The organism is Acidocella sp., assembly GCF_035535915.1.
Classification (GTDB): Bacteria; Pseudomonadota; Alphaproteobacteria; order Acetobacterales; family Acetobacteraceae; genus Acidocella.
In genome coordinates this window covers 1-57,671 of record NZ_DATLPB010000108.1, presented here as the reverse complement: position 1 = coordinate 57,671, position 57,671 = coordinate 1, and the positions used below count along the sequence as shown (strand labels likewise).

At 61.6% G+C, this 57,671-nt stretch carries 47 protein-coding genes, 1 tRNA gene and 1 pseudogene (1 of these 49 running past the window's edge); 23 read left to right on the top strand and 26 right to left on the bottom strand.

From position 1 onward, the window contains the following. Positions 1 to 127, bottom strand: the 5' end (the start) of a protein-coding gene (leuD, locus tag VNC39_RS14240) for a 3-isopropylmalate dehydratase small subunit (RefSeq protein WP_325400311.1). The gene continues 470 nt to the left of window position 1, outside the view; 127 of the gene's 597 nt are visible here — the first part of the coding sequence; its start codon is at positions 125 to 127; the stop codon falls past the left edge of the window. Next, the gene (gene leuC, locus VNC39_RS14235) at positions 124 to 1,545 is read right to left on the bottom strand and encodes a 3-isopropylmalate dehydratase large subunit (protein ID WP_325400310.1); all 1,422 of its coding nucleotides are present in this window, start codon (positions 1,543 to 1,545) and stop codon (positions 124 to 126) included. Before leuC ends, leuD begins: the two co-directional genes overlap by 4 nt. Positions 1,546 to 2,603: 1,058 nt before the next feature. Between leuC and VNC39_RS14230 the strand changes: the two genes are divergently transcribed. From VNC39_RS14230 to VNC39_RS14215, 4 genes are all read left to right on the top strand, one after another. After that, positions 2,604 to 3,833 (top strand): L,D-transpeptidase family protein, encoded by a 1,230-nt coding sequence (locus tag VNC39_RS14230; protein WP_325400309.1) that lies wholly within the window; start codon positions 2,604 to 2,606, stop codon positions 3,831 to 3,833. Between the two features lie 189 nt (positions 3,834 to 4,022). Next, on the top strand, positions 4,023 to 4,451 hold the full coding sequence (locus VNC39_RS14225) for a hypothetical protein (RefSeq protein WP_325400308.1): 429 nt from the start codon (positions 4,023 to 4,025) through the stop codon (positions 4,449 to 4,451). 15 nt (positions 4,452 to 4,466) lie between these two features. Continuing rightward, a complete protein-coding gene (locus tag VNC39_RS14220) occupies positions 4,467 to 4,697 on the top strand; it encodes a hypothetical protein (protein WP_325400307.1) in 231 nt (76 codons plus the stop codon). Beyond that, positions 4,694 to 4,870, top strand: a complete 177-nt coding sequence (locus tag VNC39_RS14215; RefSeq protein ID WP_325400306.1) for a hypothetical protein — start codon at positions 4,694 to 4,696, stop codon at positions 4,868 to 4,870. Before VNC39_RS14220 ends, VNC39_RS14215 begins: the two co-directional genes overlap by 4 nt. A 347-nt stretch (positions 4,871 to 5,217) precedes the next feature. On the opposite strand, the gene VNC39_RS14210 is transcribed toward VNC39_RS14215, so the two are convergent. Together VNC39_RS14210 and VNC39_RS14205 are read right to left on the bottom strand one after the other, a co-directional pair. Then, positions 5,218 to 7,416 carry a penicillin acylase family protein gene (locus VNC39_RS14210; RefSeq protein WP_325400305.1) on the bottom strand — a complete coding sequence of 733 codons (2,199 nt, stop codon included), beginning with the start codon at positions 7,414 to 7,416 and terminating at the stop codon, positions 5,218 to 5,220. After that, a complete protein-coding gene (locus VNC39_RS14205; protein WP_325400304.1) occupies positions 7,400 to 8,668 on the bottom strand; it encodes a glycosyltransferase in 1,269 nt (422 codons plus the stop codon). The genes VNC39_RS14210 and VNC39_RS14205 overlap by 17 nt, the downstream gene beginning before the upstream one ends. Positions 8,669 to 9,346: 678 nt before the next feature. Here VNC39_RS14205 and VNC39_RS14200 point away from each other — a divergent pair. The 7 genes from VNC39_RS14200 to VNC39_RS14170 are packed head-to-tail and all read left to right on the top strand — an operon-like array spanning position 9,347 to position 21,666. Continuing rightward, positions 9,347 to 9,550, top strand: a complete 204-nt coding sequence (locus VNC39_RS14200; protein ID WP_325400303.1) for an MbtH family protein — start codon at positions 9,347 to 9,349, stop codon at positions 9,548 to 9,550. Positions 9,551 to 9,554: 4 nt separating this feature from the next. Beyond that, positions 9,555 to 14,042, top strand: coding sequence for an amino acid adenylation domain-containing protein (locus VNC39_RS14195; RefSeq protein WP_325400302.1), 4,488 nt, complete (start codon positions 9,555 to 9,557; stop codon positions 14,040 to 14,042). Then, positions 14,042 to 15,355: a glycosyltransferase gene (locus VNC39_RS14190; RefSeq protein WP_325400301.1), complete on the top strand. Its 1,314-nt coding sequence runs from the start codon at positions 14,042 to 14,044 to the stop codon at positions 15,353 to 15,355. Before VNC39_RS14195 ends, VNC39_RS14190 begins: the two co-directional genes overlap by 1 nt. Next, positions 15,352 to 16,005, top strand: coding sequence for a hypothetical protein (locus VNC39_RS14185; RefSeq protein WP_325400300.1), 654 nt, complete (start codon positions 15,352 to 15,354; stop codon positions 16,003 to 16,005). The genes VNC39_RS14190 and VNC39_RS14185 overlap by 4 nt, the downstream gene beginning before the upstream one ends. Positions 16,006 to 16,029: 24 nt before the next feature. After that, positions 16,030 to 17,085, top strand: coding sequence for an efflux RND transporter periplasmic adaptor subunit (locus VNC39_RS14180; RefSeq protein WP_325400299.1), 1,056 nt, complete (start codon positions 16,030 to 16,032; stop codon positions 17,083 to 17,085). A gap of 55 nt (positions 17,086 to 17,140) precedes the next feature. Beyond that, positions 17,141 to 20,224 carry an efflux RND transporter permease subunit gene (locus VNC39_RS14175; protein WP_325400298.1) on the top strand — a complete coding sequence of 1,028 codons (3,084 nt, stop codon included), beginning with the start codon at positions 17,141 to 17,143 and terminating at the stop codon, positions 20,222 to 20,224. Further along, positions 20,221 to 21,666 (top strand): efflux transporter outer membrane subunit, encoded by a 1,446-nt coding sequence (locus tag VNC39_RS14170; RefSeq protein WP_325400297.1) that lies wholly within the window; start codon positions 20,221 to 20,223, stop codon positions 21,664 to 21,666. Before VNC39_RS14175 ends, VNC39_RS14170 begins: the two co-directional genes overlap by 4 nt. Before the next feature lie 90 nt (positions 21,667 to 21,756). On the opposite strand, the pseudogene VNC39_RS14165 reads toward VNC39_RS14170, so the two are convergent. The 3 genes and pseudogenes from VNC39_RS14165 to VNC39_RS14160 all read right to left on the bottom strand — a co-directional run. After that, positions 21,757 to 22,304: pseudogene (locus tag VNC39_RS14165) on the bottom strand (IS5 family transposase); the annotation flags it as partial. A gap of 410 nt (positions 22,305 to 22,714) precedes the next feature. Beyond that, entirely contained in the window at positions 22,715 to 23,149 is a 435-nt protein-coding gene (locus tag VNC39_RS17480; RefSeq protein ID WP_408840784.1) for a pentapeptide repeat-containing protein, read from the bottom strand. Continuing rightward, the gene (locus VNC39_RS14160; protein WP_325400296.1) at positions 23,140 to 24,039 is read right to left on the bottom strand and encodes a hypothetical protein; all 900 of its coding nucleotides are present in this window, start codon (positions 24,037 to 24,039) and stop codon (positions 23,140 to 23,142) included. The genes VNC39_RS17480 and VNC39_RS14160 overlap by 10 nt, the downstream gene beginning before the upstream one ends. Before the next feature lie 636 nt (positions 24,040 to 24,675). Here VNC39_RS14160 and VNC39_RS14155 point away from each other — a divergent pair. From VNC39_RS14155 to VNC39_RS14135, 5 genes are all read left to right on the top strand, one after another. Continuing rightward, the gene (locus tag VNC39_RS14155; RefSeq protein ID WP_325400295.1) at positions 24,676 to 25,926 is read left to right on the top strand and encodes a tyrosine-type recombinase/integrase; all 1,251 of its coding nucleotides are present in this window, start codon (positions 24,676 to 24,678) and stop codon (positions 25,924 to 25,926) included. Positions 25,927 to 27,049: 1,123 nt separating this feature from the next. Further along, positions 27,050 to 29,248, top strand: coding sequence for a bifunctional DNA primase/polymerase (locus VNC39_RS14150; protein WP_325400294.1), 2,199 nt, complete (start codon positions 27,050 to 27,052; stop codon positions 29,246 to 29,248). A 723-nt stretch (positions 29,249 to 29,971) separates the two neighbouring features. Beyond that, positions 29,972 to 30,202, top strand: coding sequence for a hypothetical protein (locus VNC39_RS14145; RefSeq protein ID WP_325400293.1), 231 nt, complete (start codon positions 29,972 to 29,974; stop codon positions 30,200 to 30,202). Further along, positions 30,199 to 30,528: a hypothetical protein gene (locus VNC39_RS14140; protein WP_325400292.1), complete on the top strand. Its 330-nt coding sequence runs from the start codon at positions 30,199 to 30,201 to the stop codon at positions 30,526 to 30,528. The genes VNC39_RS14145 and VNC39_RS14140 overlap by 4 nt, the downstream gene beginning before the upstream one ends. 13 nt (positions 30,529 to 30,541) lie before the next feature. After that, the gene (locus VNC39_RS14135; protein ID WP_325400291.1) at positions 30,542 to 31,267 is read left to right on the top strand and encodes a hypothetical protein; all 726 of its coding nucleotides are present in this window, start codon (positions 30,542 to 30,544) and stop codon (positions 31,265 to 31,267) included. Between the two features lie 579 nt (positions 31,268 to 31,846). Here VNC39_RS14135 and VNC39_RS14130 read toward each other — a convergent pair. The 5 genes from VNC39_RS14130 to VNC39_RS14110 form a co-directional block, all read right to left on the bottom strand. After that, a complete protein-coding gene (locus VNC39_RS14130) occupies positions 31,847 to 32,101 on the bottom strand; it encodes a type II toxin-antitoxin system HicB family antitoxin (RefSeq protein WP_325400290.1) in 255 nt (84 codons plus the stop codon). 106 nt (positions 32,102 to 32,207) lie between these two features. Further along, positions 32,208 to 32,951 (bottom strand): Qat anti-phage system TatD family nuclease QatD, encoded by a 744-nt coding sequence (gene qatD, locus VNC39_RS14125; RefSeq protein ID WP_325400289.1) that lies wholly within the window; start codon positions 32,949 to 32,951, stop codon positions 32,208 to 32,210. Next, on the bottom strand, positions 32,948 to 34,255 hold the full coding sequence (qatC, locus tag VNC39_RS14120) for a Qat anti-phage system QueC-like protein QatC (protein ID WP_325400288.1): 1,308 nt from the start codon (positions 34,253 to 34,255) through the stop codon (positions 32,948 to 32,950). Before qatC ends, qatD begins: the two co-directional genes overlap by 4 nt. Further along, positions 34,248 to 34,781 (bottom strand): hypothetical protein, encoded by a 534-nt coding sequence (locus tag VNC39_RS14115; RefSeq protein WP_325400287.1) that lies wholly within the window; start codon positions 34,779 to 34,781, stop codon positions 34,248 to 34,250. The genes qatC and VNC39_RS14115 overlap by 8 nt, the downstream gene beginning before the upstream one ends. 243 nt (positions 34,782 to 35,024) lie before the next feature. Then, complete coding sequence (locus tag VNC39_RS14110; protein WP_325400286.1) at positions 35,025 to 36,860, bottom strand: KAP family P-loop NTPase fold protein; 1,836 nt, start codon at positions 36,858 to 36,860, stop codon at positions 35,025 to 35,027. A gap of 194 nt (positions 36,861 to 37,054) precedes the next feature. Between VNC39_RS14110 and VNC39_RS14105 the strand changes: the two genes are divergently transcribed. Continuing rightward, positions 37,055 to 38,134, top strand: a complete 1,080-nt coding sequence (locus tag VNC39_RS14105; RefSeq protein ID WP_325400285.1) for an HNH endonuclease — start codon at positions 37,055 to 37,057, stop codon at positions 38,132 to 38,134. A gap of 346 nt (positions 38,135 to 38,480) precedes the next feature. Here VNC39_RS14105 and VNC39_RS14100 read toward each other — a convergent pair whose 3' ends face one another. Together VNC39_RS14100 and VNC39_RS14095 are read right to left on the bottom strand one after the other, a co-directional pair. Further along, on the bottom strand, positions 38,481 to 39,188 hold the full coding sequence (locus VNC39_RS14100; protein WP_325400284.1) for a hypothetical protein: 708 nt from the start codon (positions 39,186 to 39,188) through the stop codon (positions 38,481 to 38,483). Next, positions 39,185 to 40,294: a ComEC/Rec2 family competence protein gene (locus VNC39_RS14095; protein ID WP_325400283.1), complete on the bottom strand. Its 1,110-nt coding sequence runs from the start codon at positions 40,292 to 40,294 to the stop codon at positions 39,185 to 39,187. The genes VNC39_RS14100 and VNC39_RS14095 overlap by 4 nt, the downstream gene beginning before the upstream one ends. A gap of 163 nt (positions 40,295 to 40,457) precedes the next feature. Between VNC39_RS14095 and VNC39_RS14090 the strand changes: the two genes are divergently transcribed. Both VNC39_RS14090 and VNC39_RS14085 read left to right on the top strand, forming a co-directional pair. Then, positions 40,458 to 40,670, top strand: a complete 213-nt coding sequence (locus VNC39_RS14090) for a hypothetical protein (RefSeq protein WP_325400282.1) — start codon at positions 40,458 to 40,460, stop codon at positions 40,668 to 40,670. A gap of 158 nt (positions 40,671 to 40,828) precedes the next feature. Continuing rightward, positions 40,829 to 41,149 (top strand): hypothetical protein, encoded by a 321-nt coding sequence (locus tag VNC39_RS14085; RefSeq protein ID WP_325400281.1) that lies wholly within the window; start codon positions 40,829 to 40,831, stop codon positions 41,147 to 41,149. Between the two features lie 483 nt (positions 41,150 to 41,632). Here VNC39_RS14085 and VNC39_RS14080 read toward each other — a convergent pair. The 11 genes from VNC39_RS14080 to VNC39_RS14030 form a co-directional block, all read right to left on the bottom strand. Then, positions 41,633 to 41,708: transfer RNA gene (locus tag VNC39_RS14080), tRNA-Glu, on the bottom strand. A 36-nt stretch (positions 41,709 to 41,744) separates the two neighbouring features. Continuing rightward, entirely contained in the window at positions 41,745 to 43,517 is a 1,773-nt protein-coding gene (recJ, locus tag VNC39_RS14075) for a single-stranded-DNA-specific exonuclease RecJ (RefSeq protein ID WP_325400280.1), read from the bottom strand. Between the two features lie 200 nt (positions 43,518 to 43,717). Then, positions 43,718 to 44,662, bottom strand: a complete 945-nt coding sequence (locus VNC39_RS14070) for an energy transducer TonB (protein WP_325400279.1) — start codon at positions 44,660 to 44,662, stop codon at positions 43,718 to 43,720. Next, positions 44,607 to 45,140, bottom strand: a complete 534-nt coding sequence (locus VNC39_RS14065) for a glycine zipper family protein (RefSeq protein ID WP_325400278.1) — start codon at positions 45,138 to 45,140, stop codon at positions 44,607 to 44,609. The genes VNC39_RS14070 and VNC39_RS14065 overlap by 56 nt, the downstream gene beginning before the upstream one ends. Before the next feature lie 203 nt (positions 45,141 to 45,343). After that, complete coding sequence (locus tag VNC39_RS14060) at positions 45,344 to 46,501, bottom strand: glycosyltransferase (protein ID WP_325400277.1); 1,158 nt, start codon at positions 46,499 to 46,501, stop codon at positions 45,344 to 45,346. A 58-nt stretch (positions 46,502 to 46,559) separates the two neighbouring features. Next, positions 46,560 to 47,267, bottom strand: coding sequence for an acetyltransferase (locus tag VNC39_RS14055; RefSeq protein WP_325400276.1), 708 nt, complete (start codon positions 47,265 to 47,267; stop codon positions 46,560 to 46,562). Positions 47,268 to 47,533: 266 nt separating this feature from the next. Beyond that, entirely contained in the window at positions 47,534 to 48,661 is a 1,128-nt protein-coding gene (gene dnaJ / locus VNC39_RS14050; RefSeq protein ID WP_325400275.1) for a molecular chaperone DnaJ, read from the bottom strand. A 93-nt stretch (positions 48,662 to 48,754) separates the two neighbouring features. Beyond that, positions 48,755 to 50,659: a molecular chaperone DnaK gene (gene dnaK / locus VNC39_RS14045; protein WP_325400274.1), complete on the bottom strand. Its 1,905-nt coding sequence runs from the start codon at positions 50,657 to 50,659 to the stop codon at positions 48,755 to 48,757. Between the two features lie 169 nt (positions 50,660 to 50,828). Further along, positions 50,829 to 51,119 carry a 4a-hydroxytetrahydrobiopterin dehydratase gene (locus tag VNC39_RS14040; protein WP_325400273.1) on the bottom strand — a complete coding sequence of 97 codons (291 nt, stop codon included), beginning with the start codon at positions 51,117 to 51,119 and terminating at the stop codon, positions 50,829 to 50,831. Positions 51,120 to 51,295: 176 nt separating this feature from the next. After that, positions 51,296 to 52,231 (bottom strand): ornithine carbamoyltransferase, encoded by a 936-nt coding sequence (gene argF, locus VNC39_RS14035; RefSeq protein WP_325400271.1) that lies wholly within the window; start codon positions 52,229 to 52,231, stop codon positions 51,296 to 51,298. Beyond that, a complete protein-coding gene (locus VNC39_RS14030) occupies positions 52,228 to 53,421 on the bottom strand; it encodes an aspartate aminotransferase family protein (RefSeq protein WP_325400269.1) in 1,194 nt (397 codons plus the stop codon). Before VNC39_RS14030 ends, argF begins: the two co-directional genes overlap by 4 nt. A gap of 41 nt (positions 53,422 to 53,462) precedes the next feature. On the opposite strand from VNC39_RS14030, the gene VNC39_RS14025 reads away from it, so the two are divergent. The 4 genes from VNC39_RS14025 to dnaQ are packed head-to-tail and all read left to right on the top strand — an operon-like array spanning position 53,463 to position 56,663. Further along, positions 53,463 to 54,677: a glycosyltransferase 87 family protein gene (locus VNC39_RS14025; RefSeq protein ID WP_325400267.1), complete on the top strand. Its 1,215-nt coding sequence runs from the start codon at positions 53,463 to 53,465 to the stop codon at positions 54,675 to 54,677. Beyond that, positions 54,584 to 55,408: a shikimate dehydrogenase gene (locus VNC39_RS14020; protein WP_325400265.1), complete on the top strand. Its 825-nt coding sequence runs from the start codon at positions 54,584 to 54,586 to the stop codon at positions 55,406 to 55,408. The genes VNC39_RS14025 and VNC39_RS14020 overlap by 94 nt, the downstream gene beginning before the upstream one ends. Then, on the top strand, positions 55,405 to 55,992 hold the full coding sequence (coaE, locus tag VNC39_RS14015; RefSeq protein WP_325400263.1) for a dephospho-CoA kinase: 588 nt from the start codon (positions 55,405 to 55,407) through the stop codon (positions 55,990 to 55,992). Before VNC39_RS14020 ends, coaE begins: the two co-directional genes overlap by 4 nt. After that, on the top strand, positions 55,989 to 56,663 hold the full coding sequence (gene dnaQ / locus VNC39_RS14010; RefSeq protein ID WP_325400261.1) for a DNA polymerase III subunit epsilon: 675 nt from the start codon (positions 55,989 to 55,991) through the stop codon (positions 56,661 to 56,663). The genes coaE and dnaQ overlap by 4 nt, the downstream gene beginning before the upstream one ends. Positions 56,664 to 56,790: 127 nt before the next feature. Here the strand turns inward: dnaQ and VNC39_RS14005 are convergent, their stop codons facing one another. Then, the gene (locus VNC39_RS14005) at positions 56,791 to 57,609 is read right to left on the bottom strand and encodes an aminotransferase class IV (protein ID WP_325400259.1); all 819 of its coding nucleotides are present in this window, start codon (positions 57,607 to 57,609) and stop codon (positions 56,791 to 56,793) included. Positions 57,610 to 57,671: the final 62 nt, after the last annotated feature.

Below are 57,671 nucleotides of genomic sequence, written 5' to 3'. Positions count from 1 at the left end.
ACAGCCCGTCTGCAAATCCCACGTCCCGCGCGCGGCTGAGATAGCGCGCCGGGATGATCTGGTCCGTATCCATATTGGGGCCCGGGATCGGCACGGCCACCGAGATCAGGTGCGTGAAGGGCGTCATGCCGGCACCATCATCGTGCGGACATCGGTGAGACGGCCGGTGATTGCGGCGGCGGCGGCCATCGCCGGGCTCATCAGATGCGTGCGGGCGCCCGGCCCCTGGCGCCCGATGAAATTGCGGTTGGAGGTGGAGGCGCAACGCTGCCCGGGGGCCACGATCTCCCCGTTCGTGCCGAGGCACATCGAGCAGCCGGCCTCGCGCCAGGAAAATCCCGCTTCGATGAAGATGCGGTCCAGGCCTTCGGATTCCGCTTGGGCCTTGATCAGGCCGGAGCCGGGCACGACCCAGGCGACGAGGCCCTCGGCAACTCTGCGCCCGCGCGTCACGGCGGAAGCGGCGCGCAGATCCTCGATGCGCGAATTGGTGCAGGAGCCGATAAAGACGCGGTCGATCGCGATATCTGCAAGCTTGGTCGTCGGCGCCAGGCCCATATAGGCCAACGCTTTTTCGATGCCCTCACGCCGTTCGGCGTCGGGCTCGTTGGCGGGGTCGGGCACGATGCCCGTGACCGGCGCCGCATCCTGCGGGCTTATGCCCCAGGTCACCATCGGGGCGATGTCCGCGGCATCGAGCGTCACCTCGTGGTCGAACCGCGCGCCTTCGTCGGTCCGCAGCGCGCGCCAGCGGCAGACCGCTTCATCCCACTCAGCGCCCTTGGGCGCATAAGGGCGCCCCTTGAGATAGGCGAAGGTCGTCTCGTCCGGGGCGACCATGCCGGCGCGGGCCCCCGCCTCGATCGACATGTTGCAAAGCGTGAGCCGCCCCTCCATCGAGAGCCCGGCGATCGCGGAGCCCGCATACTCGATGACGTGGCCCGTGGCCCCCGCCGCGCCGATGCGCGCGATGATGGCGAGGATGACGTCCTTCGCGGTGACGCCGAAGCCGAGCTCACCCTCGACCGTGATGCGCATGGAATGGGGCTTGCGCTGCCAGATCGTCTGGCTGGCCAGCACATGGCTCACCTCCGTCGCCCCGATGCCGAAGGCCAGCGCGCCGAGCGCGCCATGCGTGGAGGTATGGCTGTCGCCGCAGGTGATCACCATGCCGGGCTGGCTGATGCCCTGTTCGGGCCCGATGATATGGACAATGCCGTGCCTTGGGTCCGTCACGCCGAACATTTCGATGCCGGCCGCCTCGGTGTTGCGGGCCAGCTGTTCGACCATCGCGCGGTTTTCGGCCGCGGCGAAGCCTGCGACGTCGCGCCCGTCGGTCGGCACATAATGGTCCGGGACGGCGAAGGTCCGTGCAGGAACGCGAACCAAAAAATTGCGCTCTTTCAGAAAATCGAAGGCCGGCCCTAAGCCGTCATGGACGAAGTTGCGGTCGACATAGAGAAGGGTCTGGCCGTCGTCGCGCTCAATAACCTTGTGGCGAGACCAGATCTTGTCAAATAGCGTGCGCGGTTCGGCATGATCCATTTCTTCGAGCGGTTCCCTCCGGCGTTGCAAACCCCGCTTCCGCAGGGGCGCCGATCTTGCTTAACCGAAACCGCGCGCAGATGTCCCATCGTGGTTCGGCAGTGCGACATCGCGGTTTGCGAAATCCTGCCGGTTAAAAATTCTTGTATGGAAATAACCGTAGCGGCCATCACGGTGATGGCGAATAACATGGCTTCATCGCGGTTGGCCGCGCGGGCTAAGGCCAGGCGGCTGCCCGGCTGCCCGGCTGCCGCATGCGCAAGATGAGAAATACAGGCGCCTAACTCTGCGGCCAATGGGCGCGACGCGGATATACAAGACCGCCAGGCGCGTAGGTGGACGCGTTCACCTTGCCAACCCACCACGCGTCAAACAGCATCAAGGCATACGCAAGAGCGAAGACAATCGCCGCGGTGGCCGGTACAGCGAAAGATAACCGGCACATGGTCGCAGCAAAGGCGATCTAAGCACCCCCACGCCTGGATAGGGGCCTCGACCGGCCTGATCTGTCGCACAAGCCGGTCCGCATCTCGTATCTGCGGCGCTTGCCGCTGTTGCGCGTCTTGTCGCGCCTTGCAGCCTAGCCGCGCGCTGGCGGCGGCGTCGGCGCGGGCGCGGGCGCGGGAGCCGGAGCCGGGGCTGCAGGCGGCGGGGCCACCTCAGGCGCCGGCTGCGGTTCCGGCTGAGAGGAACAGGAGGAAAGGAGCGCGATGGGCGCCACGACGGCAAGTATTGCGACACCTCGGATCAGTTGGTAACGGGTCGCTGACGCGGAATTGTTGAACATCCGGTACCCCCTTATGTTGAATTTCGTGTGGACACGGCAGAATTTAAGGACGATTATTGCTTGCCCGTAAAGAGATTTGTGTAATTCGGCGATAATCAAGGGGGCAGTCGTGCGTAAGCCGTGGAATCGATTAACATCTGCCCCTTCAAAGCCATTGAGCCCCACTCTGGCTCAACTCTCCCGTCGTGATGCAATTATAGGCGGTGCGCTCGCTCTCTCCGCCGCCGCTACACTTGCCGGTTGCGGTGCGGATCCACCCGCTCCGGTCTCGATGCCGGCGCTGCATGCCCATTCGGACCTCGGCAACCGGCTCGACAATGCGTCTGAATTAACCATCGCTGGTGAACCGCTGGATGTTGTGCTGCTTCGGCGCTTCTATACACGCCACGACTTCCAGCTGGTATGGCCGACCCGGCAAGCGCAGGCGAACTCGTTGGCGGATGCCGTGTTGCGGGCCGGCGATCAGGGGCTCAATCCTGGCCTGTTTCACGCCGATCTCCTGCAACGCAGCGCAGCATTGCCGCCGCTCGACCGCGAATTGCTGCTGTCGGATGCTTTCTTGTCTTATGCAACGGCGCTCGCCCATGGCGCGGTGCCCGTTAAGCTTCGAGGCCCCAACCAAACACTGACACCTGGGCCAATCGATGTGGCTGCCGCGCTTGATGTTGCCATCGTCAGCCCCGATCCGGGGGCGGCCATCGAGGCGCTGGCTCCGGCGACACCGGCCTATATGGCGCTGCGCTGCGCCTTGAAAACAAATCTTGCGGATGCCGTGGCCGGCGATAAAGCCGCAACAAGCCGCTTACGCACGGTCGAAGTTAACCTCGAACGCGCACGCTGGCTGCCGCGGCCAATGCCGATGGAGCGCGTCTGGGTCAATGTTGCCGACGAGCGGCTGGTATTCTACCGCGCCGACGCGCCGGTTTTCTCGACGCGGGTTGTGGTTGGCCAAGATGTCGAGCCCAATCAGACGCCTGAGTTTCATGCCACAATCGAATCAAGTGTTTTCAACCCGCCTTGGGTCATCCCAAAAGATATTGTTAGAAGAGAAATCCTACCGCAGATCAGCCGCGACTCGGATTACCTGCAGAAGAATGACATGATCATGCTGGCAGATGGCGAGGCGGAGCAACTGCCGGGACCCGGCGCAGGGCTAGGATTGATCATGTTCGACATGCCGAACCGGTTCGACGTTTATCTGCACGATACGCCTGACAGAGACATCTTCAACCGCGCCGACCGTCGCATCAGCCATGGATGCATCCGCGTACAGGATCCGCGCGAACTTGCGAGCCTGCTTCTGCAACAACCTCTCAGCGCGGTCAATCAAGAAATCGCAGAGGGCAGCACCACCGAACGCAATCTTCCAGTGCCCATGCCCGTATTCGTTGTCTATCAAACCGCGTTTTTGGATATCGCTGGAGCATTGCAGTTCCGCTCTGATTTCTACGGGCGTGATGACGAAGTCTGGCAGAAGCTGCAAAGGAGCTCTCGAGGGTGATCTCTACGGCACAGTGCTGATTTGCGCTAGGGTGTGGAACGGCCCACGGCATCGAATGTGCCAAAATGCGGCCGCTCAATGACCATCATGAAAGGGCTGTCCCCATGAAATAATCTCGACGGTCTATCGTAAAATCGGCGCAATGATCGACCACTTAAAATCCGAAAGTCGTTCCCGACCTTGGGGCACATGGAGGTTGCAACAGGACAGGATCGCGAATATCTGGACCGCCCATGGGATATGGCGGTCAAGCGTGATCGCATCTATCTCGACGCCAAAAATGACCTCACCAGGATTCCGGACTTTATCGACAGCCGTATCCGCCTGGCCGGCGGGCATACCTTGGCCAATTGGTTTCGCCGGGCTGACGTGCTGGAGGGGCCGCCCTACCGCGAAGTGGTGGCCGATGTCTGCAAGGCGCAGAAAGTGAAGGTAGCCAATGACGATGATGCGGCCGCCATGGAATTTAAACTGATTAGCACGCTGTTCGAGCGACGCTGGGCTAAGATGACGGAAGCGGAACGCGCCGAATTCATCAAATTCTTCAAGGCGCGGACTGGCTTTGGTGGGGCGCTGGCGGCAGGCATGTCATTTGCTGCTTTGGCCGTGGCGTTGTGACCAGCGATGTTAGCTGTGGCCACTACAGATTTTGCCGTGGCGTTGGGCGCAGCTGGGGTTGCGGCTGTTCTGGGGGAGGCGGCAACGGGGGCGCTGTTTGGTCCCTTTGGCGTTCTTGCGGGTACGCTGTTGCTGGCCAACCACGCCATGGGGCCGAGCTGCTCGGCCACGGTGCCCTGCGTGCTGCATATCGCCTCACTGCGGTTGCAGCAGAAGATAGACGACACATTGGGAGAGGCCCTATGACTGCGTTTCCGTATCAGATCCCCGCTGAGCTGCTCTCCGCTTGGCTGGAGGGAAAGCTCAAGATCGTGGGCGCCACGCTGCGATGGGTGGACACCAATCTTATCGCCGGTCATATGGCGCCGGTATCCTTCCCGCTTGCCGTTAATTTCTCCCCATTGCAGACCATGTTGTAGAATTCAAGAATTACGCACCACCAGCAAAGCCAAGTCTTCTCATCGGCATGTGGGAAGCAGAAGTCCGGCGCAAATGTCGGCAATCGCCGTTTGATTCCAGAAAGCAGACGTTCTGCTTCCGGCCCGAAGAAGCTGCGGGCGAAACGCCGCAGCGCTGGGGCCAGTCGATGTCGGCTTCGAGCGTACCGCGCCCCGGCGGCGTGAATCCGTTCGATGACCGGCGCGGCGCGATGCTTAAGTAGCGTTGCCAATAGCAGATGGCCCCGAACGGTCCACGCGGCGCAAACAAGAAGAACCCACGCGCAGACGAGGAAAACGAGGGGCAAGACTTAGGCAGCCCCAGATTGTCACGGCGGGGGCGTCAGTTGTGTCAGCCTGCCGAAGCTCGCTGCTACGGACGCAGAGGTGAGCGGTAGGCGGAGATACCTGCCTTCGCGCCAGAGCGGGATTTGGTCAGTCGCGTTCACGCTGCCGATCCAACCGTCCTGGCCGCCCAGGATAATCACGAAATTGGCGTCAGGATCGATAAAATCAGCCAGGTGTCGGGCGGAGGAACCATAGGTCACGCGATGGCCGCCCTGGCGGCGTGCGTACCGTGCCGGACCGTGACCGGTTTTGTACAGCGTGTCGTTGCTGCCGGGTACGCCGAAAATATGGATGCCAAATTTCCGCCCCAAAATCGGCAGACGGGCTAATGGATGCGCCAAGCGCAGCAAATGCGCATCGCCCCAACATTTGCCCTTCGAAATCGCCTGCACCGCGCGCTTCGCCCCGTGCGACAAGGCATGTCGGAGGAGGGCATCCGGTGCACCTAGTAAGCTAGACGCAATCAACGCCCGGCTTGTCCAAACGGCCAGTGCCGATGCCAGTATCGTCTTGCCGATCAGCATATCGGCGGTCTCCGCCAGGAGCACCTCGTAGGCCAGGGCGCCAACCGACGCCTCATCATAGCACCCGTTCCACTCCAGCACGGCCTGCGGCAGCGTGAGGCCGAGTTCAGTCGCCCGGCGTGCCAGTGCGTCACGCAATTGCCGCGCGGAGGACGACGTCACATCCCTCTGCAGTGCCTCGAGATCCGTGCGTTCGATCCCGGTGCTGTCCAGCAACGCCGCCTGCCGCAACGCCCGATCCGGTGGCGCGAAGAAAAAGCCGGCTTGCACTGCGGTTTGCGGATCTTCATTGGCCGAGACGACAAACCCTTCGCGCGGATCAAACACGCCGCTCCCCTCGGCGAGTGACGAGATATCATTGAGCACGGCGGCCCGTTCGAGGATGTCTGCCGGCGTTCCTGGGCGCGCCGGTACGTGGCCGGCACGCAGAATGCCCACACGCCCAGTCGTATCGGCGTAGGTGAAGCTATACCCCTGGACGGCAAAGCCGCGAAGCGCACGTTGGAAGGCCGCGAAATCGTCTGCACGATTCATTGTCAGCATCGCGGTCAATTCGTCGCTCGGCTGATGCCCAACCCAGCCAAGGGCCGTAGGCCGCCGCAGCCGAAAACGTTTGACGTCGGAAATCACCGGCCCGAAGCGGCTTTCCCGAAGCTTCGCACGTCGCATGCCGATGCCGCGTACCGCGATGTCGACACTTCGTTCGGTGATCTGCGGATCCGTTTCCGCGGTGAGATCGATGAAGACAGAGCTTGCGGCGTGTAAATTGGTAGCGCCCCAGGCGATCTTTTCGTTGCGCCCGATCGCCACATAAGGCAAGCCGGGGATCATCAGCCCGGCCGCCTTCATGCCTGGGGCCGACATACCGCAGGCCAGCCAAAGGCTGGGCAATTGCAGACCGACATGGGGATCGGAGGCGATGATGGCGGCGCCGGATGCGGTCCGAGTCCCGCCGACGGCGGCCGAATTGCTACCGCGCGCAAGGGCTGCGGTAATGCCATCCGGATTCGGCACACCAGTCCTTAAGAGCTCGGGCCAAAGCGATGCCCAACTGGCAAGCCCCATCGTCTCACGCAACCTTAGCAGCTTTAACGTCGGCATCCAGGTGATGTCTGCGCTCGCCAGTCGCGCCAATGAGAAGAGATCTGGCAAACTCCAGGGCTCGCGGGCCAAACCCAGCATTTGGCATTCGGGAGGCGGCGCCGGTGCGCGGGAGATCACGTGGTTGATGCCCGCGAGGAAGGACTCCGCCCAGATACGCGATGCGTCGGGCAGCATCGCAATGATTTCCGGCACCGCCCGGCAGATATCCATGGTCCGCAGTGCGATGTCGAATTCCAACCCGAAGGTACCGATCATCTCCGATATCCGTCCCTGGGCAATGCGGCGCAGCATTTCCATTTGACCGAGCCGCAGATGCGCATGCACGACGCCGAGCCCAACCGCGAGGTCTGGCAGGCTTTCGGCCGTGACGAAGGGGATCGCATGCTCATCCCACCGGATATCCACCGGCGCGCTTACTGGTGTATCGGCGAGCGGGAGATTAGTCAACCGCTCATCCAATGTTCGCGATTCAGGTGCCGGCAGACGCGCTGCCCGCCATACGAGGCCGATCAGTCCGGCGATGCCGCGCACACGGTCAATGCCTGATGTCATCGCGGCTGTTCGCGTTCAGTTGCTCGATCCAGTCCGCGATCTGTTCACGAGCCAATCTTCCAGAAGCGAACTTTTGCCGGAGTTCCTTACATGATCGTCGAATGTTTGGCTCGTTAAGCAGGGCGGATAGTGCTTTGGTCCAATGTCTGAGTGGCGCACGTGGCGCCAGCTTGAGACCAACGCCGAGGGCGATGGCGCGCATCGCATTGTCGGTCTGTTCAGCGGTAAAGGGGGTAAAAAGTTGCGGTGTGCCGGCCTCCAGCAACAGGCCAATGGTACCAATGCCACCCGCATGCACAAACGCGGCAACCCGCGGTGCCAACAGATCGTACGGCACATAGGTGGTATGGAACGAAAAATCCGGCAACAGGTCAGGCAACTGGTCCCGGAACGGCGTTGCGAGTATGGCGCGCCTGCCCAAAGCCTTGCAGGCACCAAGCGCCCGATCGAAAAACAACCGACTGCTGGCCACGCCCGAGCCCGGAGTGAAGGCGATCGGCGGCGAACCGGCCTCGATGAAGGCCAGCAGCGCCGGGTCCAGTTCACCCGGTCCTCCGGAAGGCAATTTGGGAAATCCGGTGCAGACGGTGTTGGCCGGCCAGTCGGGGGCAGGTGCTGCGAACCAGTCAGGAAAAGCGCAGATCACCCGCTCGGGCGAGTGCAGCCAGGTTCGGCTGATGCTGCGGACCGGTGGCAGGTCGAGCGAGGCGCGCAATCGATTCAAATCCGGAGCGATGATCGGATCGCTGACCGTGCGCTCGATCATGTTGAGCAAAATGCGCACGGCCCAGCTGGGCAAGGTTTCGAGCCCCGGCAAAATCCCAAAAGGCGGGGCTTTTGCGGATAACAGGGCGATCGGGGAAAGATGGATCGTCGCCGCCGGATTGCCAAATTTTTCCTGCGCGAGGCGTACCCAAAGCGCCAGGGAGTTGCCAACCAGAATGCTCTCGCCGGGGCGGATATGTGCCGCAAGGGCTGTGTAGCCCTGTTGCATGCTGGGGCTGAGATGCCGCCAGCTAGCGCGCACGCCGCGCCAAGGATTTCGCCAGACTTCCTGGTCACGAACGCCTGCAAGATATTGCGCAGTACTTAGAACCGAGATGAAGGATAAGCCCGCGCGTTCAACATGCTCCTTAAAGTACTCACACGTAAGGAACTGAACTTCATGACCGCGCTGCGCCAATGTCTGACCGACCGCGATGTGGGGGTAAACATGGCCGTAGGTCCCGACACTGGAAATCACGATATGCATAAGATGGTATCCCGAAGTTCATCGGCCCGCAGTGCCCGCGGGTAACTGTGCCAACCAAATCAACGTCTTTCATCACACCGGAGATAGCTTGAGCGGCGCCAAAGCTATGAATGTAATGCTGATGACGTCGACGATAAGCAACAGAAATACTGCAGGGTTATAAAATCATTGTTGGTCGGAGTAGCTAACTGAACGTTTATTATTCTTAAGAAGAACGTCAAGTTAAAATCTCTTGAGGTTGGCGTAGGCTGCATTCGTTTTGAACACATGCCTCGTTAGTAACTCGAAAAGGCGTGGCCGCAATAAATACGTCATCCGCTTGATGATTAAGAGTAGCTTTATCGACGAACATAACATGAATTGCTCAGATCGAGTCATGGGAGATAACTAGAGCCGAGTTATGATTGTGGACGCAACACCGACGACGTCGTATTCGGCCGTCAGTAATGCAGATTTCGTAACGTCATAAAACTTTTACGGATTCATATCTCACGATATGTTTTATTCGTTAGAGTGGTCGTTAGTTACGTCAAGGCTTTCTCTATAAGTCCAAGAATTCATTTTTCGGCGCATGAAAAATTACTTTTTATTCAGTTAACTTTTTAACATTAAGTTAGTACGGGTTCTCGAAGAAGGACGCATACTCGAAAGACGCATACTCGAAAAAGGACTCAATAAATGAGTAGTCCGTTTGACGATCAAGAATCGCTCTATCTCGCGTTAATGAACACAAATGGGCAATACTCCATCTGGCCAGTCTTCCTTGACGTGCCAGATGGCTGGAACGTTGTCGCGGGTCCGATGTCACGCGCGGATACGCTCGCTTGGATCGATGTCGAATGGACCCAAGGCGGCGTAATTGCAGTCGGCTCTGGGGGATAGGATCATGAACGATGAAAGTTTTTCTCGTCTCGGCGGTCTCGAACAAATTTCTGCTGAGCCGGTCGTGCAAGCCTCGCATGATGATCTCTGGTTTCCACTCACCATCGCCCAGCGCGGCATGTGGTTTGCGCAGCGGATTGCCCCAAGGAGGGCCGTTTTCAATCTGGCGGAACTGGTCGAAATCCACGGTGCCGTCGATGTTGGGTCATTCTACGCCGCGCTCCGCCAAGTCACGCTCGAAGCCGCGGCAACCCGGTTGCGCTTCACCGAAATCGGCGGCGAACCGCGGCAATCGGTCAATCCGGACATAGACGGGATTATGCCGTTCGCCGATCTCAGTCATGAGGCGGACCCCTGGGCCGCGGCGCTCCAACAAATGTCGGAGGAGTATCAGCTTCCGCACGAACCATCGCGGGATCGACTTTGGGCGACCGGGCTCTTCAAGGCCGCAGACAACCGGTATTTTTGGTATCATCGCAGCCATCACATTCTGCTCGACGGTTTCGCTGGCGGGCTTGTCGCCCGTCGCCTTGCGGAACTCTACGGCGAACTGCATGAGCGCCGCACGCCCGAGCCGGCCCCCTTCGGCTCATTAAGCGATCTGGTTGCGGAGGACCATGCCTATCGTGAGTCTGACCGTTACGCGGTTGATCGCCAATATTGGGTGGATGAATTTGCTGATAAGCCACTGCCTGTCAGTCTCGGTCATTACCGGCCGACTCTCGAAGGTGGCCTGCTTCGCCGCTCGACGGTGCTGGCGCCGGATTTTGTTGACGCGCTGCGTGACGCGGCCCGTGCCGCACAAGGCAGTTACCCGCAACTGATGATCGCGGCGATTGCGATCTATTTTTATCGCATGACCGGGATCGAGGATCTGGTGCTGGGCTTGCCGGTGACGGCACGCAGCAACGGCCGGCTGCGCCGCGTTCCATTCATGGTCGCAAACGCAGTTCCGTTGCGGCTCAAGATCAAACCCGCCGATACTGTGGCCGATGTGGTACGGCAAGTCGGCAAACGGGTGCGCGAAGCGCTGCGCCATCAGCGTTACCGCTATGAAGACCTGCGTCGTGATTTGAATCTGCTGAGTGAAGGAAGGCATTTGTTCACCTCCATGGTGAACATCGAGCCGTTCGATTATGATCTGTGTTTCGGCGATGCGCCGACCTCGGTCCATAATCTGTCGAACGGTTCGATTGAGGATCTTGCCTTCTTCGTTTTCGACCGAGGCGCTGGTCGGCCGGTGCATATCGATGTCGACGCCAATCCGGAGATCTATGACGGTGACACGCTTGTCGCACATGTCAGCCGGCTCGAGCGGATGCTTCATCAGATCGCTGCCGACGTCACCATCCCGGTCAGCCGCCTGGTGCTGCTCGATGATGCTGCCCGGGCACGAATTTTAAAGACTGGCAGCCAGGCGACGCCGGACGCTGCGTTGCGCTTCATGCCGGAGGATTTCGAGCGCCAGGCGCGTGAGACGCCTTGGGCGGTGGCGGCGGTGTCAGAACAGCATAGCGTCACGTATCGCGAACTCGACGAGACGACGAACAGGATCGCCAACGCGCTGCGGGCGAGGGGGGCGGAGCCGGAGCGCATTATCGGGGTCTGCATGCCGCGCGGCATCGACATGTTGGCCGCGCTCCTCGGCGTGATCAAATCAGGGGCCGCCTATCTGCCGCTGGACCCGGATCTGCCGGCGGCGCGCCTCAAGGCGATGACGGCGGATGCAGCGCCGCTTCTGATCCTGGCCACCGCGGAGACGGCGGCGGCTGTGGCACCGCATCCGGTGATGTTGATGGACGAAGGGAGTTTTGCAGGGTTTCCAGCTGACCCACCTGTTATCATCCGTTCGCCGCAGTCGCCCGCCTACGTCATCTACACCTCCGGCAGCACCGGTCAGCCAAAGGGCGTCGTGCTGACCCGATTCAATCTGGCGAATTTTCTCGGCGCCATGGCAAAAAATATTCGCCTCGATCCATCGGATCGGATGCTGGCGGTGACCACGATCAGCTTCGATATTGCCGCCCTCGAACTCTATCTGCCGTTATTGGCCGGCGCTCGGGTCATTTTGGCACCGCGCGCATTGCGGCAGCACCCGCCGGCGCTGGCGCGGCTGATCGCGGTAAGCGGTGCAACCATCATGCAGGCGACGCCTTCCTTATGGGATATTTTGACCGGCACTGAGGTCGAGGCGTTGCGGTCCATGCGGATTCTGACCGGGGGCGAGGCGCTGCCGGAGGACCTTGCGCGCCGGTTGCTCGCGGTCGGCGCGGAGGTGATGAATTTGTACGGCCCGACCGAGACCGCCATCTGGTCGCTGATCCACCCGGTCCAGGGGGCAGGGACGCCAGCGATCGGCAGGCCGATCGACCGAACGCAGGTCTTCATTCTCGATGCCGGATTGGCCCTGGTTCCGGAGGGCATCATCGGCGATCTTTACATTGCCGGGGCCGGGCTGGCGCGTGGCTATCTCAAACGCCCCGGCCTGACGGCCGAGCGTTTTGTCGCCAATCCGTACGGTCCGCGCGGCAGTCGAATGTACCGTACCGGTGACCTCGCCAAAATTGAAAATGGCATGCTCTACTTCATCGGTCGTACTGACACGCAAGTAAAACTTCGCGGCTTCCGTGTCGAACTGGGCGAAATCGAGGCGGCGCTTACGGGCGAGCCTGCGATTGCCCAGGCGGCGGTGGTCCTGAGCAAGGGGCATCTGATCGGCTATGTCGTTCCCGTCTCGCCGGATATCGCGCTTGATTTCGGCGAGCTGAAACGCGCGCTCGCCCAGCGCCTCCCGGACTATATGGTGCCGGCGTTTTTCGTTCAGTTGAGGGAAATGCCGCTGTCGCCTGCGGGTAAGCTCGACCGGAACGCCCTGCCTTTACCCAAGCTTGCCGCAGCATCGAGCCGGGGCGAGCGAACGCCGACTGAGGAAATTCTGGCCGCGCTGTTCTGCGATCTCCTCGACCTCACGAACGTCGATATTGACGCGGGTATTTTCGAACTCGGCGCCGATTCACTAATTGTCGCCAAGATCGTCGCGGCGATCCGCAAAATCTTCGGTATCGATCTGCCGCTCGTGGCGTTGTTCGAGACGACGACCATCGCCGGCCTGGCGGCACTCATCGGCCGGACCAAGAGCGGACGTGCGCCGATCACGCTGCGGCCGAGGCCGGCACGTATACCGCTCGGTAGCAGCCAGTTGATGATGTTCGAGGCATGGCGAACACCCGGCGTTGCTGCCGCCTTCAACATGAATCTGGGCCTGCGGCTGCGCGGCGTGCTCAATGTGAAAGCGCTCGAAGCCGCAGTGAATGATGTCGTGGAGCGCCATGAAAGCCTGCGGACATTGATCGATGTCGGCGACGCGCTTCCCGCACAGTCGGTCCTGGCGCCGGAAGATGCGCGTGTGACACTGGTGGCATTGAAGCTGGCGGCTGGCGAATTGACGGAGACCATAAGTGCCGCTGCGCGCTTGCCATTTGACGTCACGCGCGAGCCGCCGATCCGCTTGCATCTCTGGACGCTCGGTCCGGATGACCATTTGTTATTGATCGTCGTGCAGCACGTCGCCGCCGATGGAAGCTCGTTGGCGCCGCTGACGTGCGACCTGGCGTTGGCCTACAGAGCCCGGCTGGACGGCGCCGCGCCGGCCTGGAAACCCCTGGCGCTGCAATACGCCGATTACGCTCTCTGGCAGCAGGAGGAGAATACCAGGCTCTCCAGCCAGCTGGCGTTTTGGCGCCAGGCTTTGGCGGATGTGCCTGCGGCCGCGCTGCCCGTCGATTATGCCTATCCGGCTTCCCTCGGTTTTGCCGGCGACGTGGCGCCGGTCTTGATCGGTCCGGAGCTACATGCGGGTCTCGTCAGCCTGGCGCGCGCCAGTGGTGCCAGCATGTTCATGGTGTTGCAGGCGGGAATTGCCGCCTTGCTCTGCCGGCGCGGCGCAGGCGAGGATATCCCGATCGGTACCCCCATCGCAGGGAGGACCGATGTTGCCCTTGACCCGTTGATCGGCAGTTTTTTCAATTATCTGGTCCTGCGCACCGATCTTTCGGCCAACCCCAGTGTGGCCGAACTGATCGCGCGTATCCGCAAGTTCAACCTTGCCGCCTACGCTCACCAGGATGTCCCTTTCGATATGGTTGCCGCCGCCCTGGGCGCACGCCACGGCGGCCCGCGGCAGCCGCTGTTTCAGGTGATGCTGAATTTCCAGAACTGGTCTCAGGTTAAATTCGAGATGCCCGGTCTCGCCGTGACGCCCGAACCGGTCTGGCTGCGGACCGCGCGTTACGAACTGACGTTCTATTTAAGCGAAACACGCGATGCAGAGGGCAAACCAGCGGGCATCAGCGGTGGGCTTGAATATCGTAGCGACCTGTTTCTGCGGGAAACCGCGACGCAGCTGGTGGCTCAACTGATGACCTTGCTTGGCAGCGCCGTCGCCGATCCGGCGACAAAAGTCAGCAATCTTCTCCTGGAGGCGTCACCATAATGGCAAAATATCTGCTTGCCGCCACGCCGATGCCCGGTCACGCCGATCCGGTCATTGCCGCCGCCGCTGGGCTGGTGGCGCGCGGCCACGAGGTCGTCGTCCATACTGGAAGCTTGTTTCGTGCCGCCGTGGAACGCAGCAATGCGGGCTTTGTTCCGTTAGCGCCGGAAATTGATATTGACTACCGCGACATCGACTCGCGCTTCCCGGAGCGCGCCGCCTTGCCGCCGGGGCCAGCGCAAATGTTGTGGGGGATGCGGCATCTTTTCGCCGATGCGATTTTTGCCCAGCATCAGGGTCTTTGCGATATCCTGAGCGGTTTTGCGGCGGATGCGATTCTCGCAGACATGATGTTCATGGGGACGTTGCCGCTATTGCTTGGCCCGCGCGGTGCGCGTCCCGTGATCGCGCATCTGGGGATTTCGTGCCTGGCCCTTTCGGGAGCTGACGTTGGGTTCTTCGGATCGGGGCTGCCACCTGCGCGCACCGCGCAGCAGCGTACCCGCAACGAAGCCCTCACAGCCTACATGCAGCGTCAAGTGTTTTCGGGCGTGCAGACCTATATCAACGATGTCCTGACATCATCCGGCGCGCCGAACTTGCCCTGCTTCGTCACGGATGCCGTCATCACGTTGCCGGATGCGTATTTTCAGCTTGGCACGCCGAGCCTCGAATACGAGCGTGAGCTGCCCTCCAATATCCGCTTCATCGGCGCGCTGCCGGTGCCGGCGCGGCTATTTGAACGGCCAGTCTGGTGGGGTGATGTCGAACAGGCCCGCGTCGCCGGCCGCAGCATTGTGCTGGTCACGCAAGGGACCATCGCCAGCGCTGACCTCGGCCAGCTGGTGATCCCGACGCTGAGAGCGTTGGCGCGAACCGACGTGCTGGTCATCGCCGTCACCAGCGGCGCCGATCCGCGGCCGATCGCCGCGACGGCGCCGCCGAATTCGCGGATTGCGCGCTTCATCCCCTATGAGGCGGTTCTGCCACATATCGATCTGCTCATCACCAATGGTGGCTTTGGTGGGGTTCTGCAGGCGTTGACGCATGGTGTGCCGCTACTGGTCGCGGGCGATTCAGAGGAAAAGCCGGAAATTGCCGCGCGCATCGCGCATGCCGGGCTGGGGATCAACCTCGCCACCGGCCAGCCTGCTGCGACACTGATTGCCGCCGCGGCCTCCGAAATTCTGGGTAGCAATGCCTATCAAGCGAGGGCTGACGCGGTCGCCCGCGAACTGGGTGTTATCGATGCGATCGGTACGATCGAGGCTGTGCTCGCTGCGGCACGCGCAGAGGCGCTGGCGACGGCATGAGCCAGGCGGAAACGCAAGCGGTACCGCCGTTTCTCTGGTGTGGCCTGCCGACGACCAAACTCGATGACCGGAGCCTTGCCCGCTTAGGCAGCGTCCTGGACGACGAAGAGCACGGACGTATCAAGCGGCTCCTCCGCGTGCAGGCCCGCCGTGACGCGGTTGCCGCTCATGGCCTGCGTCGCCTGTTGCTGGCCTCGCTGACCGGCAGGCCCGCCGAATCCTTCCGATTTTGTGCCGATCGTGCGGGTGGAAAGCCGAAAGCCGCAGGGATGCCCGGTGTCGATGTCAGCCTCACGCATTGTGACGGCTACGCGGCAGCAGCGGCAATCGGCATGGGGGGACGGATCGGAATCGATGCCGAACCGCTAAACCGCGATGTTGAGCCGGAACTGACGGTAGCGATGACGGTTCCCGGCAAGAAGGGCGTGAGAGGCGCACCGATCGTCGTCCGGACGATGCAGGAGGCACTGACAAAGGCCGAAGGGTCCGGCCCTGCGCTGAATGTGACGCGGCTTGAGATTGACCCCTGCGCGCCGCGGCTCGTCGCGGCACCGGAATCATTCGGGGACCCGGCCTGCTGGCGGCTCGAGCGTCATCACCATGCCGGGTTCGCCGTTGCCATTGCCATGCGCTTGCATACCGGCCGATAAAACGTGCCTGGCAAGCCAACATACTTGCTGATCCTCGCCGGGGCGTCGTTGACGATGCTGATCGTCTGGCGGGGGAAGCTTCACAGCGCGGCAGCCCCCGATCCGCCGCCGCAGGTAAGCGTGGTGACCGCAACGACGCAGAAATTATCTACGAAACTGGTGATCGTCGGGACGATTGAACCGGTCGTCGAGATCGATCTCGGCGCCCGTGAAGCCGGCACGCTCGCCGCCGTGGCGGCGAATATCGGCGACCATGTGACAAAGGGCGAGGTGCTGGCCAGCCTGGATACCGGTCAGCTGGCACCCGATGTGGCGGCGGCCGCGGCACGGTTGAGGATGGCTGAGGCCAATGGCGCGGCAGCGGCCAGCGCGTATGAAAGGGTCGCCGATATCAGGGCGACGGGCGCCATCGCCCCCAAGCGGATCGACGATCTAGCCGCGGATGCAGCCGCCCAGAAAGCCCAGATCGGGATCGCCAAGGCCGATTTGGCGGCGGCGCAGGCGCGCCTCGCGGAGGCCGCCGTCATCGCGCCGACGGATGGCGTTATCGCCGCCCGCGATGCCGAAGTCGGACAATATGCCGCCCCCGGCGGGCCTCCGTTGTTTACCTTGATCGGCAGTCAGGGGCTGATTTTCCGTGCCACGATCCCACAGGATCAGATCGCGTTGATTGCGCCGGGCGTGGCCGTGACTTTTGATCTTCCGGGCGGCACGGTGACCGGCAAAATGATCGGCGCCGACCCTGCGGTCGATGCCGCGACACATCTCGGCACCGTTCGTGTCGCGCTGCCGCGGAACCCCGCCTTGCGCGTCGGCGCATTCGTCGAGGCCACTGTCGATCTTGGCTGCCATAGGCAGATGGCGGTGCCGCAAACCGCCCTGGTGGCCGATGCAGGCGGGTTTCATGTCGTTGTGGTGGCGCACGGCGTCGCCGTGTTCCACCCGGTGACGCTCGCTTCCCTGCCGGGCAATGCATCGACCCTGGTCCCCGTCGCCTCGGGCGTTGCCCCAGGCGATGTGATCGTCGCGGATGCCGGCGCCAGCCTATTTAACGGCCAGCGGGTAAGACCGGTCGATTGATGCTGGCTAGCATGATGACGGTATGGCCGCTCCAGCGCGCGGCCGCGGCGGGCTCATGAGAAACCTGTCGGCGCACGCAATCCGCAACCCGATGCCGGTTGCCGTGCTGTTTCTGGTCTTAGCGCTGGGCGGCGTGCTCGGGTTTCGCGCCTTGCCAGTTACGCTTAGCCCCGATACGTCGTTTCCCGTGGCCGTGGTCACAGCGGTCGATCCGGGGGCCGATCCTGCGGACCTTGCGCAATCGGTGACGGAGCCGATCGAGGACGCCGTTGCGGCGATTGCCGGCGTGCATCATGTGTTGTCGCAGACAGCCTCGGGCATTGCCACCATCACGGTGGAATTCAACATCGGCGTTAATCCGGACGCGGCGCTTGCTGCCGTCCGAGCGGCGGTCGACACTGCGCGGGAACGGCTCCCGCCGGGGCTGCAACCGCCCAGCGTCACGCAGCTGGAAACGCAAGGCGGCCCCGTTCTCACCTATGCCGTCGCCGATCCGTCGCTGTCGGTGCTGGCACTCGGCCATCTGGTGCGGACCAGGGTGATGGGCGCCCTATCCGACCTGCCGGGAGTCGCTACGGTTACGGCGCTTGGCGCACGATCACCGGAAATTAGGATTGCCGCCGACCCGGCGCGGCTGGCGACGTTTGGCCTCACGCTGCCGGCGTTGGACCGGCAGATTCGGGCGGCGGTCGGGGTTCCGCAGTCAGGGACTGGCATGGTGAACGGTGCAGCCGCGCCAGTCAGTACGCGTGCCGCCTACGATTCGGCGGCATCGCTCAGCGGCTTGCCAATCGCGCTTGCGTCTGGTGTGTCGGTGCCGCTCGGCGCCATCGCGTCGGTGCGGAAAGATGCGGCGCCGGCCGTTACGCTGGCACGGTTGGACGGTTCGCCGGTGGTTGCCTTCGCGATCTGGTCGTCTCCGGGGAGCGACGCGCTCAAACTCGCCGGGGCTGTGCAGGCCACTCTGAACGATCTGACCGTTAGCCACCCTGGACTGGTGTTCACCCGTGTCGCCGGCACGGTGGATGAGACGCGCTCGAGCTATGACACCGCCCTTGAGGCGCTCCTCGAGGGGCTGCTTCTGGCGGCGGCAACCGTATGGCTGTTTTTGCGCAATCTGCGCGCAACCGTCATCGCGGCGCTGGCGATGCCGCTTTCCTTGTTGCCGGTGTTTCTGGTGCTGATGCTGCTCGGCCAGAGCCTGAATTCCATCACCTTGCTGGCCTTGGCGTTGGTGGTGGGCATTCTGGTCGACGATGCAATTGTCGAGATCGAGAACATCCAGCGGCATATCAGCATGGGCAAACGTCCCTACCGGGCGGCGCTCGATGCGGCGGACGAAATCGGTCCGGCGGTGGTGGCCACTAGTTTCGCGATCATCGCGGTCTTTCTGCCGGTGAGTATGATGCAAGGCGTGGTCGGGCAGTATTTCAAACCTTTCGGCTTGGCAGTGGCCGTCGCGGTGTTTGCCTCGCTGCTGGTCGCAAGGCTCTTTACGCCGCTGCTTGCGGCATTTTTTCTGGTTCATGGTTCGCAGCAACGCCGGCCGGAATCGAGCGCCGGCTGGCTGCAGGAGTACCGCGTCTGGCTCGATCGAGGACTGGCCAATCCCCGTACCTGCCTCATCGTCGCCGGCGGCGTTCTGGCGCTGACCGTGCTGGTCGCGAGCCTGCTGCCCATCGGTTTTCTGCCGGCACAGGATCAGGATGAATCCCACGTTGCCCTCATTTTGCCACCAGGCAGCACCGTCGAGACCGCGGATTTGGAAGCCGCCGGATTGAGCCGGGTGTTGCTTGATACCGCTCGTCTACACAGGGATATCAAGAGCGTTTTTACGCTTAGCGGTGGCGGCAACGCTGGCGGTATCGGCGCCAATCCGGCGGCACCGAACGACGTTGCGATCACCGTGCTGCTCCGCGCCGACCGGCCCGATACCCGGACGCAGTTCGAAGCCAAGTTGCGTACGGTGCTCGACTCTGTGCCCGATCTCGACTGGCATATGACCGACCAGGGCAGTTCTCGGGATGTCGAACTCGATTTCACTGGCGGGGACCCGGCGGTGCTTGGCCAGGCGATGCAACATTTGGCTACCGAGGCTGCGTTCCTACCCGGGCTGTCGCATGTGCAGACCAGCTTGGCGCCGTATGCCACCGACATCAGCATTACTTTGAAGGAGGAGTTGGCCACGACGCTCGGGGTCACTACCGCCGATCTCGCCGGGACGCTCGTCCTGGCCACCGGCACCGTGCTCCCCGCTGCGCCGGTTGTTTCAGAGGCGGGCACGCTGATTCCGCTGCGCCTGGAACTGGCCGGCGCCGCAGATGAGGCCGCACTCGGTCAGTTGCCGATCCGGGCGGGAGCCGGCGAGGTACCGCTGGCCTTGGTCGCTGATCTCGGTATCCAACCTGGCCCTGCCTTGATCACGCGGGTGGATCGCACGCCGATGGCAGGCATCGGCGCGGATCTGCTGCCGGGTACGACGCTCGGGCAGGCGCTGCACGAGTTGCGCGCGCTGCCGGCCTATAGGCCCCTTGCCACGGACGGTGTGACTGAACTCGACCTCGGAGCCGCGGAATTCATGCGCAATATGTTCGCGCAATTTAGCGTGGCCCTCGGCGGCGGCCTGCTCGTCCTGCTTGGCGTGATGTTGCTGCTATTCCGCAACTGGCTGCAACCGCTGACCGTTCTGGCCACCCTGCCGCTGAGCGTTGGCGGCGCATTGCTCGCGTTGCTGCTTGGCGGTTTCGCGCTCGACTTGTCATCATCGATCGGCCTGCTCGCTTTGCTCGGAATCGTCACCAAGAACGCTATTCTGATGGTCGATGCGGCCCTGACCGGCGAGCGCGCCGGACTGCCGAGGGTGCAGGCGGCACGCGATGCCGGTATGCGGCGCGCACGGCCGGTGGTGATGACGAGCATGGCGATGGTCGCCGGCATGATACCGGTGACACTGACCAGCAGCGCCGGGGCGTCGCTGCGCCAACCGATGGCCTTTGCGCTGATTGGCGGCCTGCTCGCCTCGACCGCGCTGAGCCTGTTCCTTGTTCCGGTATTCTACGTGCTGATCGGCAACGTTACCGATCGTCTCGCGCCTGTATTTGCGAGGTTGGTCACGACCGTGCCTACGGATTTCGAGTGAAACATTCCCGCTTGGTGCTTGTCTTACCGTTGATGCTGGCCGCCTGCGGCTTGCATACGGAACCGCCGATGGCCTTGCGGTTGCCTGCAACTTTCGAAGGCGCACCGGTTCCAAGCCGCCCGAGGGTCGATCTTTCGCGCTACTGGACATATTTCGACGATCCGGTGCTCGACCAGCTGGTCGATCAAGCGGTGGCGCAGAATTTCACACTCCAGGCGGCGAAAGCCAGGATAACCGCCGCCGCTGCAATCGGCAGCGCGGAAAATGCCGCGCTGTTGCCGTCATTGGACACGGCTGGCGGCGTTGGAACCGAAAAACTATCACCAATCGGCCATGCTTTGCCAGGCGCTTCTCCCGGCCAATTAACGTCCTTCGGGACGCTCGAATCCAGTTGGGTCCTACCATTGTTTGGCCGGTTCGGTGCTACCGAAAAAGGCGCTGCGGCGGCGCTGGACATAGCCAAAGCGGCGCGGCAAGCGGCACAGGTGGCCGTGGTAGCGGAGATTGCGGAAGCCTACGTCGATCTGCGCGCCGATCAGCAGGAGCAGCGCCTGCTCCAGGCCGAGCTTGGCGAATCTAACGATATCGTGAGCCTCGTCAGGATTCAGGCCGGCGTGGGAGTTGCCAGCGATCTCGACGTTGCGCGGGCACAAGCTCATGCCGAAGGGCTTGCCTTCAGGCTGCCCGGTGTACAGCTTGCCATCAACACGGACATTTCGCGCATCACGGCACTGGAGGGGCAGACGGCACCGGATGCAAAGCTTATGATTGCGGCGCCGATCCCGTCAGCGCCCAAATTCATTCCCGATCTTGTTCCCGTTGATCTGCTACGGCTTCGCCCCCAAATCATCGAGGCGGAAGCAGAGGTCGCGAGCGATGCTGCGACTCTAGGACTTGCCACGGCAGACCTCTATCCGCAATTCACCCTGGGCGGCTCGCTCTCGATTTTCATGGGAAGCAGCGTCGTCGACTCTCTAACCGGCGCGAAACTGCCGGATAAGGTCACGCTGCTGGGGGGTGGCACTGGCGTGACCATTCCGCTGCTCGATTGGGGACAACGCTACGAGACGGCAAAGGCCGCGCAGGCGAATCTTGCCGCGGGAATCGAGGATTATCACGAAGCTGTGGTTGACGGGGTGTACGCCGTCGATACTGCCCTTGCCGAAATTACTGCGTCACGCGTGGAAGTGGTGACGGCAAGGCGCGAACAGATATCCGCATCGCGCGCACTGAACGCTGCGCAGATTTTGTTCGGCCATGGCCTCACCAACCTTTCGGATCTTCTTGACGCTGAGCAACAACGCCAACAGGCGGATATGGATAACACGGACGCCGCTGCGGCGGCCGACACCGCTGCGATCAGCTTCTATGAAGCAGTCGGTGGTGGCGCGATAATTTTGCCGAAAAAAAGCCGGCCGGCGCCGTCAAAATCGGCCGGATGATTTTGTTGGGCGTGAATCAGCCGACGAGGCGGGCTCGCGTCCCTTGGCGCAGCCCCCGATCGGCCGCGACGGACAAGCTAGGCTCAGGACTCATTCCTTGAGATAGAATCCGACTGTGGCTGCGATGCAGATGGCTGAGAAGAAGGTGTGCGCGCATCTGTCGTAGCGTGTGGCGATACGCCGCCAGTCTTTGAGTTTGGCAAACATGTTCTCGATCTTGTGGCACTGACGGTAGAGCGGTTTGTCATAATCGAGCGCCTGCTTGCGGTTCTTTGTCGGCGGGATACATGGGATGGTACCGCGCTCAACCAGGCTATTGCGAAACCAGTTGCTGTCATAACCGCGGTCGGCAATCAGCGTGGCGGCCTTGGGCAGGCGGGGCAGCAGTACCTTCGCCCCTTTATGATCGCTCACCTGACCGGCGGTGAGGTGGAGCAGGATCGGTCGGCCAACCTCGTCGCAGACGGCGTGCAGCTTGGAGTTCAGGCCGCCTTTTGTCCGTCCCAGACAGCGGGGAAAGCCCCTTTTTGTGCCAGACTCGCTGCTGTGCGGTGGGCCTTCAAATGCGTGGCGTCGATCATGACGCGCTCAGGCTTCCGGCCTCCGGTCGCCAACGCGGTGAAGATACGATCGAACAGTTTAAGCGCGAGGCCGGGAAAGTGATCGAGTCGAGCTAGTCGCCCAGGTGGTCGGCGAGAGCCTGGCGCGGGTTCGGACCCGTCTTATGGCAATTCCGGCCGAGCAGGCGCCGGCGCTCCACCGATGCAAGACGGTCGGCCAGCTACAAGACCAGCTGCTGGAATGCATTACGGATGCCCTAACCGAACTCGTGACCGATCCCGTCGCAGCCTTACGCGGTCCGCTCTCGATACTGTTCGCGCACCATGCGAGCGAATGCGTCTTGCGCGGAATCGCTGCCATCTATAGCCGACTGGATCGTCCAGGCTTGCGCCTTTTCCGGTGCAATCACGTATATTTGTGGAGTAATGAGCGGTACGTGTGCAGCCCGACCTGGCCATGGGACGTAAATGAGGGCACCAAACAACTATCAATGGATATATGAATCACTGTAGCCGATTACCTCCCACTTATTGGAACAGGTCCGGGTTGGAGGCTTTAAGCCCTGTGGTAGTATCGGAGGATTGCCTGGGTCACTACAGGATTCGTCAAGTTGTGTCTGAGTTATGTTCGATGCATCTGTACCTTGCCCGAAATCTGCATGAGTGACATCAGCATCGTCAAAAGATGCTCCAGATACATCAGCGCCCTCGAAATTAGGGCCGTATAGGATTGCAGAATCAAAATATACACCATGCATTCTTGCGGAAATCAGTCTGGCATATGTCAAACGCGCCAAAGCTAAATTGGCGCCATCAAAGTTTATCCCATAAGGTGTCTGCTCAATGGTGCCAAAGGATGGGGGCTCGGAAAGGGGGTTTTGGGGGGCGTTAGAATTATCAAGCCAGTTTTGACTTAAGTGCATGATTTCGATCTTCTGGCCAAGAAGCGGATAAGCGTCTCAGAGCTGACTTCGGCCGCGGCGCCGCACCGCGTTGTACCGCCCTTCGGGTAGCGTGGGCTCCACGCATCATTCCAAACACTGGTTTGTGACAAGACATTGCCTGCCAGGACGACTTCGATGGCGCCGCCTGATACCCGCAGGCTGGCGCAAGGCGGTAGGCAGTAATTCGCAACCACAGGGAGGCCGATCGCGAAATAGTCGCTCTGCCAGTAACCATGCGGCATAGGGAAGAGGCTCGTGCAGAATGGTATAGCGGAGCCCGTGTGACCCTGCATTGTAACGTCTTCTATTCTAGTTGCATGATACGATCCTGCAACGGACAATGTGTCTTTGATGAAGATCGGAGCGCTGGGCTCGAAAAGATCCTGATCGGGATCCAATGTAAACTCGTCGGTGACAAGGTAAGCTCCGACATAAAGGTCTCCATATTTTGCCCGCCCGGTATCGAATGGAGTGACAAACGAGACCCACCGGGATGGTGCGCAGCGTGCCAGTTTTATGTGTTCCTTCAAAAGACCATCAAGATCGCTGTCATCCGCAAGGCACTGTTCAGGAAAGTCTCTAAGCCATTCGGGTCGTTCTGTTGGTTCAAGTTCGAAAAACCCACCTACGGCTGGGATGTGTTCGAGAAGTTCGTCTAGCGCTCTCTCCAACGGCATTTGCCATTGGCTAACAGCTAGAGAAAACGTGCGAATATACGCTGAACGGAAAACCTCGGCCTGCCTTTGAAGGTACTGTCCAACGACACCAGATCGAGTTTCTCCGTAACTATCGAAATAGTGCGGATAAGCCGTACAGCCGGTCCCCAACTGATCGCGAAGCTTCTTCCACTCAAACGCCCATTGCTGCACGAATGGTAGACCTTCTTCAGCGCTTCTCGGGAGGCTAGGCTGCGCTTCAGCAGTTGCTCCCGTAACACGCGGGCAAAAGCACCTCCCACAGGGGACTTGGTATCATCGGGAGCTGCCTGCTCGAGCGGCGCGGTCTTTCTCGCGTCACGATGATCCATTGTGGCGTCACCAGGGGCGCGGCACCAAGGCGTCCATTGTCCGTTGTGGAGCAGCGAAGGGTGATCACGGAAACGTGATAACGGGCCCAAGAGATCGCGAAAATAAGAAAGCTTTGTTGCTAGCGTGTAGCTAAACGCTAACGCCGGCTTCGAGCGGCCTTGTAACGCATTGAAAAGATTGGCGTCCCGTAGGGGATTCGAACCCATGTTACCGCCATGAGAGGGTGGTAAATAGCGCTTTATAGCGTCTGAGAGTGTTTGGTGTTTCATATAACATATTGAAATTACTTCCGTAGACATCCTGTTTTGTTCTGTACTACGTTTGCCGTATAGACTTCGCACCCCGATTTGCCGTATGTGTTTCTCGTAGCGCGAACGAACGGCGGTAACGCGGTTCGAGCTCAACGCGCGCCAGAATGGAGCTTTTGCAATGCCGAGGAAGGCAAGGGACGAACGTCTTGATAGCCGGACCGCCCGGTTGAAATTGACGCCTCGACGGGAGCCATACTGGCGCACCATCCAACAGGGCCGGCTGGTCGGCTACCGGCGTTTGGCCGGGGGTAAGGCTGGTACCTGGATTGCGCAGTTTTACCAGCGCGAAATGACGCCGTCCCGACAATTCTTATCGCTTGGTACTGCCGATGACATGCTCGAAGCTGACGGATTTGTGACCCTTACCTTCAATCAGGCACAGGAGAAGGCTGCCAAATGGTTTGGCGAACTGATGCGAGCTGACGGCAGGAAGGCCGAGCCGCTCACGGTGAAAGAAGCCGTAGAACACTATCTTGCTGACTATACAGGTCGTGGCGGAAAGGCTCTGAAAGACTTAGAAACCGCTTTTAACGCCCATGTACTGCCGACGCTCGGTGATAAGCAAGTCGCGCGGCTGACTGCGCCAATGATCCGGACTTGGTTGCGGGATCTAGCCTCTGCTGCTCCCAGGTTGCGTGTGAGCAATAAGCCCGATGCGCAGCCGCGCAAAGCTGCGCCCAAGGCCAGCACCCCCGATGCAATGCGCGCACGCCGCGCCAGCGCAAACCGCGTCCTGACGAACCTGAAAGCCGCTCTTAATCTGGCGTTCCGTGAACAGCGCGTGCCGAGTGACGACGCGTGGCGCCGCGTCGAACCCTTTCAAAACGTTGGCCAACCGCGAATCCGTTATTTGTCCGATGATGAGGCAGTACGACTTATCGATGCTAGCAGTCCGGCTTTCCGCGATCTTGTTCAGGCCGCGCTGCTGACCGGCTGCCGTTATGGTGAACTGGCGGCAGCAAAGGCAATAGACCTCAACCTCGACGCCGGCAGCCTGCGCATACCCGTGGCCAAGGGAGGAAAGCCCCGGTCGGTGGTGTTGACTGCCGAGGCCGTGCAATTGTTCAATCGTTTGTCAGCCGGAAAGCCTGCGGGCGCCCTATTGTTGGTCCGGGGCGACGGCAGCGCGTGGGGAAAAAGTTACAGTCAAAGACCGCTAGCTGAGGCATGCAAGGCGGCACGCATTTGCCCTGGCATCACTTTTCACGGCCTCCGCCATACCCACGCTAGCCGTCTCGCCATGGCAGGGACGCCGATGTCCGTCATTGCCGCGCAGCTTGGGAATAGCGAGGCCGTCTGTGCGAAGCACTACGCGCACCTTAGCCCTAGCTACGTGTCCGATACGATCCGGGCAAACTTTAAGCCTTATGGTCTTGAAGTTGAACCCGATACCGAGGCAGCGGTTCGAGAGGCATAACAGATACCGTGCCGCCCGGTCTTTTGGCGGTAATGGGGTGGCGAGCGGTGGTGGAACACCGCCCGCCGATGGCCCCGCCCATGGAGAGTGTCAAAATGAGCGAAGACCACGATAAGACTACCACGCGAGCGCCCGTGGGCAAACCGAGAGCGTCCGACGGAGACAATATCTGCACATTGGAAGCAAGATGTCCGTGCTTTGCTCCGTGCTTAGTATGGTTAACAATCTGCGCGACATCTGAGGGACGGGTTCCGCCCACAATTTGTAAGTAGAAATTAGGGGGGCACCGAAGATTCGGTGTCACCCCCGAATTGAATGGCTGCAGCGTTCCATTTTGGAATAAAAAACTTAGAGATTTCCTTCGATTTATCGAACCTGCCGTATTGCCGCCAGGTGCACGCGTGCTGTTATTGGGCAGTCGTGTGAGATACAGTGGAATAAAACGCGATGAGCAAATCAAGATATACGACTATTCCAGATTGGCAGACATTGACGGGGATGAACCGGTCAGCAACTTACGTTGCGCTGGCTGCCGGTCATCTGCGCGCCGTCAAGCTTGGTCGTCGAACCTTGATCGATGTCCAGCACGGATTGGCGTGGATGGATTCGCTGCCTCCTGCAAATATCCGGCTCCCATCTGTAAAGGTCGGTTAGTAGGCTCTCTCCGCTAACGCTGCTTCGCATGGCGTAGTCGCTTTTGCTGTATGTTCAGCGTGAACCAGCTTCAGGCTATGGCGTGTCGTAGGGGGCTTCCCATGCCCGTTCCGTGTTGGCAGCCAAATTCAAGAGAATAGAAAAACTCGCCGCATTTGACACGGGGAGCGGTAGGCTAGCGAAAAATTGCTTAGCGGCAATTTAGTAGTAGGAAGTGCCGACTTCACGATCAAGCGCAGAATTGCGAAAGATTCCGTACGATGAGTTTAAAACTCATAAATTTTTTCTATAGAAAATTGAATCTGCTCCGGTTCTGGCTAGCCAAGGCAACCGCTAACGCAAACTGTATAGCGTGGCTGTGCACGATGGCCAAGGTCGGCTGCGAATGGGGTGAGGTCGTTCAAAGTGTCCGTGGCCACAAGACGCGGAGCGTGGCGGCCGTAAGTCTGCGAGCGATGGAGAATAGCAAGTGACCGCGTCGATGCCTATTCTTGAATCTGCTCTTTCGATCGCAGCTGCCGGCTGGCCGGTCTTTCCGTGCGGTGCGGATAAAGCGCCGGTTTGCGCCGGTGGATTGAAGGCAGCGACCACGGATCCGACCCGCATCAAATCGCTTTTTTCCATTTCAAAAACGGCGATGATCGGGATGAGAATGGGCAAACCATCAGGCTTGATCGCGGTCGATATCGACCCGCGGCATGGTGGCGAGAATTGGCTCGCAACACATCTCGCCGACCTGCCCGAGACCCGGATACACAGCACAATGAGCGGCGGCGTTCACCTCCTATTTCGGGCGCCCGATGTCGAGATCCGCAACAGCGCCAGCAAGATCGCGCCCGGCGTGGATGTGCGAGGCGAGGGGGGCTATATCATAGTCCCGCCGTCGCCGGGCTACAGCATCGAGAACCCCGACGTCGATATCGCTGATTTACCGGCTTGGCTTGAGGCCCTGTGTAAGCCCGCCCAGGCGCCTGCACCATCGGGGGCGGCGGACCGTCCGGCACGCCCAGCGGCCACCGTAGACGACGCAACGCCATACGGCCGGGCCGCGCTCGATAGCGCTTGCAACGAGATCCGCAACGCGCCGGACGGAGCCAAGCACGACACGATCAATCGCGTCGGATTCTCGATCGGTGGCATCGTCGGGGGCGGCGAACTGGCCGACGCCGAGGCGTTTTCGGCGCTCTCGTTGGCGCTCGCCGATCTTCGGCCGCGGTGCGCGGATTTCCGCGCCGCGGAACGGACCTTGCGCCGGTCCTATGACGAGGGCAGGGGCCGGCCGCGCGAGATCCCGGCAATGCAGCCCCAGTTGGTGGCGGATCTTTCGAACATCGCGCCGTTCCTGGCAAAGCACGCCGACGCCAACACGGCGCTACAGCGTGCCGCGACCTCGAAACCGCTACCGGTGAGCGACGAGATTATGAACGTCGACGGCGCCCTGAAAATGTTCGTCGATTACTGCAACGCGACTGCGATTTCGCCGCAACCGTTCCTGGCGCTCGCCGCCGGCATTACGGCGATCGGCGCGCTCGCCGGGCGCAAGTATCGCACGCCGACCAACTTGCGGAGCAACATCTACGCGGTTGGGGTGGCCGATTCTGGCGGCGGCAAGGATCACGCGCGCCAAAGGCTTAAGGATATTTTTGGTGCGGCCGGCTTAACGCAATACATGGGGGGCGAGGATATCGCGTCGGGAACCGCCATGATGACGGCGCTCGCTCGGCATCCGTGCATTTTGTTCCAAATCGACGAGTTCGGCGACTGGCTGGATGACGTGTTGGGGCCGAAATCGACGCCGCACCGTAAGCAAATCGCCCAGCGCTTAAAGACGCTTTATAGTGCCGCAGGCAATTTTGTCAGTGGCACTGAATATGCGGACCAGACCAAAATGGGACGACCGCGTGAGGATATCCAGCAGCCGCACGCGTGCATGTATGGAACCACGACGCCGCGGCAATTCTGGAAGGCGATCGCCGCCGGGTCGCTCGAAGATGGGTTGCTCGCCCGGTTCCTTATTTTCGTTACGCCGGAAAGCTACCCGGACAAGCAACGGCCGCCTCATATCGACCCACCGTCGGATCTGATCGAAGCGTTCAAGGCGATCGCCGAGGGCGCCGATGACGCGCCCGGCAGTGAGCTGGGCCAGCTCATGTTGGCGACAACGAAGCCGGAACCCGTCACCGTGCCGATGACGACCGAGGCCGTGGCGGCCTATGAGGCGCTTGATGATTGCCAGCTGCAACGCCAACGCAAGAGCGCCGGCACCTACGTCACTGCGATTGCTGGTCGACTGACCGAGAACGCGACAAAATTGGCGCTGGTCAAGGCAGTGTCGCGCAATCCGCGGGCACCGGTCATCACCGGTGCGGACATGGCCTGGGCGCGGACGCTGACCGAGCATTGCGTCGATACCCTGCTACGCGAAGCAAGCGAGAACGTGGCGGACACGCCATATGCGAAGAACATGCAGACCGCCTTGCGCCTGATCCGTAAGCATGGCCCGGCGACTGAATATGAACTCGTCCGAAAAGGATGGAGGATTCCCAGCCGCGAGCGAACGGAGATCTTAATGACGCTCGCGCAAAGCGGTGAAGTTATTGCCGTTAGAAAGGAGGGCGGGACCGGAAAGGGTGCTCCAGCAACTCGCTATTCGATAGGTGCTGCGTGATGCGAAAGGGGCAGAACAAAGGCCGTTATGGGTGGTCAGCTTTTTGTGGTGATTGTGGAGCTTATGTGAAAGTAGATGTTATAATACATCTTAAAAAATTATTTATTGCACTGCGGTTTTTTCTAAATGAAGTGCTATAAAATCTATTATAACTATTTTCACATACCCACTGATAGCTAAGGGTATTTCTTAGGCAAAGCCCTGTAAAAAAAATGCGTTGGGTGTTTGTAGTGATAATAGATTTTGTAAAATTTTTGGCTGACATCTGTCATTTTTTTTGGTCATATTAAGGATGTGGCAATCAAGAGTTTCGTGTGAATATAGAAATTGATATTGTACGCTACATTCTTAGGGTTCAATTAATGCAAAAAAGAATCAATTAAATTGAAAATTTGCAACGCATTGCGCTTGCCGCCTTCCTGACGAAAGGGGTAGCGATGCTGAATCGACTCTGTCAAAATAGAAATGGTGTTATGAAACTATCAACGGAATTGCTAAGTAGATCTGAAGCGGCAAACCGTGCGCGCGTAAAAGTCTGTTCGCTCGATCGCTACATCAAAGCCGGAACCGGGCCCGTTGTGACAAAGATCGGTGGCCGTATCTTTGTGATGACATCAGATTTAGAGGCTTGGATCAATAGCCGGCGAATGCCGAACCTAGTCGATTAACGCCGCCCCCTGCAACGCCGGATGGCGCTGCATCCCTTCGATGGAGTTTCAATTTATGAGTTCATTTTCTCATCTGGTCGGTTCATCGGCCAAGCCCGAAAAATCCAGCACCAAGAAAACCGCCAAAGAGGCGCATCGATCCTACGCGCATCTCAACAAAAGCATTCCGGCACTCCAGGCTGCGGCCGAACAGCGCCAGGTCATCGATCGGGCTTCTGCCGAGAAAGCCGCCGCGAAGAAACTGGCGACCCGGATGAACGCGGCGGCGAAGCGGGGCGTGAGATGAACCACAAAATTTTCGATTGGCCTGAATTTACGATGGGCCGCGTTTTTCGGAACCACGAGCTACCGGAGAGCCTAAAGGGTTACGGCGCGGTCATCGCCTTGTGTCTCAAAGGCTCTCGCGTGCCCAGCCTCAAGCGCAAAGGCGACGTTCATGTGATCGTCCGGTTTCGGGAAAACGACGCCATCGGGGGTCGGAGCTCGGTACTTGAAGCCGCCAAAGCGATCGAGGCAGGCGCGACGGCTTGGCTGACATTCCCCAGTGCATCGCAGGCTTTCGCCTACGTTCGTAAGGTCCTGGGTCACACCGCTATCTGCAATATCAACTGAAAGCTCAAATCCAATGAACAAACAGACCCTCCAAGCCCTCACCCCTGCGAATGATTCCAGCGCCGCTATCGAGGCGGCGTTGGGCAATGCCAGAACGGCAAAAGCCGATGCCCAGCGCCGCCAAGAACAGGCCCAAGAGCGGCTTGCCGGCGATCAATGGTCGTTGACCTCGGCCCAGCGTCGCGAGGCTTCCGACGCGGCGGAAGATGCGGCGCAGGACATTGCCCAGGTCGAACACATCGCCGGCGAACTTGCCGAGCGGCTCAAGGCGGCGCGGGTCTTGGAACAGCGCGCCGTTGCGGTCGAGCGCAAGGCCGATCTGGTCCGCCGGCGTGATCAGCACCTCGCCGAGTTTCCCGCGCGGTACGCTGCCCTGAAAGCCCAGATGCTCGAACTGATCGATGAATGCCGGGTAGTCGTTGGGGACATGAGCAAGTACAATAATGATGTGCTGCAATCGTTCCCTGATCTGGTCCTTGGGGGCGTCGATACCGCCGCTGAACCTATTGTCGAGACGAATTTTTGGAAGACCGCCGAAGAGAAACGCCAGGACTCGCAGCGCATCGCCGATCTAAATGCACAAAACCAACGCCTCGCTGAAGAAGCTCGTTGGCAGCGCGTCGCTGAACTTGAGCGCGTGAAAATCGAATATGCGCAACGTTCGCAAAGCGATCCGCTTGCCGCAGGTGTCTATGTGAACGGTATCCTTTCGCCACGTGGCGAAACCTGGCGGCGATAATTGAGGATGGCGGCATGCGAACAACATGCCGCCAGAATCCGCAGGGAACGCCGCTGACAGGGGTGGTTAGATTTTTGTTCTGTGTTGTGCGGCCGAACATATCAGCCATCCAGAGCCTACCCTAAATGCCCCCTCCCTGTATCGTTCCGGGGGGGGTAACGGGTCCTTGGCGTCTAAAATTTGACACGGGCATTGCCCGCGCCCGATGTAGCTCTAGCTGCATGCAAAAATCAAGGTTACCACTATGACAAAAATCCTATCACGCCGTGAGGCTGGCCGGGTTGCCGGCGTATCGCATCAAGCCATCAGCAAAGCGATCTTGCGAGGCGTTCTCTGTGAAGATTCAACCGGCGGTGTTGATCCGGTCGCCCTTGCGCGCTGGATGGCAACCCGGCGTCGTGGGCGTGGACGTGGAAACCTACCCGGCGGCGGCGTGACGGTTTCCACCCCGCCGGCGGTTGCCATTGGATCGGACGCGCCGTCGGCTGTGCGTGCGCTTGCCGCGATCGCGCGACGCTGGCCGGATGATTTCGCCACCGCGATTCTTCCGCACTTAAGCGACACGATGACTAAGGCGCTCTATGCCCGCGCGCGGACTGAATAACGGATCAAGACCCGTGCGACCTCATCAACATCAGGATCGCGCTCGATAGCGTCAGAATCCCGCGCCTCAGGCAGGGCTTCGCCATCCTCTAGGCATAATGCCAAATGACTGTTCAGAGCCTCGGACGCATTGGCGGTGGCTTCCTCGACCGTATCGCCGGCGCTGGTACACCCATCGACATCGGGGAAGAATACTCCGAATCCGTCCGAGCTGCGTTCGATAATTGCCACGTAAAATCTAATTATCATTTTTAATCCGATCTGTCCCTTAACGGCGGGTCAGTGCTATTTTGCCTCTTCTATTATCTGGGGCGCCGCCGACGTCTCTCGCTTATCGCTATGGTTCGGCGATGGCTAGGCCGCCTATCGTCCGCAGATTCGAGTCGAGTTGATCTTGGGCCTCCGTCAAATCAATCTGCCACGTCGCACCGCAAGCGGCGACGGCGGGACCAACCTGCCCGGGCATCAACGGTCCGTCGACGCCTTTACCAAATGGACCGTCCGTCTCCGTCAGCACGCGGTTCCGCGGCATCGCCGCAAGGAGCTGTCTACCCTTCAGACCACGCACCATCGCAGGCCCAACCGAGAACCAGCAACCTAATTTTACGGCGCGGTCCAGTTGCTTGCGGGTACCACTAAACCAGTGCAGCACCGAGATGCCGGCCTCGGGTTGCTGTTCGAGAACGTCGAGGACTTCGTCCGCCGCGCCTCGACTGTGGATGCTCATGACTCGCCCCCCTGCACGGGAGCAGGCCGTCAGGATGCGTTGTAAACAGCGGGTCTGAACCTCAAGATGGGCGCGGTGTTCCGGTCCGCCGTCCAGCCCGATCTCACCGACATAGCGTGCCTCCCCGACCAACGCCTCGAAGAGCGGAAGTTCGGTGTGGCGCTCGTGGGCGAGTTGCGGGTGGAAGCCCAAGGCGGTTCTAACCCTCGGAGCGTCAATCGCTAGCTTGAGCGTGCCGTGCCAAGCCCGCGGGCTCGTGGTGACGGAAAGAATGTAGTCGCCGCTATCTCGGCACCGCGCGGCATTTGCGTGGGGATCGGCGTATAGGTCTAGATGGCAGTGGAAGTCGATCAAACCTGAATCCCCGACGCCGTGAGAAAGTCCCTGAGTTCGATCAAGCCGCGGCTCACCACGTTTTCATACCTCGCGCGCATAGCAGCGTCCGCAGGCAGGGGGCCGGAAGCGCCTACTCTGGAGGATAACACGGGTGTACCTAGCAGATCTACGGCGCCCATTACCGCCAGTAGGTCACCTCGCTCTTCGCCATCCTGGCTTGCGAGAACATCTATGAGCTGGATACGCTCGTAACTTGGGGTCGGATCCGAAATCCCGGCGGCATGGAACGATGCCCGACGAATCAGGCACGGCAAACAGCGCCCACATTGCTGGTTGCGCCGCTTCCATTTGCCACACGAAACAGTCCCACCCGCCATCGCCCTAAATATGGGCATCGCCTTCCAGCGTTCGACCATTTCGCCCTTCGTATCAAACTCGTGCGGGTTCTTGATCGTCACTGCAACACCGAGGCCGTCGAAAATCTCCTGAACAAGGCGGAGATAGTTTGGATGCGTTGTGCGGGTGCTGAGCGACCCGATCCGACGGCTCGTCATGGGCGGGTTGAGCGCAATGAAGCCGTTTTCTGGCACATACAATGGTATCCTGCCAACCGGATCACTCGGCACCACGCTGGCACCAACAGCGGCAAGTGCAAGGAAGTCGAAGCTTCTACTCCGCATGGTGGTATCATGGCCTCCGGACCCAGGCCAATACGGACGCAGGTTGGCGGCGAAGCGCGGCAGATCAGGAAAGGCTCGCGAACGCACCAGCCGCTGCTTTGCATCGTCGCCACGGTAGGCATGACTCACTAGTAAGGGGTGTGCGCCATCTTGAACCAACTGCAATATGCCCAACGCGCTATCGAGCCCACCGGAGAATAGGGATATGCAATTCACGCCGCGGAGGTCAGTAAGGCTCCCGCGTCGCATCGGTGTCGGTGCCGGGACGCCGCCGGCTGAGAACTCGAACGACCAGCGATCCCCCGTCAGGAAACCAAGCGCTTTGGTCAAGCTTAGGGATACTTCAGCCCACGGTTCAGGATTCACCAAAGGAACCACGACGTGGAGGTTGCGCCCCCATCCGACATCGGAATGTCGATGCCGGCTCACGAAGGTATCAGCAGCAGTGACGCTAAGCGCCACCGTCAGCAGATCAAAGGCGGCAACGCTGGGTTTTCGTCCGAGCCTACGTACGGCCCGGAGGACGGGGCCGCCGATCCGCGGAGTGCCCACACTGGCCACGCCATTGTAAAGCACGGCGTTTACAGGGCCCCCCACGATGGTGGCTGGAGGCGATGCTACGTGCATAATTAGGTCAACCATCGTTTGCTTCCCAGCTTCTGAGCACGCCAGCCACGATCGCGACCTGAGCCATCGTCAATTGATCCCTGGACATGGATGTAATGCCCCGATTAACCAGCGGCTGAAGGTGATGGCCGACTTCCGCCCTGATTGTCTCACGGAGCGCGTTCTCCCTAGCCTGCTGCTGGACCGCGTCGTCGGCGCGGTCCCATCCCGGCCCAGCCTCAGACAGGATTTGTTGCAACACGCAGCTCTCGATGAATGCCGCGACGAGATTGACGTAGGTGTCGTCGTCGAACCCCTGGAAGGTCTCGACGTTGAAGTCAGGATCGTCCCGAAGCACCTCGTCGAGGGCCGCTCGCAGTGCCTCCTCGATTTTGGCGTCATCAGCATTGTCCGGGGTGAAGGCCCGGGCGATCGCCTCGATGACCGTGTTCAGATCAGCACCCCGCAATGACGCGAGGTCCACGCCAACGCTTGCCAATACGGCACCGATGCCGCCCGGACTATTGAACGCAGTGAACGCGCTCGCCCCGGCAGCCATCATAGAGGTCGTCCGGCGCGCTCCGGCGGCTGCGCCTCCACTTGCCGTCCTGGCAAAATGTCCCAGCGCAGCGCGCAGATTGCTGTCGTTGCCGCTCGCCGCGAATCTGCCGAGTTCGGTCCTAAATTGCCTGAAGCGCTGCGGATCGGCCGGCGGGGACGGCTCGGGATTACTAGGGTCGGCCCACGGCGGCACTAGCGGTGTACCTGGCCCGGAACCGGGATGGGGGGTGGACGTGCCCACGTGTCAGCTCGCCTTCGGTTCGAGCTGCCTCAAGAGGCTAACCACATAAGGGGGCGGCTTGGCGCCGAGCTTGTCTTCTAGAATGCCTCGAAGCTCCCTCCCGATGGCGGGATCCAGCTTGGCCAGCACCAGAGCGCCGTTGAGTTCTGGTGGCGGGCTGTTCCAATCGGCTTGCCGTCGCATTGCGGTCATCAATAGGCTGAATACGTCCGCACGCTCCGCCGGTGGGATGCCGGCTGCGATCTTATCGGCGGTTGGTGATGGGAGCCGTTTGACCATCGATAGGGCGCTCATGGCTTGACTGGCCTCCGCCGACAGGCCACGTCGCCGTCCGACCATCGCGATTGAGTCGCGGCTCAGAGCGCTAACGCCGCGCAAGTCCACGCCGGAGAGTTGGGGTTCCAGGCTGACCCACTCACTGAGGAAGCGCTCCTGCTCGGCGCCGTGCCATTCCTCTGGGCACCCGGCCTTGAAGTCCGCCTTGTCCGCCTCCTGCATTACCCGAATGCGGTCCGATGTTCCTCCGGGTGACGCCAGTACCTCCGAATAGAGGGATGCGGCCGCCCTGTCGCCCATACAGCGCTCGAACAAGGCGAGCTTGGTGATGATCGTTTCGTCGGCTTCCACCTTGCGCACCGCCGCAAGCTTGGCCCGAATCCGAACTGTGTTAAGCAGGCGCTTGATGATGCGCGGGTTGCCATTGACCGCGCTGGCGTTGGCAAGCAGTGGCGCCATGCGCTCAGCCAGCTCGAACGCTGCCAGGAGATCCTGCGGCGGCGGGTCGGACACGAACCTGGCTGCGGATGCGGCAGTTGGCGGATCGCCGTTCCACGATTGCTGCAGCATCAGGCGTATGCCGTTGCGCAAAACGTCGAGCTTGGCTGTCGGAACGTCCGGGTGGATTTCAGCAAATAACTGCATCAGGTAGCTCGTGATCTCCGGGATTCCGAGGCGGGGAACCCTAATTGGCACCTGGATCAACTTGTCCAGATAGTCGCGGACGTGCTCGCCCTCCATGCCGTCGAAATGCTTGCGCACTGAGTGGCGCACCATATCCTCGTCGGCTGCAATGCAGAACGCGCTGTTGCCCATGAACAGAAAGAGCCGGAGCGCCTCTAGGGTATGGATAACCTGTGCCGGGAGACACCGGTCCAGGTTGTCGATGAACACCACCAAGACCGCGTTCAGGTCGGCGAGCACCGCAGCGAACTCGGCTCGGAAAGCCTGAATCTCCTGGGGGGGCGTCATTTTTTCCTCGGCCCTCAATACACCGTCGAGGCGTTTCCTGCCCGCCTTTAGGCCATCCTGGATTTCGGCTACATCTTCTGCATCGGCGTCCCCCTGTACGATCCGGCTGATTGCGCCGAGCCCCTTCGAGACGGCGCCCAGCGTAGGCACGCCCGCCAACATTAGAGCGCCGTCAGCAGCGGCGCCGAGCGCACGCAGCTTGTCGACGCGTCGAAACAGGCTGAGCGCCTTCTCACCAACGGACTTCGGTTTGTTCTCGGCCTCGGTGACAAGGCAGGTGGCGATTGTCTCCATCAACGCCGCCCGAGCGTCGTCAAATCCCTGGTATAACCAGGCATCATAGTGGACCACGATGAAGCGGCGACGCGACGGCGATCCCGCACTGGCTTCCTGTGTGCCATCGATTTCCAGGGTGGCCGCCTGCAATTTTGTTTCAATTAGTTTCAGCATCGAGGACTTGCCGGTGCCCCAGCCACCGGAGATACCGATGGAAAGAGGTAACATGCGAGGATCGTCCAGCATATTTGCGACAACTTCGGCGAGTTCTCCGTAATTCAGTAGGTCGTCACCGGTCTCGACATCAGCCCACATTTGGAATGCCCTGGTTAGTCATTGTTATTACGAAGGCGGCGCAGTCTGAGCTGAGAGTACACACAACGGCGATTCTGTCGAGAGGCCGGGTGGAACGGCGAGCGCGACTGGCCATGATGTGTCGGGATTGCCCGGACCGCCTCATCCGGCGGGGGCTAGATTTAACAACTAGTTAAATGATACGCTGGTACGGCATGACAACCGAAAATGATGAGCAGGATAATTTCGAACCGGCTTGGCACATCCTCACGCTGGAAGAAGTTGAGGCAGTCAGAGCGTTCGTGAATCTGGCTAGAGTCAATAAGAATCGCCTGACTTCCCGCTGGCAGAAGGAGTTCGTCCGTGGAATTGGGAAAATTGTAAACTCCACTGGCGAAGTAAAGTTGAGCGTTCGTCAGATAAGTAGCATAGCCCGCATACATAAGAAGCTAGCTCCAAGATCTGGAGACCCCACAAAGGTAGCTATCGTGTCTGCAGCATTGGATTTGCTTGAGATGGAGATGTCCCGCATTGAAATCGAGATAACGCTACTTGAAAAATTGAAGGCGTTCCGACTGAGTCAGGTAAGAGAAAAGTTTGCCGCGGTTGAAGGTGGATGGGCGGTCGAGGATTTCGCTGAACGCCTTATGCAAACCTATTGGAATTTTCCGGATATTCGAGTTGATGATCTCTTGTCGTTGTTCGGCACAGGCATGAAATCCATCACGCAGATACCAGAACAATATAGACAAATCCCCAGTGGCTTTCACTGTGAAATGTGTCAATCAGAAATATACATTTCCTCTAGAAGCGCATCTTTTAAGTGTGTCTACGACCAGCGTAGTGGAGGCCCCAAGCGAGTGTGTGACTCGTGTCATTATGAGCAGCAAGAGTCATTGGAGTATTGTGCCGACGGCACGGTGCGGCACTATAGAGGCAGTTCCCTTATAGAAACTTACAATAAAAATTCGGGATATATGAAAACCAGACCGGAGAATGACAGCGAGAATATAGGCTGTTTTTTAGAGGCTGGTCCGTCTCCTTCACACCGCGAGAGAGAGCTCGCGCGGATGCCCTACGCTGACTACTTGCAGAGTGCCGAGTGGGCGGAGATTAGGCGTAAGGCCTATGCTCGTGCTGGATACAAGTGCCAAGTGTGCGGCAAACAAGACAAGCTTAATGTTCACCACAATAATTACCCGCCCAGAGGTACAGAATCGCCACGCGATCTTTTGGTCATGTGCGAATCGTGTCATCAAAAATTTCATGATGTCATCCCTATTGAGGCAGAGTGACTACTGATGGACTTCGATCAAAAACGGGTGTTGCAATGGACAGAAAAAAGTTCCTTGCGAGAGTTGCGGAGATTATGGGTTTCGGTTCCTGCCACGATATCGTGGTCCCTCAGAAACGAATGTCTGAAGATAATGGGATCCGCACCGGACGTGGTGGATAGAGAGTGGCAAATCAAGGGGGCTAGTTGCCCAATTCCTGGCTATGAGCGCCGGACTGGAATTGCCCCCGATACTCCGGCGGCGCACAAACAAGCTCACCTCCTCAATGATCCGGCGTTTCGCACCGGCAGCGTGGGCACGTATCTCGGCTGGTTAGACGATACCAGCGGGAGTACGATGATGAAGGTTACCGAACGGGGTCCGCTCGTGCCGGCTTGGTAGCCTTCGACGCGCGCGGCTTGCTGGGGGCCAGCTTGGCCGATTTGACGGCGAGGACCGTACAGACGAATCGAGCACCGTATGTCGCCGCCACATGCCGCACGATGATGAACTGCAGCAGCAGTGCAACGCAGTAAGTCAACACGGCTTCCCAGGATTTCACGAAAACAAACGATGCGACGCCCAGCCCGCCGAGGAACAGTGCTGAAAATCCTGCGTAATCGCGCATGAGGAGGAATTCACGATGAATGTGTTGTATCTCGGGAGCCGCCTCCTCCTCCTTGAATATGCGATACCAAAGTTTGTTTTCTGCTTCCGGCCCTTCGGGTAGCTTGTTGCCTAAAGACTTTTTCAGACAATCAAGGTCAATACGCGGATCGGCTGGCGCATGCTTGCTGAAGGCGCGATGTCCTGGCAGCGCCTGCGTCCATCGCAAGAACACCAATCGCGCCTTCACATCCGCGCTCAGCAGCCCATTGGCAACGGTTGTTACTATAAATGCGAAGCCAACAGGCAGGAGATTTGCCGCGGTTGTGAACAACCCCTTCCAGCCCGCTACAGAAATCGCACCAGATCTGACGACAGTATAAAATGCGCAAGCATTCAAAGCGATGGTCAGCCAAAGCTGCCAACGGTTTTGGTCCTTCAGAGATTTGGAGATGCCGCCCTTCGTCACGTGTATTCCTCAACCTTTGTATAGAAGGGCACGGCTTCTGCGCTGACATAGCCATCCCTTTTCGGAAAGCCTCCGTAATAGATTTTGCATTCGCCTTGGGTAGCGATGACTTTGGCACCACGGCGTTTGAAAGCATTCAATACGATACGGCGCGGATGCTGCTCGTCGTCCTTTGGCGCTGAGACGAAAGCCGTGAAGCGTGTCGGGTCGTTTTCCTGCTGCTTATTGCCGAGCAGGCGAGTCAGGATAGTCGGGCCCACATTTCGGCGGCTGCCGTGATGTGGAATTTGCACGAACGAAAACTTCTGCAGGGGCAGGTTTAACGCGTCTGCCTTATTTGCCGCCCATGTTAATCCTTTAATGCCGGCGTCACCTGTAAGAAGCACGTTGCCGTTCTCGAAGGAGCCGTGAAGTACGACACTCGATTCATTGCTGGCGCTTGTGGTGCCTCCGTCCTTTAGCCTCTCATTATCCCAGCTTTCGGTGGTCCAGCTCTGAAGTGCGGCTTTCGCCGCCTCAACGAGCTTCGTCATCACGCTTTCCTTACCTAACCACATATCGGCCGCCGCTATGGCCTCCTGATCGGGATCCGGTGTCTTATCAAACTGCGGCAGAAGGTAACGGTACTCTTCGTGACTTGGAGATAGGACTTTGAATGGCCCAACGCTGTAGCCTGAAAACGGATAGTACATCTTGCAACCTTTTGCCTGCGCAAGGTCAAAAATTTCAGCAATGATGTTGTATTCTTCTTTGATCTTCTTGTTCAGCCCGTCCTGCGTCCAGCGTTTGTCCTTGAACAGGGAGCGGGACTTCTCGGCGAGTAGCCAGGGCACGTGAAGCCAAAGATTCTGGACCTTGATCTCCTGTAAGACGGTGCGCAGACCGGACGCATGGTCGGCATCGGAATGAGTCAATACGACATGTTCGAGGACGGGGGGCGGCCCAAAATGCTTCTTGAGGTGAGCAACAATATTGTCGCCTGTCTCAGCGTGGCCGCCGTCGACCAGCATCAACTTATAGGCGTCGACTTCGCCATAACGAACGACGATAGCGTCGCCGGCCTTGGTATTCTCGCCAACGGCGAGGAATTCAATTTCACATTTCAACCGACCATCCTCCCTGATTGCCGCTAGCGCTCCGTTAGCGTTCCTATCGCACAGTATATTGGTGCAAGGCTAAAACAAGGGGCGGCTCATCGGCAAAGTGCATGGCGGCACCGTCGGACGGCAGCAAGGAATATCTCATTCGAGGGCCGGAGCGGGGAGGCGGATGGAAACGTGCCGCCGTCACGATGCGGAGCGCTTCGCCAGCCTGGAGCCGGTGCTGCGGCAGACCGAAAGAGCGCTCGATACGCCGGGGGCGCACAAGCAAGTTTGCCTTGCGTCGATGATCCGGCGATTCGCCTCGCCAAGGCAGACATCGCGCCAATGCGACCTGCATGAGACCGGCGGAAGGAGGAGTCCGGACGGCAGATCGATCTAAAATGACAAACGGCGCGGTCTAAAAAATAATCCTGAGGCCTGAAATAATTGTTGAAGTAAAACCACAAGGTGAGGTTGAATAAAAACACAGGGGCTACCTCTGGTAGTAACTGCCGTATCAACGCTTTGGAGACTAACAATATGACTCGGACTACGACTATGATGCTGTTGGCCAGCGTGTTGGGGCTGGTTCCGGTGATCAGCCAAGCCAAATCATTGAACTATAGCCAAACCTTTGTCTCTAAGACCGGGTTAGTTTGTTCTCGCCAGGTAATGGCCAGCTCGCGTGGATTGGACGGAAAAACTGTTTTTGCGTCCATCCCCTATGAAGACAAAAGGTTCATGATTTCTGGGTCTTTGACGGTCTCCAGTGGGCGCACCGTTGGCGTGCCTTATGTGACTTCGACCGCTTTGGATCGGGGCACGCCAGGAACTGCTTGGAAAAATTGCATGTTGGAGCATGGCGCTCCAGTACCGTAACCAACTGCAATGCAGAACGGGGCCGAAAGGCCCCGTTCTGCATGTGTATCAGGTGTGCATGCGGTAGTTTTAGGGACACATGGAGTGGGCGGCGGAAGGTGCGGCTGCTTTACGCTTCGGTGCGGACATTCGATGCGGCCGCGGTGCGGCGCCGAAGATCACTGAACTGCTCGCAAGCGAGACGTTCAGTTCGGAACCCGTTCACCTTCCAGGCTTGTAAAGCTTGCATCCCGCCCGCCTGTTTCGTGGGCGGCCTCACTTGTGCGTTTGCCGTCCTTATCATGTTCCAGGAGTCGCAGCTCACTAGAAGAGGCGTCACGCCGTGGTCGGGACCTTCTTAACGAATGGCGGGACCTCATAGCGACGAAGAACATCGGTCGTTGAAGGAGACGAATCCGATCCCGTTCTACAGCGTCCGGTATCAGATATACCGTACACATGCCGTATCGTTGGGAGGACAACGCGATAACTCATTGAAAAGATTGGCGTCCCGTAGGGGATTCGAACCCCTGTTACCGCCGTGAGAGGGCAGCGTCCTAGGCCTCTAGACGAACGGGACGAGGCGCGCTCCAGCTACGCTGCCGGGGGGGCGGCGTCAAGCCGGGGCGGCGTCGGTGATGAAAAAACCGGCGGAAATTCGGCCCTGCCAGCTTTCCGCCCGCAAATGTCCGGCCAGATGCAAGGGCGCGCCGCCGGCGCGGTCCAGCGCCGCGGCGAGGGGGCCTTCCTTGGCGCGGAACAGCAGCGCCTTCAGCCGGCCGCCGCCTTCGCCCTCTATCATGGCGCGGATCGTCGCGCCGTCCTTGCCGATCCGGTCGCTCTTCACCACCCGGACGCGCGGCAGCACGAAGAGCGGCTCGGCATTGCCGGTGCCGAAGGGGCCGAGCTGTGCGACCAGCTGCGCCAGGGCGACATCGGCGCCGGCCACCGCCAGCGTGCCTTCCAGGGTCAGCTCCGTGACCCCCGGCAGTGCCGCCGCCGCGGCCAGCCTTTCGTTCAGGAACGCATGCAGCTCCGACACCGCCTCCTGGGGCAGCGAGAAGCCCGCGGCCATCGGGTGGCCGCCGCCGGTGGTGAGCAGCCCGAGCTGGCGTGCGGCGATGACCGCGCCACCCAGATCCACCCCCGGGACCGAGCGCCCCGAGCCCTTCGCCAGCCCTTCGGAAATGCCCGCGACCAGCGCCGGGCGATTGAAGCGCTCCTTCACCCGCCCGGCGACGATGCCGACCACGCCGGGATGCCATCCCTCCGCCGCCAGCAGAATCACCGGATGACCGGCGGCCACCTGCGCCTCGGCCTGCGCCAGCGCCGCGGTCATGATCGCGGCTTCCACGTCCTGGCGCTGCCGGTTCACCTCGTCGAGCGCACGCGCCAGCGCGGCGGCGGTCTCAGCCTCGTCGGCCAGCAGCAGCCGCAGCCCCATATCGGCTTCGGCGATCCGGCCGGCGGCGTTGATGCGCGGCCCCAGCGCGAAGCCGCAATGCATGGCGGTCGGCGCCTCGCTGAGATTGGCGACGTCCAGCAGCGCGGCAATGCCCGGCCGTGCCCGCTTGGCCATCACGCGCAGCCCTTGCGTCACAAGCGCACGGTTCAACCCGGTCAGCGGCATCACGTCGCAGATCGTCGCCAAGGCCACCAGATCCAGCAGCTCGCGCAAATCAGGTTCCGCCTGGCTGGCGAAAAACCCCTGCTGCCGCAAAGCGCGCAACAGCGCGATACAGGCCAGAAACGCCACCGCGGTGGCGCAGATCATGGTGAGCCCGGAGCCGCAATCCAGCCGGTTCGGGTTCACCGTGGCGCGGATCGCGGCCGGCGGGCCTTCGGTCTTGTGATGGTCGAACACCAGGATGTCGGCGGCATTGTGCAGCGGCGCGAACGCCTGGTGCGCCCCCGTGCCGCAATCGACGCACACCAGCAGCGTGGCGCCTTGCTCGGTGAGGCCGCGCAACGCGTTGCTGTTCGGCCCGTAACCCTCCAGCAGCCGGTCCGGCACGTGGTGCACCACCCGGCAGCCGAGTTGGCGCAGCACCGTGACCATGAGGGCGGAACTGCAGGCGCCGTCCACATCATAGTCCCCGAACACGCCGACACATTCGCCGTTCAGCACCGCTTGCGCCAACCGTGCGGCGGCTTCGTCCATATCGGCCAGGCTGGACGGGTCGGGCAGCATGGCGCGCAGCGTCGGCGCGAGAAAGTCGGGCGCCTGCTCCAGGCTCACCCCGCGCGCGGCCAGCAGCCGCCCGATCAGTTCCGGGGCGCCGAGCCGTTGCGCGATGCCCTGGCCCAGCCGCGCCACGTCGCCGGGCCGCCACACCCAGCGACGGCCCGTCAGGCTCTGGGTTACGCCCAGCGCATGGTCGTCATTCATCATCGCTCCGATTGATCCGACCGGACCGATTCGCGGCAAGCGGCAAAAGAAAGCAGCCGCTTTTTGAAAAAAGCGGCGCAAAAACTTTTTTGAACTGGGCCCGTGCCGCTGACACAAGCACGGTCCAAATTAACAAAGTTTTTTTGCTACTTTTTGTTCACAAAAAGTAGCGCTTCCTTTCTTTGCTTAGCCTTCATGGCTTACGGGATCAGCTCGAAATGCATGGTCGCGTCGACCGTCACATGGTTGCTCTTCGTGCCGGGCGGGAAGGGCGGCAGCTGGTTCTGTTCGAACAGGCCAAGCCAGGCCTGGTCGAGGAAGGGGGAGCCGGAGCTGTTGAGCAGGCGCAGCCCGGTCACGTTGCCGTTGCGGTCGACGGTGAATTCGATCCGCACATTACCCTGCTGCTCCTGCTCCACAGCGGCTTGCGGGTAATATTTATGGTCGTTTACCCAGCGCGTCAGCTCGGCTTCCCAGTCTGCGCCGATATTGCCTTTGATCGTCACTTCCGGCGCGTTCACCGCCTGCGCGTCTGATTGCGGCAGGCTCAGGTTGAGCGCCTGGTGCGCGTGGGGGATCGGCGGCGCCGGGGGGGCGGGGCTGCCGTTGCCGAACGACATGTTGTTCATCACGAGATAGTGTTGCGGCGGGGTGCGGGGGTGCGGATGCGCCGGGGGGCGCTTCGGCTGCGGCATGGGCGGCGCCTCCGGCACGCTTTGCAGCGTCGCGAACGGTGCGCTCGGCACGTTCAGATTCACCTCGGGCTGCGCTTCGGCCGGTTGCGGCGGTGGGGGCGGGGGCGGTGGTGCCGGCGCGGCCGCCACGCTGCTGGGGCCCGGCCGTGGTGCCGGCGGCGCGGCGGTCTGTTGCGCGCCGCCATTTTCGAACACCACGGACACGCCGGGCGGCGTGGCTTGTTCCGGCGGCGGCGGCCGATGGCGGGAGAGCAGGAGGAACAACGCGATGAGCGCGAGATGCAGCAAAACCGCCGCAGCCCAGGCCGCCCGGATGGTCCAGGGGCGCCAGCGCCGCGGCGGCGGGGCGAGCCGCTCGCTCGCCGTTAAATCCAGTGTTGCGCTCAGCGCCGAATCAGTAAGGAGCGTAGTAGCCTGGCGGGGGCGCGTAATAGCCCGGCGCCGGGGCATAGTACCCGTAGCCCGGCCCCGCAGGCTGCTGAATCGACTCGCCATGACCCACCATGCATTGCGCATAGGCGACGTCATAGCTGCCTTGCAGCGAGTTTGCAGTAGCCTGGGTGTTGCCGCCGGCCACGGCGGCGCCGCCCAGCAGCCCGGCCCCGGCGCCGATCCCGGCTCCGGCACCGACATTGCCCGCCAGCGAGCCGAGCGCGGCGCCGGCGGCGGCGCCGATCAGCGTGCCGGCGGCCGCGGTGGCGACGGAATTGTTCTGCGTGTTCGCCGCGGTCTGGCCGGCTTCGGGGATGCGGGACTGCGCGTAATTGCGGCAGAGATCGTCATCCTGCTGGAACTGCGTGAAATTTTTGCCGGGGCCCGGCATGGCCACCACGGTCGGCCCGGAAGGCGGCGCCACGGTACAGGCGGCAAGGGCGAGCATCGGCAAGAGCGCCAGCCCATAACGTGTATCGAACTTCAGCGATGTCATAGTTACTCAGCTCCCGCAGGGCATATATTTGATCCCGTTGCAGGAGAATGTAGACAGCGAAAGGTTTCGCCGCAACGCGAGACGCGGCGGACTTTACAATTCGTAAAAAGCGGGCCGTGCCGCTCTTTGGGGCGGCATGGCACCCGTGGCGGGGCTGGCCCGGGTCCGACACACACCCATTGTTCCGCTTCTGGGCGTCCGCGTTATTTTCCCTGTTCCGTCAAGGGATAGATCGGGCCTGGGCGCGCGAGGTGGCGCGCCCGCGTGCGCAACCGGGTCCCGATGATCCGTACCAGCTCTTTCGTGGGCACCCGCGAGACGTCTCCGGCCTGCGGGAGGGGGGCGGCTGGCTGCGGCGCCGCCTTGTAGAGCGTATCGACTTCCGCCGCGAGGCGCTGCAAGGCGCGGTCGTCGAAGTCGTAATGCGCGGCAAGCAATGTGCGCGAATTCTCGTTGCCCAGCAGCTCGCGCAGCTTCAGTATGCCAAGGAGCCTGTACACTCGCTCCAATGACACGACCGGCCTGAAAAACAGCAAAGCCGCCTCGATATCCCGGGTGGAGTCCAACGGCAGGTCCGGCCGGCTCAGGCGGTCTCCAAATCCCTGTCTCAGCAAGTCGGCGGACATATTCTCGAAAAATCCGAGGCCGATGAAAAAATGCTCGTTCAATGTGCGGATGTGATTCGTCGGCGTGTCGCTGCTGGTGTTTTCCCCTGGCAGGATGCGGAACCGGACCATGGCGTTCGGCGAGACGAAAATATCCGAGACCTTGACCACGCGGATCCACATGTCGAAATCGGGCAGTTGCCGCATGCGGTTGTCATACAGTCCCACCGCTTCATAGATCTCCCGGCGGATCATCACCGAGGGATGGCACAGACAATTTCCGTGCCAGAAGAAATAACGCAGCCATTCGCCGCGCGTGCGGTTCGGCTGGTCGAAGACATGTCCGAAGCTCAGCGAGTCCTTGTCGATGGGCGCGCCATCGCCATCGATAAACTCCACGCGGCCAAATGCAGCGCCGATCTCTGGCCGGCGTTCGAGCAGGGCAATTTGTTCGGATAATTTGCCGCTCATCCAGGAATCGTCCGAGTTGAGCACGCAGATATAGCGGCCGCGCGCCTGGCCGACGAGTTCATTCAGAACGAGGGCGGCGCCGCGATTGGCCGGATGCGCTTGGAAGCGGATGCGGGGGTCGGAAAATTCCGCGACAGCCGCCGCTGTGCCATCCGACGAGCCGTCATCGGCGATCAGAAACTCATAATCGGTGAAATCCTGCGCCAGCACGCTGCGGATGGCTTCTGCGACAAAAGGGGCGTGATTGTATGTGCCCATCACAACGGAAACAAGCGGTTCAGACATTGGCGGCGGCCCTTCCAGTGTTTCAGGCTTGTCGACTCGGCAGCGGGCGCAGGTCTCGTCACGCGGGCGTCAGAATACGTGCCGGATTGCCCGCGACGGTGGCGCCCGCCGGCACGTCGTGCACGACAACCGCTCCCATGCCGATGACGGCGTGCTCGCCGATGATGCGTGGCTTCCCGGTTTTTCCGGGGCGGATGACGGCGCCGGCCCCGATATAGGCGTGGTCGTGGATCCGTACATTCCCATTGCATTTCACGCCGGGCGCAAACGTCACGAAATCGCCGATGTCGCAGTCATGTTCGACATAGGAATAGATATTGGCGTGGAAGTGCCGCCCAATGCGGGCGTTGCAGGTGATCATGGTGAAATCGCACAGAATCGCGCCCTCGGCGATGATGTTGCTATCCAGAGTAACCGCGCTTGGCGCGATGATGCTGAACGGCGTGGCGCCTGCGCGCTCGCAAACGGCCACCAGCCGGGCGCGCACGGCCGAATCCGCGATGGCGACGGCAAAGCGCCGCTCGCCGGGGTGGTTCAGGAATGTGTCCAGCGCGATAACGCGGGTTCCGTTTTTGGTTTCGCCTGAATCTTCGGCTTCCGACACGAATGTCAGTGCGCCGCTTCCATCCAGGATCTGTGGGCCGAGTTGGCGGCGGGCCGCGGGAAGCACGCACCGCCCGAAGCCGCCGGCGCCGATAATGCCGTAGAGCGTGACCGGCGCCGCCATGTCAGGCTGGCGCGACTTGCGGGCTTCATTCAGAAACAACGCGCTGCCCCCCCCTATTTTCCCGATGACTCCAGCGTCTGTCGAGTCGTTTTTTTATCGATACGATCAGGATAATGCGATCGGCCGGGCCGATCCAGCGCAAAAATGGGCTGCAGCCGTTAGCGTAAAAATCGTTCGCGTTTCGTTATAAAAATGTACTGCCGGAGGCGTTTCGGGCGTGCAGCGCGCCGGCTTGCGACTGTTTTAGGCAAGCGATTTTAGGCGGTTGGATGGAAACCGCAGAGTCCATCCAACCGCATGCGGGCCTAGCCGCGCCCCTCGAAAAACTCCTTCACCTTGGCGAAGAAGCCGTCATGCTCCGGGCTGCTGGCGGCGTGGCTCTTGGCTTCCGCCTCGAACTCCTCCAGCAATTCGCGCTGCCGCCTTGTCAGGCTTTGCGGCGTTTCCACGGCGACCTGGATATACATGTCGCCGCGCTGCGTGCTGCGCAGCACCGAGAAACCCTTGCCGCGCAGGCGGAACTGGTCGCCGGACTGCGTGCCGGGGGGAATTTTCACTTTCGCCGCCGTACCGTCGATCGCCGGCACCTCGACCTCGCCGCCCAACGCCGCCTGGGTCATGCGCAACGGCACGCGGCAGAAAATATTGGCGCCGTCGCGCTGGAAAATCTCGTGCGGCCGCACCGCGATATGCACATACAGGTCGCCGGCCGGCGCCCCGCGCGTGCCGGCTTCGCCCTCGCCCGAGAGGCGGATGCGCGTGCCGTCCTCGACGCCGGCGGGGATCTGCACGGACAGAGTTTTCTCGCGCGGCACGGTGCCGTTGCCGGAACATACCCGGCACGGGTTGCGCACGATGCGCCCGGCGCCGCCGCAGCTCGGGCAGGTGCGCTCGACCACGAAAAATCCTTGCTGCGCCCGCACCCTTCCCATGCCGCCGCAGGTGGAGCAGCTATCGGCCCCGGCCGATTTGTCCGCCGAGCCGGTACCGCCGCAGGCATCGCAGCTCATGCGGGTCGGCACGCGCACGCTCATTTTGGTGCCGCTGAAGGCCTCGACCAGGTCGATCTCCACCTGGGCGCGGATGTCCGCGCCGGCGCCGCTATGGCCGCCGCCGCGGCGGGCGCCGCCGCCGAACATCTGTTCGAAAATATCGCCGAGCCCGCCTTCGAACCCGAACCCGCCGGCGCCGGCCCCCATGCCGCCATTCTCGAAGGCGGCGTGGCCGAAGCGGTCATAGGCCGCGCGCTTCTGCTCGTCCTTCAGAACGTCATACGCCTCGTTAAGTTCCTTGAATTTCGCATCGGCCCTGGGGTCGCCCGGGTTGCGGTCCGGGTGATGCTGCATCGCCAGCTTGCGATAGGCCCGCTTCAATTCCTCGGCGCTGGCCCCGCGCTCGACGCCCAGAATGACGTAATAATCCTGTTTAGCCATGGCTGCGGTTTGTTCCTCTAACACCAGACGCAAACTGCAAAATCCCGGGGGGGTGCCCCGGGATCCGCATCAGTCCAGCCTTGCCTCGCCTGATCAGTTGGATTTCTTTTTGTCGTCGACTTCCTCGAAGTCAGCGTCGACGATCTTCTCGTCGCTCGGCCCGGCTTCCGGCTGCGCGCCCTGGGCGGCCTCGGCCTGCGTCTTGTACATCGCCTCGCCAAGCTTCATCGCCGACTGGGCGAGGCGTTCGGAGGCCGCCTTGATGGAATCAGCGTTGCCGCCTTCCAGCGCCGATTTCGCTGCCGCCACCGCCGCCTCGGCTTCCCCCTTGTCCTGGGCGGAGACTTTGTCGCCGGCTTCCTTCAGCGTCTTCTCGACCTGGTTGACCATCGCTTCGGTCTGGTTGCGGGCTTCCACCGCCTCGCGCCGGACCTTGTCGGCCGCCGCGTTGTCCTCGGCCTCGCGCACCATCCGCTCGATATCGCTGTCGGACAGGCCGCCCGACGCCTGGATGCGGATCTGCTGCTCCTTGGCCGTAGCCTTGTCCTTGGCCGAGACCGAGACGATGCCGTTGGCGTCGATGTCGAACGTGACCTCGATCTGCGGCACGCCGCGCGGCGCCGACGGGATGCCCGTCAGGTCGAAATTGCCGAGCAGCTTGTTGTCCGCCGCCATTTCGCGCTCGCCCTGGAACACCTTGATGGTGACCGCGGTCTGCCCGTCCTCGGCGGTGGAGAAGGTCTGGCTCTTCTTGGTCGGGATCGTCGTGTTGCGGTCGATCAGCCGGGTGAACACGCCGCCCAGGGTCTCGATGCCCAGAGACAGCGGGGTCACGTCCAGCAGCAGCACGTCCTTCACGTCGCCCTTCAGCACCGCGCCCTGAATCGCCGCGCCGATGGCCACGACCTCGTCCGGGTTCACGTTACGGGCCGGCTCCTTGCCGAAGAAATTCTTCACCGTCTCGATGACCTTGGGCATGCGGGTCATGCCGCCGACGAGGATCACCTCGTTGATCTCACCGGCGGTGACGCCGGCATCCTTCAGCGCCGCGCGGCAGGGCGCCAGCGTGCGCTCGATCAGGTCGTCGACCAGCGATTCCAGCTTCGCGCGGGTCAGTTTCAGCACCAGATGCTTCGGCCCGGACGCGTCGGCGGTGATGAAGGGCAGGTTGATCTCGGTCTCCTTGGAGGAGGAGAGCTCGATCTTCGCCTTTTCCGCGGCTTCCTTCAGGCGCTGCAAAGCCAGCTTGTCCTTGCGCAGATCGATGCCCTGGTCGCGCTTGAACTCGTCGGCCAGGTAATCGATCACGCGCTGGTCGAAATCCTCGCCGCCGAGGAACGTGTCGCCGTTGGTGGATTTCACCTCGAACACGCCGTCGCCCAGTTCCAGGATGGAAATGTCGAAGGTGCCGCCGCCGAGGTCATACACCGCGATGGTGCCGGCGTTCTTTTTGTCCATGCCGTAGGCCAGGGCGGCCGCGGTCGGCTCGTTGATGATGCGCAGCACGTCCAGGCCGGCGATCTTGCCGGCATCCTTGGTGGCTTGGCGCTGCGCGTCGTTGAAATAGGCCGGCACGGTGATCACCGCCTGGGTAACGGTTTCACCCAGATAGGCCTCGGCGGTCTCCTTCATCTTGGTGAGGATGTAGGAGCTGATCTGCGACGGCGAATATTTCTGGCCCTTGGCCTCAACCCAGGCATCGCCATTGTCGCCGCGCACGATGGAATAGGGCACCAGTCCCTTGTCCTTGGTCACGGTCGGGTCGTCGTAGCGGCGGCCGATCAGGCGCTTGACGGCGTACAGCGTGTTGGTCGGGTTGGTGACGGCCTGCCGCTTCGCGGACTGGCCGACCAGGCGTTCGCCGGAATCGCTGAAGGCGACCATCGACGGCGTCGTGCGCGCGCCCTCGGCGTTCTCCAGAACGCGGACATCCTTGCCTTCCATGACCGCGACGCAGGAATTGGTGGTACCTAGGTCGATACCAATGACTTTAGCCATGTATTTTAGCTCCTTTGCAGCGGGCCCCGCCCGGCCCGCAGCACCGGAGAGACCCCTTGGGGATAACAGTTTCGGATGTATTCAAACCGTCAACTCGGCACAAGAGGGATTTTGGGCCGTGATCCGGTTTTTGCGGTCCGATGGAGGCTAACCACCCATCGATACAAGCTTACGGCTTCGCCGGCGCGAAAGCAGCGATTGCCTGTGCAAGCCTGATATCCCGCTCCGTCACCCCGCCGGCATCGTGCGTGGACAGGCTGATCTCCACCCGGTTGTAGGAATTCGACCAGTCCGGATGGTGATCCATCCGCTCCGCCAGCAGCGCCACGCGAGTCATGAACGCGAAGGCCTCGTTGAAATTCTTGAATTTGTAGCTGTTGCGGATGGATTTACGGTCCGCCGCCAAAATCCATTCCGGCGGCAGATGGGCCAGCTCGGCATCGGACAGCAATTTGGACATTTCGGGCTCCCAAGAAAGCGGCCGCTTTTTTGAAAAAAAGCGGCGCAAAAAACTTTTGCGACGCTGGGCCGTGGGCTGTGTCAGCGACAACGCCCCTGGCCCAGATTCATAGAGTTTTTTTGCTACTTTTTGTTCACAAAAAGTAGCGCTTACTTCCCTCTGTTTTCTTTCTCTTTCTACCCCAGGCACCAGGCCAGGATCGCCTTCTGCGCGTGCAGCCGGTTCTCCGCCTCATCGAACACGATCGAGGCCGGGCCGTCGATCACTTCGGCCGCCACTTCCTCGCCGCGATGCGCCGGGAGGCAGTGCATGAACACGGCGTCCGGCGCGGCCAGCCGCATCAGCTCCGGCGTCACCTGATAGGGCCCCAGCGTGTCGAAGCGCGCCGCCGCTTCGTCCGGGGAATCCGCCATGCTGAGCCAGGTATCGGTCACCACGGCGCGCGCCCCGGCGACCGCCGCGCGCGGATCGGCCGTCACCGTCACATCCGCGCCCTGGGCCTTTGCCCAGGCGAGCACGTCGTGGCTCGGTCCATGGGCCTCGGGGCAGCCGAGCCGCAGCGAGAACCCGAACCTCGTGGCGGCCTCGATGAACGAGGTGGCGACATTGTTGCCGTCGCCCAGCCAGGCGATCGTCTGCCCGGTGATCGGCCCGCGATGCTCCTCGAAGGTGAGGATATCCGCCATGATCTGGCAGGGATGCGAGAGTTCGGTGAGGCCGTTGATGATCGGCACGCTGGCATGCTTGGCCAGCTCGTACAGCTTCGCCGACATTGTGGTGCGCAGCATGATCGCATCGACATAGCGCGACAGAACATTGGCCGTGTCGGAGATGGTCTCACCGCGCCCGAGCTGCATGTCGCGGGAGGAGAGCGTGACGACGTCCCCGCCCAGCTCGCGCATCGCCACCTCGAAGGAGACGCGTGTGCGCGTGGAAGGTTTTTCGAAGATCAGCGCCAGTGTCTTGCCCGCGAGCGGCTTTTTGCCGCCGCGCCTGGTGCGCTTGAATTGCGCGGCACTGTCCAGCAGCGCGCGCAGCTCCGCGCTGGAAAAGTCCCTGAGTTCAAGAAAATGCCTTGGGTCGTTATTGCGGAGTTCGAGGACGGCGCTCATTTTGCCATCTCCAGCGCCGCCGGCTGCACGTGCCGCGCCGCGCGCCCGAGCCGTGCCAACGCTTCGTCGCATTCGGCCTGGCGCACGATCAAAGGCGGTATCAGCCGCAGCACGTTGTCGCCGGCGGCGACCGTGAGCAGCCCTTCCGCCACCGCGGCGTTTTGCAGGTCGGTATTGGGCACCGCGCATTTCACCCCGGCGAGCAGCGCCTGGCCGCGCACTTCGGTGAACACGGACGGGTAGTCCTGGCAGAGTTTTTCCAGGCCGGCCTGGAGATACCCGCCGGTGGCGGCGATCTCATCGAGGAAGCCCGGGGCGAGCAGCACGTCCAGCACCGCATTGCCGGCGGCGCAGGCCAGCGGGCCGCCGCCGAAGGTCGTGCCGTGGCTGCCCGGCACCAGCGCCCGCGCCACCCGTTCCTTGGCCAGCACCGCGCCCATCGGGACGCCGCCGGCCAGGCCCTTGGCGAGCGACATCACGTCCGGCTCGATGCCCGCCCATTCATAGGCGAACAGCTTCCCGGTGCGGCCCATGCCGGTCTGCACCTCGTCGAGCCCGAGCAGGAGCCCGAACTCGTCGCAGGTCGCGCGCAGGTCACGCAGGAATTGCACCGACGCCGAGCGGATCCCGCCTTCGCCCTGGATCGGCTCGATCAGAATGCCCGCGGTCTGCGGCGTGATCGCCGCGCGCAAGGCGTTCAAATTGTTGAACGGTACATGATCGAAGCCGTCCACCGCCGGGCCGAACCCGGCCTGATATTTCGGGTTGCCGGTCGCGGAGAGCATGGCCAGGGTGCGGCCATGGAAGGCGCCGTCGAAGCAAATGATCCGTATCCGCTCCGGCTGGCCGGCATCGGACATGGTTTTGCGCATCGCCTTCACCAGGCCCTCATTGGCCTCGGCGCCGGAATTGCAGAAGAACACCGAGTCCGCGAAGCTGGCCTCGACCAGCCGCTGCGCCATCAGCTCGGCGCCGGGAATGCGATACAGGTTGGAAACATGGATCACCCGTTTCGCCTGTTCGGCGATGGCCCGGGTAAGGTGCGGGTGCCCATGCCCCAGCGAGCTGGTGGCAATGCCGGAGCCGAAATCGAGAAAGCGTCGCCCCGCCTTGTCGAACAGCCAAGCACCTTCGCCATGCTCGAAAGCAAGGTCGGCGCGGTTGTAGTTCGGCATTAGCGGAGAAATCATAGTTGTGCTTTCAAGGGCAGAAAGCACTGAAGATTGCGCAAATGAGCCCAAAAAGTCAAATTTTTCCCTCCGCGTGGCTGCCCGCTTTGGTCGCGCTTTGCGCCGTGCCGTCCTGCCTGGAGGCCGGCGCGATCGCCTGGGGCGCGGCGCATGGGCTCACCGGCAAGGCGCTGCGCGACGGGCTGGATTTCTGGGGCGGCGGATATCTCGCCCTGCACGGGCACCTCGCCGCTTTGTTCGACGTGCGGGCTTACCAGGCGTTCTTCGCCGGGCTGTACGGCACGCTGCCATACCATCTGTGGAGCTATCCGCCGACCTATCTGCTCGTCGCGCTGCCGTTCGGCTGGCTGCCGCCCTGGCCGGCGGTGTTCAGCTTCGATCTTCTGTCGCTGCTGCTGCTCGCCTGGCTGCTGCGGCTGGCGGGGAAACGCGGCTGGTTCATCGCCGCGGTCCTGGCCAGCCCGGCCAGCCTTGAGAGCATGATGGAGCATCAAAATGCGGCGCTGCTCACCGCGCTGATCGGCGGCGGGCTTCTGCTCCTGCCGCGCCGGCCGCGCCTGGGCGGGGTGCTGATCGGCCTCGCCAGCCTCAAGCCGCAACTGGGCTTGGCCCTGCCGCTGTTTCTGCTCCGCCGCGCACCGGTTGCGTTCGTTGCGGCGGCCGTCTCCGCTGTGCTGCTCGCCGCGCTCTCCTGGCTGGTTCTGGGGCCGGCTGCGTGGTCGGGCTTCTGGCATTTCACCCGCCCTTCAATGTCCGCCGTGCTGCTCACCGGCCAGCCGCCGGCCTTCGCCGGCGGCTTGATCAGCGTGTTTGCCAGTTTTCGGTTCCTCGGCGTGCCCGGAGCGCTGCTGGTTCAGGGCATCGTCAGCGCCGCCGCTATTTTGCTCTCATGGCGGACGCGCTCGCCCATTGCCGTGCTACTGCTGACCGCGCTTGCCAGCCCCTATCTGCATGCTTACGACCTGCTCGGCGTCACGCTGGCGGTCGCCCTGCTGGTCGAGCAGCGCCTGGCCACCGGCTTTGCCCCGTTCGAGGCGGTGCTCTGCTTCCTCGCCTGGTTCGCGCCAGGCCTGCTGCCCTGGGCGCCGCAATTCGCCCATGTCACGCCGTTCCTGCTGGCGGCGCTCTTGGCAAGCGCGATGCGTCGTGGTGGACTTGGTGTATGCGACTCCTCTCTGGCTCCGCCCGCCTCGCCGGCGTCATCGGCTGGCCGGTTGCCCATTCCCGTTCCCCCCGACTCCACGGCACCTGGCTGAACCGTTACGGGATCGACGGCGCCTATCTGCCGTTGCCCGTCGCCCCGGAGCATTTCGCCGACACCGTCCGCGCCTTGCGCCATGCCGGCTTCGCGGGCGCCAATGTCACCATCCCGCATAAGGAGGCCGCCTTCGCCGTGTGCGACCGGCTGGAGCCCAGCGCCACGCGCGCCGGCGCGGTCAACACGCTGATGTTCGACGAACACGGCATCACCGGGGCCAACACCGACGGCTATGGTTTCGTCGCCAATCTGCGTGCCCATGGCGTCGATCCCGCTTCCGGCCCGGCGCTGATTCTGGGCGCGGGCGGCGCCGCCCGCGCCATCGCCGCCGCCTTGCAGGATGCAGGCGCGGCAGTGACGATTTGCAACCGCTCGCCCGAACGCGCCGCCGCCCTGACCGCGCATCTGCCGCCGGCGCGCGTGCTGCCCTGGGACCAGCGCAATGCCGCCCTCGCGGACCATGCGCTGCTGGTGAACACCACTTCGCTCGGCATGACCTTGCATCCGCCCTTGGATATGAACCTCGATGCCGCGCCGGCCACGCTGGCGGTTGCCGACATCGTCTATGCCCCGCTCACCACGCCTTTGCTCGCCGCGGCGTCGGCACGGCATTTGCGGGCGGTCGAGGGGCTGGGCATGCTGCTGCACCAAGCCGTGCCCGGTTTTGCCGCCTGGTTCGGCGTTACCCCCGTTGTGGATGAGGAATTGTACCGGATCGTCGCCGCATGATGGTGATCGGCCTGACGGGCGGCATCGGCATGGGCAAAAGCACGGTGGCGAAAATCTTCGCGGCCCACGGCATTCCCTGTTTCAACGCCGATGACGAGGTGCATCTGCTGCAGGCGCCGGGCGGCCGCGCCATCCCGGCGCTCGACCGCGCCTTTCCCGGCACGGTGGAGGACGGCGTGCTGAACCGCGCCAAGCTGCGCGAATGGGTGCTGCGCGACGATGCGGCGATGCGCCGGCTGGAAGCCATCATGCACCCGCTGGTGCGCCAGAGCGAGGCGCATTTCCGCACCGCCGCCTTCCGCGCCGGCCGCGGCGCCGTGCTGCTGGATTTGCCGCTTCTGTTCGAGACGGGGTCGGAAAACCGCTTCAGCAAGATCATCACCGTGTCCGCACCGCCCGACGTGCAGTTGGAGCGGGTGCGCCGCCGCGGCCTGCCGGAGGCGCAGATCGAGGCGATCATCGCCCGGCAGATGCCGGACGCCGAAAAGCGCCGCCGCGCCGATTACGTGGTGCGGACCGGCCTCTCGAAATTCCACACCGTGCGCCAAGTGCGCCGCATCATCCGGGGGCTGCTGCCATCATGAGCCGTTCCGTGCTGTTCGACACCGAGACCACCGGCTTCGAGCCGCTCACCGGCGACCGGGTGATCGAGATCGCCGCCATCGAGCTCGTCAACGACCTGCCGACCGGCGCGCAATATCATGTGCTGCTCGACCCTGAGCGCGACATCCCCGCCGACAGCACGCGCGTGCACGGCATCACCAACGCCGATGTCGCGGGCAAGCCGCTCTTCGCCGACATCGCTGACGAGATGCTGGCTTTTTTCGACGACGCGCCGCTGGTCGCGCATAACGCGCCGTTCGACTTTGCCTTCATCGACCATGAGCTGTCACGCCTCAACCGCGCGCCTTTGGGGCGGGCGCGCATGATCGACACCCTGGTGCTGGCGAAAACCCGCTTTCCGGGCATGCCGAACAGCCTGGACGCGCTGTGCCGCCGCTTCGACATCGATCTCTCCGCCCGCACGACGCATAACGCCCTGCTTGACTGCAAATTGCTGGCCGAAGTGTATGTGGAGCTCACCGGCGGCCGCCAGCGCGGCCTGGTGCTGGAAACCGAACAAGGCCTGAGCTTTGCCCATTACGAACGCGCGGCCAATCGCATCCCGCGCCCGATGGTGGTGGACGAGGCGACGCTCGCCACACATGAGGCGTTCATCTCCCGGCTGAAGGATCCGGTCTGGAGGCAGGAGTAAGGTAAGGGAGCGCTTCTTTTTTGAAAAAAAGAAGCAAAAAACTTTTTTTAACCTGGGCCGTGGGCGGTGTCGGCGACAACGCCCATATAATTTTTGCGCCGCTTTTTTTAAAAAGCGGCTGCTTACTTCAGTCGAACCCCACGGTCCGGTTCGCGGCCGCGAATGCCGCGAAACCTGTCTCGCCGCCGACGGTCTGGCCATCGAGGGACCTCACCGGACGCAGGCTCAAGGCATTGCCCAGGCAGAGCGCTTCGGCTTCGAACAGCCATGGTATGGGCAGCGCCGCCTCGCGCACCAGCCCGGCTTCGAGCAGCATGGCGCGGCGGATGCCCGGCAGCGCGCCGTCTTCAAGTCGCGGTGTCAGCCATTCGCCCCGGCGGCGGAGGAAAATCGTGGCGGCGCTCGATTCCGCCACGAGGCCGGCCTGGTTGAGCAGCAGCGCATCCGCCGCACCCCGTTCCTCCGCCTCGATCCGGGCGAGAATGAAGGGCAGATAGTTCAGCGATTTGATCCGGGAGAGGGGGGAGCTTTCATCCCGCGCGATGCCCCGGGCGATGACGATTTCAGCGGGGCCGGCGGGCGGGGCCAGGGGGGCGGCGGTGACCAGCACGGTGGGGTGTGGCGCGCGGGGGGGCAGCACGCCACGCGGTCCGGGGCCGCGTGTCACCGTCAGCCGTAAGCTCCCCTCGATCAGTCCCTGCGCGGCAATGACCGCTTCCAGAGCGCGGTGCAATTCATCCGCATCCGGCAGCTTAAGGCGCAGCAGCTCTGCACCCTCCTGGAGCCGGGCGAAATGTCGCGCCGCGTGCCGGGGGGCGCCGTCCGCCACGCGCAGCGTTTCAAACAGCCCGTCACCCAGCAGCAGGCCGCGATCGGCCGGGTCGATCCGCGCTGCCTCGGCTGAGACCAGCGCGCCGTTCAGCCAGATTTTGGGGCATGGTTGCATGAGACCGATCATGCGGTTGGGAGGGAACAGCAGGCAAGGGAAGCAAGCACTACTTTTTGTGA

What these genes read in the sequence shown, in the direction of transcription:
- leuC (WP_325400310.1), bottom strand. Translation starts at nt 1,545, where the DNA reads ATGGATCATGCCGAACCGCGCACGCTATTTGACAAGATCTGGTCTCGC.
- VNC39_RS14230 (WP_325400309.1), top strand. Translation starts at nt 2,604, where the DNA reads ATGCCGGCGCTGCATGCCCATTCGGACCTCGGCAACCGGCTCGACAAT.
- VNC39_RS14225 (WP_325400308.1), top strand. Translation starts at nt 4,023, where the DNA reads ATGGAGGTTGCAACAGGACAGGATCGCGAATATCTGGACCGCCCATGG.
- VNC39_RS14215 (WP_325400306.1), top strand. Translation starts at nt 4,694, where the DNA reads ATGACTGCGTTTCCGTATCAGATCCCCGCTGAGCTGCTCTCCGCTTGG.
- VNC39_RS14210 (WP_325400305.1), bottom strand. Translation starts at nt 7,416, where the DNA reads ATGACATCAGGCATTGACCGTGTGCGCGGCATCGCCGGACTGATCGGC.
- VNC39_RS14205 (WP_325400304.1), bottom strand. Translation starts at nt 8,668, where the DNA reads ATGCATATCGTGATTTCCAGTGTCGGGACCTACGGCCATGTTTACCCC.
- VNC39_RS14200 (WP_325400303.1), top strand. Translation starts at nt 9,347, where the DNA reads ATGAGTAGTCCGTTTGACGATCAAGAATCGCTCTATCTCGCGTTAATG.
- VNC39_RS14195 (WP_325400302.1), top strand. Translation starts at nt 9,555, where the DNA reads ATGAACGATGAAAGTTTTTCTCGTCTCGGCGGTCTCGAACAAATTTCT.
- VNC39_RS14190 (WP_325400301.1), top strand. Translation starts at nt 14,042, where the DNA reads ATGGCAAAATATCTGCTTGCCGCCACGCCGATGCCCGGTCACGCCGAT.
- VNC39_RS14185 (WP_325400300.1), top strand. Translation starts at nt 15,352, where the DNA reads ATGAGCCAGGCGGAAACGCAAGCGGTACCGCCGTTTCTCTGGTGTGGC.
- VNC39_RS14175 (WP_325400298.1), top strand. Translation starts at nt 17,141, where the DNA reads ATGAGAAACCTGTCGGCGCACGCAATCCGCAACCCGATGCCGGTTGCC.
- VNC39_RS17480 (WP_408840784.1), bottom strand. Translation starts at nt 23,149, where the DNA reads ATGCACTTAAGTCAAAACTGGCTTGATAATTCTAACGCCCCCCAAAAC.
- VNC39_RS14145 (WP_325400293.1), top strand. Translation starts at nt 29,972, where the DNA reads ATGAGTTCATTTTCTCATCTGGTCGGTTCATCGGCCAAGCCCGAAAAA.
- VNC39_RS14140 (WP_325400292.1), top strand. Translation starts at nt 30,199, where the DNA reads ATGAACCACAAAATTTTCGATTGGCCTGAATTTACGATGGGCCGCGTT.
- VNC39_RS14135 (WP_325400291.1), top strand. Translation starts at nt 30,542, where the DNA reads ATGAACAAACAGACCCTCCAAGCCCTCACCCCTGCGAATGATTCCAGC.
- qatC (WP_325400288.1), bottom strand. Translation starts at nt 34,255, where the DNA reads ATGGTTGACCTAATTATGCACGTAGCATCGCCTCCAGCCACCATCGTG.
- VNC39_RS14115 (WP_325400287.1), bottom strand. Translation starts at nt 34,781, where the DNA reads ATGATGGCTGCCGGGGCGAGCGCGTTCACTGCGTTCAATAGTCCGGGC.
- VNC39_RS14110 (WP_325400286.1), bottom strand. Translation starts at nt 36,860, where the DNA reads ATGTGGGCTGATGTCGAGACCGGTGACGACCTACTGAATTACGGAGAA.
- VNC39_RS14105 (WP_325400285.1), top strand. Translation starts at nt 37,055, where the DNA reads ATGACAACCGAAAATGATGAGCAGGATAATTTCGAACCGGCTTGGCAC.
- VNC39_RS14090 (WP_325400282.1), top strand. Translation starts at nt 40,458, where the DNA reads ATGGAAACGTGCCGCCGTCACGATGCGGAGCGCTTCGCCAGCCTGGAG.
- VNC39_RS14085 (WP_325400281.1), top strand. Translation starts at nt 40,829, where the DNA reads ATGATGCTGTTGGCCAGCGTGTTGGGGCTGGTTCCGGTGATCAGCCAA.
- recJ (WP_325400280.1), bottom strand. Translation starts at nt 43,517, where the DNA reads ATGAATGACGACCATGCGCTGGGCGTAACCCAGAGCCTGACGGGCCGT.
- VNC39_RS14070 (WP_325400279.1), bottom strand. Translation starts at nt 44,662, where the DNA reads ATGCCCCGGCGCCGGGCTATTACGCGCCCCCGCCAGGCTACTACGCTC.
- VNC39_RS14065 (WP_325400278.1), bottom strand. Translation starts at nt 45,140, where the DNA reads ATGACATCGCTGAAGTTCGATACACGTTATGGGCTGGCGCTCTTGCCG.
- VNC39_RS14060 (WP_325400277.1), bottom strand. Translation starts at nt 46,501, where the DNA reads ATGTCTGAACCGCTTGTTTCCGTTGTGATGGGCACATACAATCACGCC.
- dnaJ (WP_325400275.1), bottom strand. Translation starts at nt 48,661, where the DNA reads ATGGCTAAACAGGATTATTACGTCATTCTGGGCGTCGAGCGCGGGGCC.
- dnaK (WP_325400274.1), bottom strand. Translation starts at nt 50,659, where the DNA reads ATGGCTAAAGTCATTGGTATCGACCTAGGTACCACCAATTCCTGCGTC.
- VNC39_RS14040 (WP_325400273.1), bottom strand. Translation starts at nt 51,119, where the DNA reads ATGTCCAAATTGCTGTCCGATGCCGAGCTGGCCCATCTGCCGCCGGAA.
- argF (WP_325400271.1), bottom strand. Translation starts at nt 52,231, where the DNA reads ATGAGCGCCGTCCTCGAACTCCGCAATAACGACCCAAGGCATTTTCTT.
- VNC39_RS14030 (WP_325400269.1), bottom strand. Translation starts at nt 53,421, where the DNA reads ATGATTTCTCCGCTAATGCCGAACTACAACCGCGCCGACCTTGCTTTC.
- VNC39_RS14025 (WP_325400267.1), top strand. Translation starts at nt 53,463, where the DNA reads ATGAGCCCAAAAAGTCAAATTTTTCCCTCCGCGTGGCTGCCCGCTTTG.
- VNC39_RS14020 (WP_325400265.1), top strand. Translation starts at nt 54,584, where the DNA reads ATGCGACTCCTCTCTGGCTCCGCCCGCCTCGCCGGCGTCATCGGCTGG.
- coaE (WP_325400263.1), top strand. Translation starts at nt 55,405, where the DNA reads ATGATGGTGATCGGCCTGACGGGCGGCATCGGCATGGGCAAAAGCACG.
- dnaQ (WP_325400261.1), top strand. Translation starts at nt 55,989, where the DNA reads ATGAGCCGTTCCGTGCTGTTCGACACCGAGACCACCGGCTTCGAGCCG.
- VNC39_RS14005 (WP_325400259.1), bottom strand. Translation starts at nt 57,609, where the DNA reads ATGCAACCATGCCCCAAAATCTGGCTGAACGGCGCGCTGGTCTCAGCC.